60 protein-coding genes and 5 pseudogenes (1 of these 65 running past the window's edge) are annotated in these 56,852 nt (G+C 38.3%); 57 read left to right on the plus strand and 8 right to left on the minus strand.

Going from position 1 to position 56,852, the window contains the following annotated elements; genetic code table 11:
* Positions 1 to 556 precede the first annotated feature (556 nt).
* From ACFPQ3_RS02510 to ACFPQ3_RS02535, 6 genes are all read left to right on the plus strand, one after another.
* Complete coding sequence (locus ACFPQ3_RS02510) at positions 557 to 1,102, plus strand: YutD family protein (RefSeq protein WP_156806454.1); 546 nt, start codon at positions 557 to 559, stop codon at positions 1,100 to 1,102.
* 115 nt (positions 1,103 to 1,217) lie between these two features.
* Entirely contained in the window at positions 1,218 to 2,369 is a 1,152-nt protein-coding gene (gene rlmN, locus ACFPQ3_RS02515; RefSeq protein WP_156806455.1) for a dual-specificity RNA methyltransferase RlmN, read from the plus strand.
* Positions 2,369 to 2,887 (plus strand): VanZ family protein, encoded by a 519-nt coding sequence (locus ACFPQ3_RS02520; RefSeq protein ID WP_156806456.1) that lies wholly within the window; start codon positions 2,369 to 2,371, stop codon positions 2,885 to 2,887. Before rlmN ends, ACFPQ3_RS02520 begins: the two co-directional genes overlap by 1 nt.
* A gap of 454 nt (positions 2,888 to 3,341) precedes the next feature.
* A complete protein-coding gene (locus ACFPQ3_RS02525; RefSeq protein WP_198039910.1) occupies positions 3,342 to 3,836 on the plus strand; it encodes an AAA family ATPase in 495 nt (164 codons plus the stop codon).
* A 143-nt stretch (positions 3,837 to 3,979) separates the two neighbouring features.
* Positions 3,980 to 5,722: an ABC transporter ATP-binding protein gene (locus ACFPQ3_RS02530; protein WP_156806458.1), complete on the plus strand. Its 1,743-nt coding sequence runs from the start codon at positions 3,980 to 3,982 to the stop codon at positions 5,720 to 5,722.
* Complete coding sequence (locus ACFPQ3_RS02535) at positions 5,712 to 7,460, plus strand: ABC transporter ATP-binding protein (RefSeq protein WP_156806459.1); 1,749 nt, start codon at positions 5,712 to 5,714, stop codon at positions 7,458 to 7,460. The genes ACFPQ3_RS02530 and ACFPQ3_RS02535 overlap by 11 nt, the downstream gene beginning before the upstream one ends.
* Before the next feature lie 64 nt (positions 7,461 to 7,524).
* On the opposite strand, the gene ACFPQ3_RS02540 is transcribed toward ACFPQ3_RS02535, so the two are convergent.
* Positions 7,525 to 7,923, minus strand: coding sequence for a prepilin peptidase (locus ACFPQ3_RS02540; RefSeq protein WP_156806460.1), 399 nt, complete (start codon positions 7,921 to 7,923; stop codon positions 7,525 to 7,527).
* 122 nt (positions 7,924 to 8,045) lie between these two features.
* Between ACFPQ3_RS02540 and ACFPQ3_RS02545 the strand changes: the two genes are divergently transcribed.
* The 6 genes from ACFPQ3_RS02545 to pflA all read left to right on the plus strand — a co-directional run bounded on the left by ACFPQ3_RS02545 (position 8,046) and on the right by pflA (position 12,429).
* Complete coding sequence (locus ACFPQ3_RS02545) at positions 8,046 to 8,534, plus strand: Dps family protein (RefSeq protein ID WP_332307257.1); 489 nt, start codon at positions 8,046 to 8,048, stop codon at positions 8,532 to 8,534.
* Positions 8,535 to 8,588: 54 nt separating this feature from the next.
* A complete protein-coding gene (locus ACFPQ3_RS02550) occupies positions 8,589 to 9,314 on the plus strand; it encodes a metallophosphoesterase (RefSeq protein ID WP_156806462.1) in 726 nt (241 codons plus the stop codon).
* Positions 9,315 to 9,826: 512 nt separating this feature from the next.
* Entirely contained in the window at positions 9,827 to 10,033 is a 207-nt protein-coding gene (locus tag ACFPQ3_RS02555; RefSeq protein ID WP_156806463.1) for a YqgQ family protein, read from the plus strand.
* An 86-nt stretch (positions 10,034 to 10,119) separates the two neighbouring features.
* Positions 10,120 to 11,091 carry an ROK family glucokinase gene (locus ACFPQ3_RS02560; protein WP_156806464.1) on the plus strand — a complete coding sequence of 324 codons (972 nt, stop codon included), beginning with the start codon at positions 10,120 to 10,122 and terminating at the stop codon, positions 11,089 to 11,091.
* A 9-nt stretch (positions 11,092 to 11,100) separates the two neighbouring features.
* Positions 11,101 to 11,490, plus strand: coding sequence for a rhodanese-like domain-containing protein (locus ACFPQ3_RS02565; protein ID WP_156806465.1), 390 nt, complete (start codon positions 11,101 to 11,103; stop codon positions 11,488 to 11,490).
* Positions 11,491 to 11,637: 147 nt separating this feature from the next.
* Positions 11,638 to 12,429 carry a pyruvate formate-lyase-activating protein gene (pflA, locus tag ACFPQ3_RS02570; RefSeq protein ID WP_156806466.1) on the plus strand — a complete coding sequence of 264 codons (792 nt, stop codon included), beginning with the start codon at positions 11,638 to 11,640 and terminating at the stop codon, positions 12,427 to 12,429.
* A 179-nt stretch (positions 12,430 to 12,608) separates the two neighbouring features.
* Here pflA and ACFPQ3_RS02575 read toward each other — a convergent pair.
* Positions 12,609 to 12,701: pseudogene (locus ACFPQ3_RS02575) on the minus strand (helix-turn-helix domain-containing protein); the annotation flags it as partial.
* Between ACFPQ3_RS02575 and ACFPQ3_RS02580 the strand changes: the two are divergent.
* From ACFPQ3_RS02580 to ACFPQ3_RS02610, 7 genes and pseudogenes are all read left to right on the plus strand, one after another.
* Positions 12,697 to 14,004 (plus strand): annotated as a pseudogene (locus ACFPQ3_RS02580) (FAD-dependent oxidoreductase); the annotation flags it as partial. The pseudogenes ACFPQ3_RS02575 and ACFPQ3_RS02580 overlap by 5 nt on opposite strands.
* Positions 14,005 to 14,157: 153 nt before the next feature.
* Complete coding sequence (locus ACFPQ3_RS02585) at positions 14,158 to 14,301, plus strand: DUF3237 domain-containing protein (RefSeq protein WP_156806467.1); 144 nt, start codon at positions 14,158 to 14,160, stop codon at positions 14,299 to 14,301.
* The gene (locus ACFPQ3_RS02590; RefSeq protein WP_156806468.1) at positions 14,274 to 14,504 is read left to right on the plus strand and encodes a DUF3237 domain-containing protein; all 231 of its coding nucleotides are present in this window, start codon (positions 14,274 to 14,276) and stop codon (positions 14,502 to 14,504) included. Before ACFPQ3_RS02585 ends, ACFPQ3_RS02590 begins: the two co-directional genes overlap by 28 nt.
* A gap of 76 nt (positions 14,505 to 14,580) precedes the next feature.
* A complete protein-coding gene (locus ACFPQ3_RS02595; RefSeq protein WP_156806469.1) occupies positions 14,581 to 15,516 on the plus strand; it encodes a manganese-dependent inorganic pyrophosphatase in 936 nt (311 codons plus the stop codon).
* 210 nt (positions 15,517 to 15,726) lie between these two features.
* The gene (locus ACFPQ3_RS02600; protein WP_156806470.1) at positions 15,727 to 16,185 is read left to right on the plus strand and encodes a rhodanese-like domain-containing protein; all 459 of its coding nucleotides are present in this window, start codon (positions 15,727 to 15,729) and stop codon (positions 16,183 to 16,185) included.
* 103 nt (positions 16,186 to 16,288) lie between these two features.
* Positions 16,289 to 17,338, plus strand: a complete 1,050-nt coding sequence (locus ACFPQ3_RS02605; protein ID WP_156806471.1) for a PhoH family protein — start codon at positions 16,289 to 16,291, stop codon at positions 17,336 to 17,338.
* 22 nt (positions 17,339 to 17,360) lie between these two features.
* Positions 17,361 to 17,864: a GNAT family N-acetyltransferase gene (locus tag ACFPQ3_RS02610; protein ID WP_156806472.1), complete on the plus strand. Its 504-nt coding sequence runs from the start codon at positions 17,361 to 17,363 to the stop codon at positions 17,862 to 17,864.
* Positions 17,865 to 17,912: 48 nt separating this feature from the next.
* On the opposite strand, the gene ACFPQ3_RS02615 is transcribed toward ACFPQ3_RS02610, so the two are convergent.
* Entirely contained in the window at positions 17,913 to 18,590 is a 678-nt protein-coding gene (locus ACFPQ3_RS02615) for an NAD(P)H-dependent oxidoreductase (protein WP_156806473.1), read from the minus strand.
* A 441-nt stretch (positions 18,591 to 19,031) separates the two neighbouring features.
* On the minus strand, positions 19,032 to 19,451 hold the full coding sequence (locus ACFPQ3_RS02620) for a hypothetical protein (protein ID WP_156806474.1): 420 nt from the start codon (positions 19,449 to 19,451) through the stop codon (positions 19,032 to 19,034).
* A gap of 106 nt (positions 19,452 to 19,557) precedes the next feature.
* Between ACFPQ3_RS02620 and queG the strand changes: the two genes are divergently transcribed.
* The 4 genes from queG (at position 19,558) to ftsX (ending at position 23,560) form a co-directional block, all read left to right on the plus strand.
* Positions 19,558 to 20,679 carry a tRNA epoxyqueuosine(34) reductase QueG gene (queG, locus tag ACFPQ3_RS02625; protein ID WP_156806475.1) on the plus strand — a complete coding sequence of 374 codons (1,122 nt, stop codon included), beginning with the start codon at positions 19,558 to 19,560 and terminating at the stop codon, positions 20,677 to 20,679.
* A gap of 48 nt (positions 20,680 to 20,727) precedes the next feature.
* Positions 20,728 to 21,823, plus strand: a protein-coding gene (gene prfB, locus ACFPQ3_RS02630) for a peptide chain release factor 2 (RefSeq protein WP_156806476.1) whose coding sequence is annotated in 2 segments (ribosomal slippage) — positions 20,728 to 20,799 and positions 20,801 to 21,823 — 1,095 coding nt in all. Because the reading frame shifts where the segments join, the coding sequence is not laid out codon by codon here.
* Between the two features lie 122 nt (positions 21,824 to 21,945).
* A complete protein-coding gene (ftsE, locus tag ACFPQ3_RS02635; protein ID WP_156806477.1) occupies positions 21,946 to 22,638 on the plus strand; it encodes a cell division ATP-binding protein FtsE in 693 nt (230 codons plus the stop codon).
* Complete coding sequence (gene ftsX, locus ACFPQ3_RS02640; RefSeq protein WP_156806478.1) at positions 22,631 to 23,560, plus strand: permease-like cell division protein FtsX; 930 nt, start codon at positions 22,631 to 22,633, stop codon at positions 23,558 to 23,560. The genes ftsE and ftsX overlap by 8 nt, the downstream gene beginning before the upstream one ends.
* Before the next feature lie 32 nt (positions 23,561 to 23,592).
* On the opposite strand, the gene ACFPQ3_RS02645 is transcribed toward ftsX, so the two are convergent.
* Positions 23,593 to 24,222: an MBL fold metallo-hydrolase gene (locus tag ACFPQ3_RS02645; RefSeq protein ID WP_156806479.1), complete on the minus strand. Its 630-nt coding sequence runs from the start codon at positions 24,220 to 24,222 to the stop codon at positions 23,593 to 23,595.
* Positions 24,223 to 24,495: 273 nt separating this feature from the next.
* Here ACFPQ3_RS02645 and ACFPQ3_RS02650 point away from each other — a divergent pair, with 273 nt between their 5' ends.
* The 20 genes from ACFPQ3_RS02650 (at position 24,496) to yidD (ending at position 43,232) form a co-directional block, all read left to right on the plus strand.
* Positions 24,496 to 26,040 (plus strand): peptide chain release factor 3, encoded by a 1,545-nt coding sequence (locus ACFPQ3_RS02650; protein WP_156806480.1) that lies wholly within the window; start codon positions 24,496 to 24,498, stop codon positions 26,038 to 26,040.
* Positions 26,041 to 26,150: 110 nt separating this feature from the next.
* Positions 26,151 to 26,468 (plus strand): hypothetical protein, encoded by a 318-nt coding sequence (locus ACFPQ3_RS02655; RefSeq protein ID WP_156806481.1) that lies wholly within the window; start codon positions 26,151 to 26,153, stop codon positions 26,466 to 26,468.
* Between the two features lie 126 nt (positions 26,469 to 26,594).
* Positions 26,595 to 26,975, plus strand: a complete 381-nt coding sequence (locus ACFPQ3_RS02660) for a PH domain-containing protein (RefSeq protein ID WP_156806482.1) — start codon at positions 26,595 to 26,597, stop codon at positions 26,973 to 26,975.
* Between the two features lie 152 nt (positions 26,976 to 27,127).
* Positions 27,128 to 28,645 (plus strand): flavocytochrome c, encoded by a 1,518-nt coding sequence (locus ACFPQ3_RS02665; RefSeq protein WP_156806483.1) that lies wholly within the window; start codon positions 27,128 to 27,130, stop codon positions 28,643 to 28,645.
* Positions 28,646 to 28,951: 306 nt separating this feature from the next.
* Positions 28,952 to 30,457, plus strand: coding sequence for a flavocytochrome c (locus tag ACFPQ3_RS02670; RefSeq protein WP_156806484.1), 1,506 nt, complete (start codon positions 28,952 to 28,954; stop codon positions 30,455 to 30,457).
* A 296-nt stretch (positions 30,458 to 30,753) separates the two neighbouring features.
* Positions 30,754 to 32,370 (plus strand): degradosome RNA helicase CshA, encoded by a 1,617-nt coding sequence (gene cshA / locus ACFPQ3_RS02675; RefSeq protein ID WP_156806485.1) that lies wholly within the window; start codon positions 30,754 to 30,756, stop codon positions 32,368 to 32,370.
* A 372-nt stretch (positions 32,371 to 32,742) separates the two neighbouring features.
* Complete coding sequence (locus tag ACFPQ3_RS02680) at positions 32,743 to 33,987, plus strand: diaminopimelate decarboxylase (RefSeq protein WP_156806486.1); 1,245 nt, start codon at positions 32,743 to 32,745, stop codon at positions 33,985 to 33,987.
* Positions 33,988 to 34,143: 156 nt separating this feature from the next.
* Complete coding sequence (locus tag ACFPQ3_RS02685) at positions 34,144 to 35,490, plus strand: MATE family efflux transporter (RefSeq protein WP_156806487.1); 1,347 nt, start codon at positions 34,144 to 34,146, stop codon at positions 35,488 to 35,490.
* A 452-nt stretch (positions 35,491 to 35,942) separates the two neighbouring features.
* The gene (locus ACFPQ3_RS02690) at positions 35,943 to 36,185 is read left to right on the plus strand and encodes a YneF family protein (protein WP_156806488.1); all 243 of its coding nucleotides are present in this window, start codon (positions 35,943 to 35,945) and stop codon (positions 36,183 to 36,185) included.
* 585 nt (positions 36,186 to 36,770) lie between these two features.
* Entirely contained in the window at positions 36,771 to 37,565 is a 795-nt protein-coding gene (gene racE / locus ACFPQ3_RS02695; RefSeq protein ID WP_156806489.1) for a glutamate racemase, read from the plus strand.
* 55 nt (positions 37,566 to 37,620) lie between these two features.
* On the plus strand, positions 37,621 to 37,917 hold the full coding sequence (locus ACFPQ3_RS02700) for a hypothetical protein (RefSeq protein WP_156806490.1): 297 nt from the start codon (positions 37,621 to 37,623) through the stop codon (positions 37,915 to 37,917).
* Positions 37,918 to 37,944: 27 nt separating this feature from the next.
* A complete protein-coding gene (locus ACFPQ3_RS02705) occupies positions 37,945 to 38,937 on the plus strand; it encodes a nucleoside-triphosphate diphosphatase (protein ID WP_156806491.1) in 993 nt (330 codons plus the stop codon).
* A complete protein-coding gene (locus ACFPQ3_RS02710) occupies positions 38,919 to 39,440 on the plus strand; it encodes a YfcE family phosphodiesterase (protein ID WP_156806492.1) in 522 nt (173 codons plus the stop codon). Before ACFPQ3_RS02705 ends, ACFPQ3_RS02710 begins: the two co-directional genes overlap by 19 nt.
* Positions 39,437 to 39,901 carry a cyclic-di-AMP-binding protein CbpB gene (gene cbpB, locus ACFPQ3_RS02715; protein ID WP_156806493.1) on the plus strand — a complete coding sequence of 155 codons (465 nt, stop codon included), beginning with the start codon at positions 39,437 to 39,439 and terminating at the stop codon, positions 39,899 to 39,901. Before ACFPQ3_RS02710 ends, cbpB begins: the two co-directional genes overlap by 4 nt.
* Positions 39,894 to 40,646, plus strand: coding sequence for a site-specific tyrosine recombinase XerD (gene xerD, locus ACFPQ3_RS02720; RefSeq protein ID WP_156806494.1), 753 nt, complete (start codon positions 39,894 to 39,896; stop codon positions 40,644 to 40,646). Before cbpB ends, xerD begins: the two co-directional genes overlap by 8 nt.
* A complete protein-coding gene (locus tag ACFPQ3_RS02725) occupies positions 40,636 to 41,349 on the plus strand; it encodes a segregation/condensation protein A (protein WP_156806495.1) in 714 nt (237 codons plus the stop codon). The genes xerD and ACFPQ3_RS02725 overlap by 11 nt, the downstream gene beginning before the upstream one ends.
* Positions 41,342 to 41,575: a phosphoribosylaminoimidazole carboxylase gene (locus tag ACFPQ3_RS02730; protein WP_156806496.1), complete on the plus strand. Its 234-nt coding sequence runs from the start codon at positions 41,342 to 41,344 to the stop codon at positions 41,573 to 41,575. The genes ACFPQ3_RS02725 and ACFPQ3_RS02730 overlap by 8 nt, the downstream gene beginning before the upstream one ends.
* Positions 41,572 to 42,132 (plus strand): SMC-Scp complex subunit ScpB, encoded by a 561-nt coding sequence (gene scpB, locus ACFPQ3_RS02735; protein WP_156806497.1) that lies wholly within the window; start codon positions 41,572 to 41,574, stop codon positions 42,130 to 42,132. The genes ACFPQ3_RS02730 and scpB overlap by 4 nt, the downstream gene beginning before the upstream one ends.
* Positions 42,133 to 42,261: 129 nt before the next feature.
* Positions 42,262 to 42,987: a pseudouridine synthase gene (locus ACFPQ3_RS02740; protein WP_156806498.1), complete on the plus strand. Its 726-nt coding sequence runs from the start codon at positions 42,262 to 42,264 to the stop codon at positions 42,985 to 42,987.
* Complete coding sequence (yidD, locus tag ACFPQ3_RS02745) at positions 42,984 to 43,232, plus strand: membrane protein insertion efficiency factor YidD (RefSeq protein ID WP_156806499.1); 249 nt, start codon at positions 42,984 to 42,986, stop codon at positions 43,230 to 43,232. The genes ACFPQ3_RS02740 and yidD overlap by 4 nt, the downstream gene beginning before the upstream one ends.
* 479 nt (positions 43,233 to 43,711) lie before the next feature.
* Here the strand turns inward: yidD and ACFPQ3_RS02750 are convergent, their stop codons facing one another.
* Positions 43,712 to 44,794 (minus strand): DEAD/DEAH box helicase, encoded by a 1,083-nt coding sequence (locus ACFPQ3_RS02750; RefSeq protein WP_156806500.1) that lies wholly within the window; start codon positions 44,792 to 44,794, stop codon positions 43,712 to 43,714.
* Between the two features lie 140 nt (positions 44,795 to 44,934).
* Here ACFPQ3_RS02750 and udk point away from each other — a divergent pair, with 140 nt between their 5' ends.
* From udk to ACFPQ3_RS02790, 8 genes and pseudogenes are all read left to right on the plus strand, one after another.
* Positions 44,935 to 45,558: a uridine kinase gene (gene udk, locus ACFPQ3_RS02755; RefSeq protein WP_156806501.1), complete on the plus strand. Its 624-nt coding sequence runs from the start codon at positions 44,935 to 44,937 to the stop codon at positions 45,556 to 45,558.
* A gap of 78 nt (positions 45,559 to 45,636) precedes the next feature.
* On the plus strand, positions 45,637 to 46,356 hold the full coding sequence (locus ACFPQ3_RS02760) for a hypothetical protein (RefSeq protein WP_156806502.1): 720 nt from the start codon (positions 45,637 to 45,639) through the stop codon (positions 46,354 to 46,356).
* A 141-nt stretch (positions 46,357 to 46,497) separates the two neighbouring features.
* Positions 46,498 to 46,932 (plus strand): peptide-methionine (R)-S-oxide reductase MsrB, encoded by a 435-nt coding sequence (gene msrB / locus ACFPQ3_RS02765; RefSeq protein ID WP_156806503.1) that lies wholly within the window; start codon positions 46,498 to 46,500, stop codon positions 46,930 to 46,932.
* A gap of 22 nt (positions 46,933 to 46,954) precedes the next feature.
* Positions 46,955 to 47,311, plus strand: a pseudogene (locus ACFPQ3_RS02770) (DUF1304 domain-containing protein).
* A 125-nt stretch (positions 47,312 to 47,436) separates the two neighbouring features.
* The gene (locus tag ACFPQ3_RS02775) at positions 47,437 to 48,816 is read left to right on the plus strand and encodes an oxaloacetate decarboxylase subunit alpha (RefSeq protein ID WP_156806504.1); all 1,380 of its coding nucleotides are present in this window, start codon (positions 47,437 to 47,439) and stop codon (positions 48,814 to 48,816) included.
* Positions 48,817 to 48,825: 9 nt separating this feature from the next.
* Positions 48,826 to 49,131 (plus strand): OadG family protein, encoded by a 306-nt coding sequence (locus ACFPQ3_RS02780; RefSeq protein WP_156806505.1) that lies wholly within the window; start codon positions 48,826 to 48,828, stop codon positions 49,129 to 49,131.
* Positions 49,132 to 49,172: 41 nt separating this feature from the next.
* A complete protein-coding gene (locus tag ACFPQ3_RS02785) occupies positions 49,173 to 49,514 on the plus strand; it encodes a biotin/lipoyl-containing protein (protein WP_156806506.1) in 342 nt (113 codons plus the stop codon).
* A 9-nt stretch (positions 49,515 to 49,523) separates the two neighbouring features.
* The gene (locus ACFPQ3_RS02790) at positions 49,524 to 50,654 is read left to right on the plus strand and encodes a sodium ion-translocating decarboxylase subunit beta (RefSeq protein ID WP_156806507.1); all 1,131 of its coding nucleotides are present in this window, start codon (positions 49,524 to 49,526) and stop codon (positions 50,652 to 50,654) included.
* 309 nt (positions 50,655 to 50,963) lie between these two features.
* Here ACFPQ3_RS02790 and ACFPQ3_RS02795 read toward each other — a convergent pair.
* A pseudogene (locus ACFPQ3_RS02795) lies at positions 50,964 to 51,670 on the minus strand (IS3 family transposase); the annotation flags it as partial.
* 83 nt (positions 51,671 to 51,753) lie between these two features.
* On the opposite strand from ACFPQ3_RS02795, the gene ACFPQ3_RS02800 reads away from it, so the two are divergent.
* The 6 genes from ACFPQ3_RS02800 (at position 51,754) to ACFPQ3_RS02825 (ending at position 56,157) form a co-directional block, all read left to right on the plus strand.
* Positions 51,754 to 52,962: an efflux RND transporter periplasmic adaptor subunit gene (locus ACFPQ3_RS02800; protein WP_156806508.1), complete on the plus strand. Its 1,209-nt coding sequence runs from the start codon at positions 51,754 to 51,756 to the stop codon at positions 52,960 to 52,962.
* Positions 52,952 to 53,662: an ABC transporter ATP-binding protein gene (locus ACFPQ3_RS02805; protein WP_156806509.1), complete on the plus strand. Its 711-nt coding sequence runs from the start codon at positions 52,952 to 52,954 to the stop codon at positions 53,660 to 53,662. Before ACFPQ3_RS02800 ends, ACFPQ3_RS02805 begins: the two co-directional genes overlap by 11 nt.
* 8 nt (positions 53,663 to 53,670) lie before the next feature.
* Positions 53,671 to 54,897 carry an ABC transporter permease gene (locus tag ACFPQ3_RS02810; protein ID WP_156806510.1) on the plus strand — a complete coding sequence of 409 codons (1,227 nt, stop codon included), beginning with the start codon at positions 53,671 to 53,673 and terminating at the stop codon, positions 54,895 to 54,897.
* Positions 54,890 to 55,504 carry a TVP38/TMEM64 family protein gene (locus tag ACFPQ3_RS02815; protein ID WP_156806511.1) on the plus strand — a complete coding sequence of 205 codons (615 nt, stop codon included), beginning with the start codon at positions 54,890 to 54,892 and terminating at the stop codon, positions 55,502 to 55,504. Before ACFPQ3_RS02810 ends, ACFPQ3_RS02815 begins: the two co-directional genes overlap by 8 nt.
* 120 nt (positions 55,505 to 55,624) lie before the next feature.
* Positions 55,625 to 55,897 (plus strand): 30S ribosomal protein S16, encoded by a 273-nt coding sequence (gene rpsP / locus ACFPQ3_RS02820; protein WP_027974556.1) that lies wholly within the window; start codon positions 55,625 to 55,627, stop codon positions 55,895 to 55,897.
* A 20-nt stretch (positions 55,898 to 55,917) separates the two neighbouring features.
* The gene (locus ACFPQ3_RS02825; protein ID WP_156806512.1) at positions 55,918 to 56,157 is read left to right on the plus strand and encodes a KH domain-containing protein; all 240 of its coding nucleotides are present in this window, start codon (positions 55,918 to 55,920) and stop codon (positions 56,155 to 56,157) included.
* A 416-nt stretch (positions 56,158 to 56,573) separates the two neighbouring features.
* Here ACFPQ3_RS02825 and ACFPQ3_RS02830 read toward each other — a convergent pair.
* Positions 56,574 to 56,852, minus strand: a pseudogene (locus ACFPQ3_RS02830) (IS3 family transposase); its annotated part runs 629 nt beyond the window's last position; the annotation flags it as partial.

Genomic DNA, 56,852 nt, shown 5'->3' on the forward strand with positions numbered 1-56,852 from the left:
AGTGATTAGATTGGTTTAAATCTTTTAAAATGTATGTGATAAACGTTTACGGTTTTAGTCTGTAGAAAATTGATCAAATGAGTCTATTATTTCGTTTTTTGAGTCTCACTAAAAGAGGGGGTGAACGTCTTTTCTGAATCATTCCCGTTGTTCTTCCTCTCGGTCCTATCAAGCGATTGGAAGACTATAAAAATAACAATCGCCACATGATATTAACGTTTTAGCTTATCAACTTATAGAAGAACATCCATTTTTCAACATTATCGCCACAAAGTTTTGGCGTTTTCAGATATAAAGGTAATTGAAATTGTTGGTGTAAGGACAGTTGTATCGCGCATAATATGGGTTATTTGATTGTATTTTCAAAAAATTGACTTTTCTATCCTGAAATCACTCATTGAAATTAGCAACTACGGGAATGATTCTTTCTTATTTTTACTAACATTTTAGAAAAAAATAGGGTATAATATTAAGGTTATAATAGTATGAAGCAACTGTTTTTTAAACTATATAAAATTGACCTATTTATGATAGGATATTGATAGAAAGGAATAAAATGCGTAAAGAGATTTCTCCTGAATTATTTAATTACAATAAATTTCCAGGGCCTGTTTTTGTTCATTTTGATCAGATTGTAAAATCTGATGATACGAGTTTTACGCTTTTAAAAAATCACAAGGAAGCCTTTGATACTGAGGCTTTCACTCAACGTTTTTCGGAATGGCTTCTAAAGTATGATTACATTGTTGGCGATTGGGGTAACGAACAACTTCGTCTGAAAGGTTTTTATCGTGAGGATAAATCAGTAGCTAATACACTGAAAATTTCTCGCTTAGAAGATTATCTTAACGAGCATTGTGCTTTTGGCTGTGCTTATTTTGTTTTAGAAAATGGAGAGCCTCGTGAAATAATATCAGAGGATGAAGAGCAGAATAAACGTCGTCGTAAGCGTCGCCGTAGATTATCCGCTAAAAAGCCTCAAAAAGACTTTAAAATGAGCAGTGCCAATCGGGAAAAGACAGAAAAAGTCCGTCGGCGTGATTTTGACCAAAAAAACTCGGATGGCAAACAGCATTTTACCATTCGTAAAAAAGAACAATAGTTTGTTAATATGAAAAATGAAAGGATGTTTAACTAAGGAAATAGTTAAATGTGAGGTTATCATTGGGAAAATATAGTCACTTTCTCAGTTTAGTTAACTCTCTGGTGCTTTATTAATGACTGAAGATATAAAGGTAACACGACCAAAGCGTCGTCCAAAATTAGAAGATATGCCAGGTTATAAACCTTCTATTTATAATTTGACACAGGAACAGTTGATTGAGTGGGCGATTGAAAATGGTGAGAAAAAATTCCGTGCGACTCAAATCTGGGATTGGTTGTATCGCAAACGTGTCCAATCATTTGATGAAATGACTAATATTTCAAAAGATTTTATTGCGAAATTGGATGAACACTTTTGTATCAATCCTCTTAAGCAACGTATTGTCCAAGAGTCAAAAGATGGTACGGTTAAATATTTGTTTGAGCTTCCTGATGGAATGTTGATTGAGACCGTTTTGATGCGTCAGCATTATGGTCTTTCTGTCTGTGTGACGACTCAAGTGGGATGCAATATTGGATGTACTTTTTGTGCCTCTGGCTTGATTCCTAAACAACGTGACTTGGTGAGTGGAGAGATTGTTGCTCAAATCATGTTGGTGCAAAAATATTTTGATGAGCGAGGCCAAGGAGAGCGTGTCAGCCATATCGTTGTGATGGGAATTGGTGAGCCACTCGATAATTATACCAATGTGATGAATTTCCTTCATGTCGTTAATGATGACAAGGGGCTTGCAATTGGTGCGCGCCATATTACAGTATCAACCTCTGGCTTAGCCCATAAAATTAAAGATTTTGCTAATGAAGGTGTGCAAGTCAATCTTGCGGTCTCTCTTCATGCACCCAATAATGACTTACGTTCAAATATCATGCGTATCAATCGTTCTTTCCCACTAGAGAAACTGTTTGAGGCTATTGAATATTATATTGAGACAACTAACCGTCGTGTAACCTTTGAATATATTATGCTCAATGAAGTCAATGATCATGTTGAAAATGCCCAAGAATTGGCTGATTTAACAAAGAAAATTCGCAAGTTATCTTATATTAACTTAATTCCTTATAACCCTGTTTCAGAACACGATCAGTATAGTCGTTCGACGAAGGAAAGAACAGCTGCATTCTATGATGTTCTTAAGAAGAATGGCGTTAACTGTGTCGTGCGTCAAGAGCATGGAACGGATATTGATGCGGCTTGTGGGCAGCTTCGTTCAAATACGATGAAGGCTGATCGCCGTAAAGCAGTTGTTGAAGCGGCAGGTCGTTAATGCCTAGTTTTTTTGATAAACAAGCAGAGCTAACCTTAAAAGGACGTCAGCTAACTTGGAGTTTAGTGATTCTGTATAGCTTAACATTAGTATTGCTGTGCTGGACACCTCAGTATGGGACTATTGAGGGTGTAGAGACCCCTAATGTCTTTTCGGTTGGAAGAATGGTGTTTCTATTAGTTCCCTTTAATTCTTTAATCGGTTTTGGAGAATTAGATACTGCCTTGGAAATATTTTGGGTCATCACTCAGAATGTGATGAATATCTTCTTGATATTTCCCTTGATGTTAGGTTTGCTTGGTCTTTTTCCAAACTTGAGAAATCTGAAGAAAATCCTTTGGTTAAGCTTTGCTATTTCCTTAACCATTGAGGTAGGGCAGTTAATCTTAGATTTGCTTATTGATGCCAATCGTGTCTTTGAGATTGATGACCTTTGGACTAATACACTTGGGGGCGCTATTGCTTTTTGGACATTTAATAAGCTACAAACTTTATTGAGAGTGGGGTATAAGTTGTAACTTCTTTTACTACTTAAATTTTCAATTTCTGAATGATCTTTTATACAGAACTGTTTTATAGTTACTTAGTTTTAAAATATCACAATATTGATAAAGTTATTAACTTATGCTATCAACATATAACTGTATTATATTAGTAATTGATTTTTGAAAAAATCATGGGCGACGTAGTCGCCATAACTAACCCTTTCTGAAATGGTGAAAACACTCAAACTGTCAAGTTTTAATATGAGGAGTGAGAATGTCCAATGAATAATTTCAGCCTGAACTTATAAATTAAAGAGTGAAGGAGAACTAGGATCTCTAAATTGGAGCAAACCCACACACTACATTAGGATAAGTGCTAATAAAAATGATACTAAATAACTATAGCATTTTACGAACTGCAACGACTATTACTATAAAAAAGAAGGCTGGAATAGGTTTACCAGCCTTCCTTTCTTGGAGGTAGATGATGTATCAGAGAATAATGATTATTGGTTCTCCAGGCTCTGGAAAGTCAACCCTAGCAAAGAGATTAGCTCAGGAATTGGAGCTTCCCCTCATCCATCTGGATAAACTGAATTGGATTGATGACAAGGATACCGTTTCAAAAGAGGTTTTCTTGGAGCGATTAGACAAAGTGGTATCAGGAAGTTCTTGGATTATTGATGGTAATTATGGTAGTTCAATGGAAGTTCGTCTTAAAAGAGCAGAGCTGGTCATCTGGCTAAAGGTGCCACGCTTGGTGTGTCTTTATCGTGTTGTTAAGCGGTATTTGCACAGCCTTTTTCAAGATAATAGTGCTGGTAACCCAAAGCGTATTGATTGGAACTTTATCCGTTTTATATGGGGTTTTCCAAAAAGCCATCAAAAGACAGAAGAACTTTTGGAACAATTCTCAACTGTAAAAGTGCTAAAGGTGAGCAATTTAAAGGATGCTTTGCATTTTGTAAGAGAAAATACTTGACCTTTGAGAAGGTCTAAGGTGTATGATAAAAGTTGTGTGTGCTGAAAATAGCAGGCAATAGATGAAAAGAAATTGAAAGGGAAACAGGTAGGTCTTTCTGTAATAAGTTTAAACCAATATTCGGAAAGTCTTGCATTAAGATTATGCAAATTATAAAAAAATTATGGTGGTTTTTCTATCAAGAAAGACGCCGATATCTCATTGGGATTATTGCACTGAGCTTGGTCGCGGTACTTAATTTGGTGCCCCCTTTTGTGATGGGGGGGATTGTTGACCACATTGTTAGTAGAAGCTTAACGGAAACAGAATTGGTAATTAACCTTATCTATTTGTTATTGGCTTCCCTAGGCATGTATTTTTTACGTTATATTTGGCGAATGTATATTTTTGGAACATCCTATCGTCTAGGCCAAATCATGCGTTTCAGATTGTTTGAGCATTTTACCAAAATGTCTCCGTCCTTTTATCAAAAATACCGTACTGGGGACTTGATGGCGCATGCGACTAATGATATTAACTCTTTGACGCGTCTTGCAGGTGGTGGTGTCATGTCTGCAGTTGATGCTTCGGTAACAGCTTTGGTAACATTGGCAACTATGTTCTTTAGCATTTCTTGGCAAATGACCTTGATTGCGGTGTTACCTTTACCATTTATGGCCTTGGCAACAAGTCGTTTGGGACGTAAGAATCACGAATCATTCCGACAATCTCAAGCTGCCTTTTCAGACCTTAATAATAAGGTTCAAGAATCAGTTTCTGGAATTAAGGTGACCAAATCATTTGGCTACCAAGAGCAAGAAACGCAAGCTTTTCAAAAAGTTAACGAAGCAGCTTTTGAAAAGAATATGGTTTCCATGAAGTACAATGCGATGTTTGATCCGACAGTGATGCTTTTTGTAGGAGCTAGCTATGTCTTGACCCTTTTAGTCGGTTCTTATATGGTACAAGCGGGGCAGGTAACTGTCGGTAATCTTGTTACTTTTGTGACCTACTTAGATATGCTCGTTTGGCCTTTGATGGCTGTGGGATTCCTTTTCAATATCACACAACGTGGTAATGTTTCCTATGACCGTATTGCTGAATTATTAGATCAAGAATCTGATGTTCAGGAGACAGATAGTCCAGTTGAGGGGATTTGCAATGGTTGTTTAGAATACGCTATTGATCACTTCGCTTACGAGGGTGAACCTACTCTTGAAGATATTCATTTTACTCTTGAAAAGGGTCAAACACTTGGCTTGGTTGGTCAGACAGGTTCTGGTAAGACAACCTTGATTAAGTTATTATTGCGTGAATATGATGTTAATGATGGCTCTATTAAGTTAGATGGTTGTAATATTCGTGATTATCGATTGTCTGATTTACGTGGTTTGATGGGGTATGTTCCACAAGATCAATTTTTATTTGCAACGACAATTTTAGAAAATGTTCGTTTTGGAAATCCTGCTCTGCCATTGGAACAAGTGGAAAAAGCGACTAAGCTGTCTCAAGTCTATGATGATATTAAGGCGATGCCTGAAGGCTTCGACACTCTTATTGGTGAAAAGGGTGTTTCTCTTTCTGGGGGACAAAAGCAGCGCTTGGCCATGAGTCGTGCCATGATTTTGAATCCTGATATTCTGATTTTGGATGATAGTCTATCTGCTGTAGATGCTAAGACCGAACATGCCATTATTGAAAATCTGAAAGAGACACGTGACCATAAGACAACGATTATAACAGCGCATCGCTTATCAGCAGTAGTTCACGCTGACCTTATTTTGGTCATGCAAGATGGGCGTATCCTTGAGCGTGGAACTCATGAAGAACTGTTGGCGCAAAATGGTTGGTATGCTGAAACCTATGCTTCACAACAATTAGAAATGGAGGGTGTTGATGAAAACTAAACAAAATCAATGGGAAGTTCTCAAACGTCTTCTATCCTATTTAAAAAATTATAAGTGGTTAACTGTTCTGGCGCTAGCTTTTCTTTTAACCACAACCGTTCTACAAACTATTATTCCTCTGGTAGCAAGTCGTTTTATTGATGACTATCTTGGCAATATAACGCAGACAGCAGGTCTGATTTTGGTGGGGTATTATCTGCTTTACCTACTGCGCGCAGCTTTTTCTTACCTAGGTAATTTGCTTTTTGCGCGTGTTTCTTACAGCATTGTCCGAGATATTCGTCGTGATGCCTTTGCGACAATGGAGCGCTTAGGAATGTCTTATTTTGATAAAACACCTGCGGGTTCAATTGTGTCTCGTTTGACCAATGATACGGAATCCATCAGTGAGATGTTCTCTGGGATTTTATCAAGTTTTATCTCAGCTATATTTGTCTTCACGGTGACGCTTTATACCATGTTGGTTCTGGACATTAAATTGACGAGTTTGGTTGTTATTTTCTTACCCCTCATCTTTATTCTTGTTAATTTATACCGTAAAAAGTCAACGGCTGTTATTGAAAAAACGCGTTCGCTTCTCTCAGATATCAACAGTAAATTGGCTGAAAGTATTGAAGGGATTCGTATTATCCAGGCTTTCAACCAGGAAGAGCGTCTCAAAGAAGAGTTTGATGCTATCAATGAAGAACATGTGCTTTACTCAAACCGTTTTATGGCTTTAGACAGTTTGATGCTTCGTCCTGCTATGTCACTTTTAAAACTCCTTGCTTATGCTGTTTTGATGGGCTATTTTGGAGCGATGGGAATGAAAACAGCGGTAACAGCTGGTACAATCTATGCTTTTATCCAGTATGTGAATCGTCTCTTTGATCCACTTATTGAAGTCAGTCAAAACTTTTCAACACTTCAAACCTCTATGGTATCTGCCGGTCGTGTTTTCAAACTGATTGATGAAACTGGTTTTGAACCTGTTCAAAATGACAATAGCAGTGCAAGGGTGACTCAAGGGAATATTGTCTTTAAAAATGTGAGTTTCTCGTATGATGGTAGTCGTAAAATTCTTGATGATATTTCCTTTGAAGTGAAAAAAGGTGAGACCATTGCTTTTGTTGGTCACACAGGTTCAGGGAAATCATCTATTATCAATGTTTTTATGCGTTTCTATGAATTTGCAGAAGGGCAAGTACTTCTTGATGGTATTGATATCCGTGATTATAGTCAAGCTGAGTTACGAAAAAATGTTGGTTTAGTTCTCCAAGATCCATTCCTATATCATGGAACCATTAAATCTAATATTGCCATGTATCAACAGTTGACGGATGAAGAGATTCAAGCAGCAGCAGAGTTTGTTGATGCAGATCAATTTATTCAGAAATTACCTGAAAAATATGATGCCCCAGTTTCTGAGCGTGGCTCTTCGTTTTCAACAGGTCAGCGCCAGCTTTTGGCCTTTGCCAGAACGGTAGCCAGTCAACCTAAAATCCTCATTCTAGACGAAGCAACAGCCAATATTGATTCTGAGACAGAGAGTATTGTGCAAAATTCTCTTGCCAAGATGCGGAAAGGTCGGACAACAATAGCGATTGCTCATCGATTGTCAACCATCCAAGATGCCAATTGTATTTACGTGCTTGACAAGGGACGGATTATCGAGTCTGGAACCCATGAGGAGCTTTTAGAACTTGGTGGAACCTATCATAAAATGTACGAACTCCAAGCAGGAGCCATGCAGAATTAAAACAGAATCTCTTAGCAAATGCTAGGAGATTTTATTGTTGTAGAAAAATATATTGTGACTATAGTTACAATAATCCTGTTTCCTTTCCAACTAAAACAAGAGCATAGCCCATAACTATAAGAGGAATGAATGCTATTGTTTTTTGTTTATTGAGTTTAAAGAGGTAGAAAAAAATTCCTAGGATGCTAGCGAATTGGACAATCCAAAGAAGGTCTGATAATGGGATTGCTAATCCTAGGGTTGCTAGGTATAGAAAGTCTCCAGCACCGACATTGATATTTTTCAGTAGGGCAAAAATTCCTAGCAGGCATAGTAATGTAAAAGTGAGATTAGCTGTGTAAAATGGTAGTAGTAATAGAGTTGAAAGTAGCCAAATGATTAAAGGATACTCTTGGTTTTTTAAATCATAATAGCTGAGGATAAAACCGAGTGTTAGGGTGTAAAAGTAAAAAAAGATTTCCATATCTTATTATTCGTAAAAGCAAAATTTTTGACTTTTATTTAGAATCATTCTAAAATAGAAGTGTAAGTTATTAGCATACTTAAATGCTTAGCAAATTTTCACAAAGAACAAAGGAGATTCTTATGGTAATAGATATTACACCAAAAACAATTGATTTTCCAGAAACAAAATTGGTTTTGAACCAAGCTGTTGCAGATATATCTAAAGCGATGTCAATCATTCACCAGGCACACTGGTATGCGCGTGGAGCGGGTTTTGTTGCTTTCCATGAAAAAATGGATGAGTACATGGATGATTTGGCAGATGTTTTGGATGAATTTAGTGAGCGCTTAATCATGCTAGGCGGCAAACCTTTTTCAACGCTCAAAGAATTTGATGAGGAGTCAAATTTGACAGAAACACCAGGTTCTTATGATGTGACAATACCGGAGCGTCTAGAACGTTTAGTGGAGCTTTATCGCTATTTGTCAGCTCTTTATCAAACGGGACTTGAAGTCACTGATAAAGAAGGTGATGATGTGACTAATGGTCTATTTGCGGATGCTTTGGGCGATAGCCAAAAAATCATCTGGATGTTACAAGCAGAACTCAATCAAGCTCCAAATCTTTAAAGATAGCCAAAAGCCTCCAAAAAGTGTATGATAGGTACACGTGGAGGTTTTTTCATGAAAAAATTATTTGTTGTAGGGGATGTGCACGGGGAATTTGACCTCTTGCAGGCACTTTTGAAGCATTGGGATAAGGAAAGTCAGCAATTAGTCTTTTTGGGAGATTTAGCTGATCGGGGTCCAAAATCCAAAGAATGCTTTGAATTAGTCATGTGTTTTGTTAAAAATGAAGGTGCCATTTGCATCACTGGAAATCATGAGGATATGATTTTACGCTGGTTGGCCTCTCCAGAAGATAAGATGGAATGGTACCTGCGAAATGGTGCCAAAGAAACTTTTGAAAGCCTTTTTTATCCAGGTATTGTTGAGGAAAAGTCACCTTTAGAAATAGCAGAGCTTTTTAGGTCGGAGTACGCGGACCTATTAGACTTTATCACGAATCTACCGGTTTACTATGAGCATGATTATGCTATCTGTGTACACGCTGGCTTTGATTTGACCTTGGAAAACTATAGGGAAACAAGTCGTTATGATGCTATTTGGATTAGGGAAGCTTTTTACGGTAGTGATATTGTGCCAGATAAGTTAGTCGTTCATGGGCATACCCCGGTAACTTCTATCCGTCAGGATAAATTGCAGACGCAATTATGTTATAAAAATAATAAGCTTAATATTGATGGTGGCGCTGTTTATCAGGGAAGTCTTCATGGGGTTGTGATTGGGGAGAATGGACTTGAAGCCGACTATCAAATTTTTCACAAAGACTACTTAAAGGGGGAGTAAAATGACTCTGAGGATTGTTGAAGTGGTCCTACTAGCTTTCTCTTTTATCAGTATTGCTTATCATTGTGAATGATAGCTTGAGAAACGTTGCGCAGACGGCTTATGATGAGAAATGTTACTATCATCTGACTTGCAGTAATTGCCATCTTATCCAGCGGTTGAACGGTCGGAAGTTGAAATCTGCGGTGAAAGGAAAACTGTGAGAGACAAAAGAATTTTTAGGAAAACGTAAAGTCTCTTATATCTTATTCTATCCGTCTTGTCAGAAAAAAGTGGTAGCCTGTCTTGATGTTAGAAAACCAAGGTGATTAGGTGAGTACATGCTTTGGTTTTGGCCATATCAGAGGAGATAAAAAGCGTATTAGCTATGATTTTAGTCAAACTGATGATTTATCTTCTCATTAGCCGATTTGTGATAAGATTGATTTTAGCTATTTTTAATTTTTCTTGCAAAATGCAATCGTTTGCGAAAACTGCTTGAAAAAGAGCATTTTTTTTGGTACTATTTCTATATGAAAACACTCTATGATGTGCAACAGTTGTTGAAACGATTTGGGATTATTATTTATCTTGGTAAACGACTCTATGATATTGAACTCATGAAAATTGAGATTGAGGGCTTGTATCAAAATGGCTTAGTTGAAAAGGATGATTATATTTTAGCTGAATTAATTTTACGACGGGAACACCGATTGGAGATTGAAAAGGAAAGGAAATAGTTCTTTCAGGAAGTGAAGCTCAGCTGTTATTGAGAGTGGTTACCCTGGTGTTAGCTTACTAAACTGATTGAACTGGTATGGAAACGATGGTAAAAAAACTACTAGGTATTGACCTTGGTGGAACGACTGTTAAATTTGGGATTTTAACACTTGATGGTGAGGTCCAAGAAAAATGGGCTATTGACACTAATATTTTGGATGATGGTAAACAAATTGTGCCAAATATTGTGGAGTCAATCAAACACCGCTTGGAACTTTATGGATTGACAAAAGATGATTTTGTTGGTATTGGTATGGGCTCTCCAGGCGCAGTTGATCGTGAGAAAAAAACAGTTACAGGTGCTTTCAACTTGAACTGGGATAATACTCAAGAAGTAGGTTCAGTGATTGAACGTGAACTTGGTATCCCATTTGCGATTGATAATGATGCAAATGTGGCAGCTCTTGGTGAACGATGGGTCGGTGCTGGTGAAAACAATCCTGACGTCGTCTTTATGACACTTGGGACAGGTGTTGGCGGTGGTATCATAGCTGATGGAAATCTTATCCACGGTGTCGCAGGTGCTGGTGGTGAAATCGGTCATATGATTGTAGAGCCAGACCATGGTTTTGCTTGTACTTGTGGAAGTAATGGATGCCTAGAGACCGTAGCTTCAGCAACGGGTGTAGTGCGCGTCGCTCGTTTGTTGGCAGAAAGTTATGAGGGAGTATCAAGCGTTAAAGCAGCGATTGATAATGGTGAAATAGTAACAAGTAAGGATATTTTTATAGCTGCAGCAGCAGGAGACAGTTTTGCCGATTCTGTCGTTGAAAAGGTTGGTTTCTATTTAGGACTTGCCGCAGCAAATCTTGGAAGTATTCTTAACCCAGATTCAATTGTTGTCGGTGGAGGTGTGTCAGCAGCTGGGGAGTTTTTACGTAGTCGTATTGAAAAATATTTTACTCGTTATGCTTTTCCACAAGTTCGTAAGACAACTAAGATTAAAATTGCAGAGCTTGGAAATGATGCTGGTCTTATCGGTGCGGCAAGCTTGGCTCGACAATTTGTTACCAAATAAGGAGATACTATGACACCACTATCACTTATTTTATGGGGGATCTTGATTGTATGGGGGCTCTATTTAGCTTGGAATTATTTTCGTGTTCGACGTGCAGCAACTTTTCTAAGTTTTAAAGAATTTGAAGGTAAAATGCAAGGAGCACAGCTCATTGATATCAGAGATACGGGAAGCTTTCAGAAAAAGCATATTCTAAGAGCACGCAATCTTCCAGCCCCTGGCTTTGCCCAGTCGCTCGGAGCGCTCCGTAAGGATAAACCAATCCTTCTGTATGATGCCACTCGTGGCACAGAGTTGCCTAAAGTGATTATGACCTTGAAAAAGGCAGGCTTTAAGGATGTCTATGTTCTTAAAGATGGTTTTGATTATTGGCAAGGAAAGACTAAGATTGGAAAATAATAAAAGCTGAGCATTGGCTCAGCTTTTATAGTACACAAAAAATGGGGTATTATAGCATAGACTTTTGAGGAATTGGTACAGAATGCTAGGCATAAAACTGTGAAAAGTGTATAATGAAAATAAGAAAAACGGTTACAAGGAGACGGCATGGCTGACATTGATTACAAAAAGGTAACAGGAATGGTGCATTCTACCGAAAGTTTTGGTTCTGTGGATGGGCCTGGTATACGCTTCATCATCTTTTTACAAGGATGCAAGCTCCGCTGTCAATATTGCCATAATCCTGATACTTGGGAAATGGTATCAAATAAAGCTACCGAGCGTACGGTGGAAGATGTTTTGAAAGAAGCGCTCAATTTCCGTCATTTTTGGGGGAAAAATGGAGGAATCACGGTATCTGGTGGGGAAGCAATGCTTCAAATTGATTTTCTAATAGCTCTCTTTACAGAAGCGAAAAAATTAGGTATCCATACGACTTTAGATACCTGTGGGTTTGCTTATCGACCAACACCAGAATATCATGAGATTTTAGACAAATTATTAGCAGTAACAGACTTGGTCTTGCTTGATTTGAAAGAAATTGATCCTGTGCAGCATAAAATTGTGACGCGCCAGCCAAATACTAATATTTTGAAATTTGCACATTATCTATCAGATAAAGGCATTCCTGTTTGGATTCGTCATGTTTTAGTGCCTGGTTTAACTGATATTGATGAGCATTTGATTGATCTCGGTAAGTTTGTTAAAACCTTGAAAAATGTTGATAAATTTGAGATTCTTCCTTACCATACTATGGGAGAATTCAAATGGCGTGAACTTGGTATCCCTTATCCGTTAGAAGGGGTTAAACCTCCGACAAAAGATCGTGTGCAGAATGCTAAAGATTTGATGGAAACTGAAAGTTACACCGAATACATGAATCGTATGGCAAAAGTTTAATGTCTTTGAAAATTGATACGTTACTTCGTCGAGCTTTAATTTTTTGTCTAGCCTTTCATGCTTTTCGGTAACAAAATAGTGACATTATGAATGATTTGGTTTAGAACAAATCAAGAGAATGGTATTAGAATATAACATTTTATTTGAGTGAGAGTGAAACAGAAGTCAAGATTTCTATTTCACTTTTTTTGTTTTCGATAGTGATGTGGTGTCATATGGTAACGCTGTTTGAACTGGCGATTGAAATTGGATAAGTTATTAAATCCTAAATTGATTAACACGGATGAAGCAACCATTGATCCAGAATACTTAGAAGACTTTAGGACACTGAAGGCTGAGGTGGAAAATTATCTAAAAGATCCAAGTTATCTTTTTGATTCAACCCTTCTTTATCGCATTCAGACTTATATCGGCGGAAAACGAACTGACCTTAATGGACAGGAAATTCATGGGAATTATGACTTGGTGAAAGTCTTGACAGAAAATGCCCTTGGATCTGTTCGGTGGTTGGAAGATATTGGGGTAGAGTTTGTTCGTGATGAAGTGACCATGCCAGTTGGTGCACTTTGGCGCCGTGGGCACAAGCCTGTTCAGCCTATGGGATTTGCCTTCATTTCTGTTCTTGACAAATACGTTCGAGAACACGGAGGCACCATTTTGACCGACTCACCAGTTAAAGAATTGATTGTTACTGACGGTATTGTTCGAGGTGTTATTGCTGAAGGACGAAATGGTCAAACCATTACAGTAAATGCTAAGGCCGTTGTCATGGCTTCTGGTGGTTTTGGTGCCAATACGAAAATGTTGCAACAATACAACACGTATTGGTCTGAGATTGATGATGATATTGCTACATCAAATACACCAGCTGTAACCGGTGATGGTATTCTCCTTGGGCAATCTGTTGGTGCCGACCTTGTTGGTATGGGCTTTAGCCAAATGATGCCAGTGTCAGATCCCGTGACGGGAGCTCTCTTCTCGGGGCTTCAAGTGCCACCTGCTAACTTTATCATGGTCAATAAAGAAGGAAAACGCTTTGTTGACGAATACGGCAGCCGTGACAAATTGTCGCAAGCTGCGATTGACAATGGTGGACTTTTCTACCTTATCGCAGACGATAAGATTAAAGCGACAGCTTACAATACTAGTCAAGAAAAAATTGATGCGCAAGTTGCAGCAGGGACCCTTCACCGTGCCGATACCTTGGAAGAATTGGCAGAACAAATTGGTGTTGATCCAGAAACATTGGTCACAACGATTAAAAACTACAATTCATACGTTGACGCAGGTTTTGACCCAGAATTTAATAAGGGTGGTTTTGACCTTAAATGTGAAGTAGCACCATTTTATGCTACTCCACGTAAACCGGCAGTGCACCATACTATGGGCGGCCTCAAAATTGATACCACAACACACGTTATCAATGAAAGTGGTGACATAATCAAAGGACTTTATGCTGCTGGTGAGGTAGCAGGAGGACTCCATGCGGGTAACCGTTTAGGAGGTAATTCATTGACAGATATTTTCACCTTTGGTCGTATTGCAGGTATTACTGCGGTTTCTGAAAATTGCTAACAGTTATAATATAGGGGACTGGGTGATGTACCAGTCCTCTTGTTTTATCATTGAGGAGGAAAAATGGAGGCTTTAAAAAAAGTTTTTGACATTACGGTAGAAGTTGGTGTGACGATTTTGGTAGGACAAAATGATATCAATGGTAGGCGTTAGTTGATTCCTATTTTATCAGGTGAGTTAGTGGGAGATGGCTTACATGATAAAGTTCTTTCCGGAGGAGTGGATAGTCAGATTATTCGACCGGATGGTCGCTATGAGTTATCGCCTCGTTGGATAATGGCGGAGTTTTTACTATAGAAAATAATGTTATTCGTACGGTTATAAAAGATAATGTAGAACAGGTTAAGATCGGAGCTTTTATAAAACTGTATTATTTTGTCAGAAAACCAGAGTTTGAGGCTTATGGTGAGTATTTGTCTTGGCTTAAAGAAAAATACTCTATCTCTAAAGCCAAGCGCTTGCCAAGCAGAGTAGTACTCTTTTTATATGAGATGATCTAAAGAATTGTTTGGTAAGGCTTTATTGGATAGATGGTTTTATGGTATAATAAAGAAAAATTTGAAAAAGAGGTAAATCATGTCTAAATGTTTAGTTTTTGGTCACCAAAATCCTGATACAGATGCTATTGCATCATCATACGGTTGGGCTTATCTTGAGCGTACTGCTTGGGGTCGCGATGCGGAAGCTGTTGCTCTTGGTATACCTAATGAAGAAACCGCATTTGCGCTTAACTATTTTGGTGTTGAGGCTCCACGTGTGGTAGAATCTGCTAAAGCAGAAGGTGTTTTTCATGTTATTTTAACTGACCATAACGAATTTCAACAATCAATCGCTGATATCCGTGAAGTAGAAGTGGCAGCAGTGATTGACCACCACCGTGTGGCGAACTTTGAGACTGCAAATCCTCTTTACATGCGTTTAGAACCAGTTGGATCTGCATCATCAATCGTTTACCGCGCGTCAAAAGAAGCAGGTGTGACACTTCCTCGTGAAGTAGCAGGACTTCTTTTATCAGGTTTGATTTCAGATACGCTTCTTCTTAAATCACCAACAACTCATGAATCTGATGCACAAGTGGCTAAAGAATTGGCAGAGCTTGCTGGTGTCAATTTGGAAGAATATGGTCTCGAGCTTCTTAAAGCAGGTACAAATCTTGCGAGCAAGTCAGCAGAAGAATTGATTGACATTGATGCTAAAACATTCCCGCTTAATGGAAATAGTGTCCGTGTTGCACAAGTGAACACTGTTGATATTGCAGAAGTTTTAGAGCGTAAAGCAGATATCGAAGCGGCAATGACAGCCTCATCAGTAGCAAATGGTTACTCAGACTTTGTTCTTATGATTACTGATATCTTGAATTCAAATTCAGAAATTCTTGCTCTCGGTTCTAATATGGATAAGGTTGAAGCAGCTTTCAACTTTAAACTTAAAAACAACCATGCCTTCCTTGCAGGCGCTGTTTCTCGTAAAAAACAAGTGGTACCACAATTGACAGAAAGCTTTAACGCTTAATAACTAAAAAGCCAGCTTTAGTGCTGGTTTTTTAGTCTCAAATATTTGCTAAAATAAGCAGAGCTTTTATATAATGGATTTGTTTGATAGCTAATTCTAATGTTTGTTTTTAACTTGGATAGTCTATCATTATTAAACATTTGATATAGAAAAAAATAATACTCTTAAAATACCATTTATTCCCGTTTTTTAAGAGTATAAGGAGTTAACATGAAGAAATTATTAATAGTGAACATGTTTGTCTTAGGACTTTTTCTGACTGCTTGTCAATCAATATCTGATATGAGCACATCAAATACTGATAAGGAACAAACTTCCGTTTCAGCTGAGAAGATTGATTGGGAAAAGGCGGGGCCAGATGCCAAGGCGAATCGCATTTCTTTTGATATGGTTAAGGAAGATGTGGAGTCAGGAGCTAAGTTTTTTGATGTCCGCTCTGCAGAGGAGTATAAAGCTGGTAATTTTGGTATTACAGAGAATTTTCCAATTACAGATTTAGAAAACGGAAAGCTACCAGAGCTTCCTAAAGATACTAAAATCTATGTTCATTGTCTAAAAGGAATTCGTTCAGCACAAGCAGTTAAACTTTTACGAGATGCTGGCTATACTCAAGTCTTTGATATGGGCGGTGTAGAGCATATAGAAGCTATTGGCGGTATCTTGGAGTAGGAACTTCAATTAAGTTTTTCAATGTGAATAACTAAAATTCCCCGATTAGGGGGATTTTTTGCTATAATAAAAGCAAGTTAAATGAAAGAAAGAGGAACTCTATTTGCAAGAGTATTCTGTGGAAGTTACTTTAAATCACCCTGATGATGTGATGGCATTGTTTGGTAGTAATGAGCGTCATTTGAGACTGATTGAGGAAAATCTTGGTGTCATTATTCATGCCAGAACGGAGCGTGTTCAGATTTTAGGAGATGATGAGGAAGCTGTTGAAATAGCACGTCTCACGATTAATGCCTTGCTGGTCTTGGTAGGTCGTGGCATGGTAGTGAATACCTCTGATGTGGTGATGGCCTTGTCTATGGCTCAAAATGGTAGCATTGACAAATTTGTTGCCCTCTATGAGGAAGAAATCATCAAGGATAACTATGGCAAGCCTATTCGTGTGAAAACCTTGGGGCAGAAGCTGTATGTTGATAGTGTAAAATCTCATGATGTGGTCTTTGGGATTGGTCCTGCGGGGACTGGTAAAACCTTTTTAGCAGTCACTTTAGCAGTGACGGCCCTCAAACGCGGGCAGGTCAAACGCATTGTCTTGACACGTCCAGCTGTTGAAGCGGGTGAAAGTCTCGGTTTCCTTCCGGGGGATTTGAAAGAGAAGGTTGATCCTTATCTTCGTCCTGTTTATGATGCGTTGTATCAGATTCTTGGTAAGGAGCAGACAACCCGTCTCATGGAGCGTGAAACCATTGAGATTGCCCCTCTTGCCTATATGCGTGGTCGTACTTTGGACGATGCCTTTGTTATCTTGGATGAAGCGCAAAATACAACCATCATGCAGATGAAGATGTTTTTGACCCGTCTTGGCTTTAATTCTAAGATGATTATCAACGGTGATATCAGTCAGATTGACTTGCCAAGGAAAGTTAAGTCTGGTTTGATTGATGCGACGGAAAAATTGCAGGGCATTAAAGCGATTGATTTTGTCTATTTCTCAGCCAAGGATGTTGTTCGTCACCCTGTTGTTGCTGAAATTATCAAAGCCTATGAGGACGACCGCTCTGCTATGTTCCAAAACGACAAAGAAGAAGTGACTGAGGAAAAATCAGGATTAACGACCTATGAGGTAATTGGCGAATTGCCAAAGGAAGAATAAGTTATTTACAGTAGGTGAGTTAATGGAAATGTTATCATCATATTTCAAAGTTCGTCCGATTGTTGAAGAGGATTTAATACAAGTTTTAGAACTTTATCAGGGAAATCTATTTTTCTTTAGACATTGTCCACCTGAACCGAGTTTAGCAAGTATACAAGAGGATATCCGTCGTTTGCCAGATGGGAAATCTCAAAGTGATAAGTATTACCTTGGCTTTTGGGAGAAGGAGAAGTTAGTAGCAGTTATGGATTTTGTCTATGATTATCCAAACGAGGAGACTGTATTTATTGGCTTTTTTATGGTCAATTCATCTTGTCAAGGTATGGGAATAGGGAGTCGAATCATTCAAGAAACCTTTGTCTATTTTTCCAGAAGTTTTAGAAAAGTGAGACTAGCTTATGTAAAAACCAATCCTCAAGCAAAACATTTTTGGGAAAAGCAAGGCTTTTTGCCAACTGGTATTGAAGTAAAAGAAGAGTTGTACACTTTTGTTATTGCGGAAAGAGAATTGTCGCAAGGAGAATAGCACCACATTTCTATCTTTTTAGAGGTAGAGATGTGATGCTATTTCTTTTTAGTCCACCCAAGTCACGACTTCTTCACGTGATTTGCGGGTACGAGGGTGTTTTGGTTCTTTGAGGCGATAGCCAAAGGACACCATGCTAGCGATGCCTTCTGTTTTGGGATTGATAAGACCGGCGTCTGCTAAAATAGCGTTCACCTTGTCGTAGTCAAAGCCCTCGATAGGGCAAGAGTCTATGCCGAGGCGGATAGCGGTTATCATCATATTGCCCATAGCGATGTAGGTTTGCTTAGCTGTCCAATCCCAAAGGGCACGAGGGTCATCAGCCACCTTCATGTCACGCTCTTGAAAGGCTTGATAGAGTGGCAGACGGCTTTTCACACCTTCTTCGTCAAGACCACGGCGGACGAGGCTTTGGTAAATAGCAGAGCTGTCGTAGCGGGCATTTTTCTCAGCCAAGAGAAAAACGAAGTGACTAGCAGTATCAAGCTGAGGCTGAGCGCCCCAAGCTACCTCTTTAAGCTGTGGTTTAATGCTCTCAAGTTTTCCTGTGCCATTGTTTTCAAAGACTAGGAAACGCCAGCCTTCTAAGCCAACAGAAGATGGGCTGAGCCAAGCTGTATCGAGTATAAGTTCCATATCCTCACGAGCTATTTTTTGGTCATTGTACACACGGATAGCCATGCGGCGGTTGAAATTGTTACGGATGTCGTCATGAATAGAGGTCATAAAGTCTCCTTTTTAATAATAGTAACGCAGGGTAAGGTTATGTTGGTGATGAGTAGTCCTAGAAAACTGAGGCACAGAATCATTGACAAAATGAGCCCATATTGTAAGGATGGTGTGAAAAATCCGATGAAACTTTTGATCAATTGGTATAGTAATAAGTATATAGTAGCCATTTTGAATGATATTCACTGACTTGGTTTGTGTAGTTAATAGTTGCTCACCGTCTGAAATATCTAGAGTAACTTTTTTTATCAGAGAAGATTTGATACGGAGTTGACAGGATGTCTGTGGAAGATTAAGTTTAACTATTTTCTTATTCCTGATTTTAGCAACCCATTCACTATTGATATAGATAGAATACTCTTGGAATTTTCCAAAATGTCCCGTCTGTCGTTCAATCTAAATCATGATAAGTACCTCTTCTAATATCATATCAAAATTTTATGAGTTAGGTCTCTTTTTGATAATTGCAATAGTTGGATGAGTAATATAGATGACGGTTAGGATAAGTATATACAGAATGATTAAGCCTAACATGACGTACTTATACTGTTCTAGTATGGGATTTGAGTATCTGAACAAATTAAGCATTGGTAGGCTCACTATTCCCATATAATAGAGAATACGTAAAAGGTATCCTAACTGATTGACTTTAATGATGAGATGATCACCCTCCATAGCGTCGATATATGCTGCTTTTTGAAAGTCTTTTTTGACCCTAAGCTGACAATGAGACTGAGGTAACTGCATCTCTTGAATCTCATTGTTGACAATGGTTCTGACAAGCCGTGAATTTAAGTAAATTCGATAACTTGTTAGTGTGTCAAGCCAACCAGTTTGTCGTTCTATCTTGATAGTCATAGCATTACCTCCTTTACCTATATTATAACGCTTTCAATGATTTTTGTCATGAGATAGCAATATCCTTGTATTGCCATTATCACAAAGTTTGCGTACAATAAGTATTATGGATATTAAGGCAGAAATTAAGCAGTTAGCTGCTGAGATTGGGATTTCAAAGATTGGGTTTACAACGGCAGATGATTTTTCCTATTTGGAAAAATCGCTGCGCCTCGGTGTCGAAGAAGGACGGACCACAGGTTTTGAACATAAAAATATTGACGAGCGTATTGATCCCAAATTATCCTTAGCAACAGCTAAGACCATTATTTCTATAGCAGTTGCCTATCCCAATAAATTGCCAGTTTATCCACCGAAAACAGCCTACAAACGTGGTAAGATTACCCCAAACTCTTGGGGACTGGACTATCACTATGTGCTACAAGACAAGCTGAAACGTTTGGCAGAAGGCATTGAAAAACTAACCGAAAACTTTGAGTACAAGGGGATGGTGGATACAGGTGCCCTTGTGGATACAGCAGTGGCCAGACGGGCAGGAATCGGCTTTATTGGCAAAAATGGTCTGATCATCTCTAAGGAATACGGCTCTTACATGTATCTGGGAGAGTTGATTACCAATCTTGAGATTGAGCCAGATAGTCCAGTCGATTACGATTGTGGAGACTGTACCCGCTGCTTGGATGCCTGTCCAACCTCTTGCTTGATTGGGGATGGCACCATGAATGCCAGACGGTGTTTGTCTTTTCAGACTCAGGACAAGGGCATGATGGACATGGAGTTTCGTAAGAAAATTAAGACCGTGATTTATGGGTGTGACATCTGTCAGATTTGTTGTCCTTACAATAAAGGGATTGATAACCCTTTAGCCTCTGAGATTGATCCTGAGTTGGCACATCCTGAACTCATTCCATTCCTTGAACTGTCGAATAAATCCTTTAAAGAGAAATTTGGCAGGATTGCGGGTTCTTGGCGGGGAAAAAATATTCTGCAACGCAATGCCATTATCGCGCTAGCCAATGCCCACGATAGAAGTGCTGTGGTCAAGTTATTAGAAATCATCGATAAGAATAATAATCCCATTCATACCGCGACAGCCATCTGGGCTATCGGTGAGATTGTCAAAAAGCCTGATGAGGCAATCCTTGATTTTATGCGCAGCCTTTCTCCGAAAGAGGAAGAGAGCCAGAAAGAATTAGCTTTGGTTTTGGAAAAATGGCAGAGCGCTTAATTTTATGGTAAAATAGATAGGATTGAATAAGAGAAATGGAGAACACCCATGGAAGTGGCTGAAATTCGCCAAAAAATAGTAGAAAACAAAGAGAAGTTGACTAGCTTCAGGAGGTCTCTTTGACCTAGATAGGTTAGAAGAAGAGATTGCCTTACTTGAAAATCGTATGACGGAGCCTGACTTTTGGAATGACAATATTGCGGCTCAAAAGACATCGCAAGAGTTAAACGAGCTTAAAAACACTTATGAGACTTTCCATAATATGGAAGAACTTTCTGATGAGACAGAACTCTATCTTGAAATGTTGGAAGAAGACGAGAGTGTTCATGATGATTTGGTTGAAACCCTTGAAAAGTTAGAAGGTATCATGACCAGCTATGAAATGACCTTACTTTTGTCTGGACCATACGATCATAATAATGCGATTTTGGAAATCCATCCAGGGTCAGGAGGGACAGAAGCTCAGGACTGGGCTGACATGCTTTTGCGCATGTACACCCGTTATGGAAATGCCAAGGGCTTCAAAGTTGAAACACTTGATTATCAAGCGGGAGATGAAGCTGGTATCAAGTCAGTGACCCTTTCATTTGAAGGTCCAAATGCTTATGGTCTCTTGAAATCAGAAATGGGTGTGCACCGTTTGGTACGTATTTCACCATTTGATTCAGCAAAACGTCGCCACACCTCATTCACCTCTGTTGAAGTTATGCCAGAGTTGGACGATACGATTGAAGTTGAAATCCGTGATGATGATATTAAAATGGATACCTTCCGTTCAGGTGGTGCCGGTGGTCAGAACGTCAATAAGGTTTCAACTGGTGTACGTCTGACCCACATTCCGACAGGCATTGTCGTTGCCTCAACAGTTGACCGTACCCAATATGGCAACCGTGATCGTGCCATGAAAATGCTTCAAGCTAAGCTCTACCAAATGGAGCAAGAGAAAAAGGCAGAAGAAGTTAACGCCCTTAAAGGTGATAAACGTGAAATCACTTGGGGAAGTCAGATTCGTTCCTACGTTTTCACCCCATATACCATGGTCAAAGATCACCGAACAGGTTACGAAGTCGCCCAAGTTGATAAGGTTATGGATGGAGATATTGAAGGCTTTATGGATGCCTATCTTAAATGGTTGATTGACTAAGACTTGAGCAAAACGTTAATCCATAAAATCCATTGCTGAGCCATATAATATGGTTATATCATCTTTAAAGAAAATAAAGTCGAAAGGAAAAGAGTTCTTTTAAAACTCTTGAAATAAGCTAAATGCCATTGATTGAATTACGCGATGTTACCAAAAAGTACCATCGTTCAACAACTGCTCTTCGTGAGATTACAGTCAATGTAGACCAAGGAGAGTTTGTCTACATTGTTGGGCCGTCAGGAGCAGGAAAGTCATCTTTTATTAAATTGCTTTATCGTGAAGAAAAAGCGACAAAGGGCACTATTAAAGTGGGAGAATTCGATTTGACGAAACTTCGTCAAAAAGATGTTCCCTTTTTGCGTCGTTCTATAGGTGTTGTTTTCCAAGATTATAAATTACTTCCTCGTAAAACTGTTTTTGAAAATGTTGCTTATGCAATGGAAGTTATTGGAGAAAAACCTCGGAACATTAAAAAACGTGTCCCAGAAGTTCTAGATTTAGTTGGATTGAAACATAAGATGCGTTCTTTCCCTAATCAGTTGTCAGGTGGTGAACAACAACGTGTTGCTATTGCTAGAGCTTTGGTCAACAATCCTAAACTTCTTATTGCTGACGAGCCAACAGGAAACTTGGATCCAGAAAATTCATGGGAGATTATGAATTTGCTTGAACGAATTAACCTGCAAGGAACAACAGTTTTAATGGCGACGCACAATAGTCAGATTGTAAATACCCTTCGCCACCGCGTGATTGCGATTGAAGGTGGACGTGTGGTACGTGACGAAGAGAAGGGAGAGTACGGATACGATGATTAGACGATTTTTCCACTATATGTGGGAGGCATTCAAAAACCTCAAACGTAATGGGCTCATGACCATTGCCTCTGTTTTTTCTGTAACAGTTACGTTAACACTCGTTGGAATTTTTGCAGCAGTGCTGTTAAATACTGAAAAATTAGCACGTGGGATTGAAGAAAATATTCAAATAAATGTTTTTCTTCGCGTTGATACCTATGATCAAGATAAGGAAGTAAAAAACGATGTTGGTCAAATGGTTCCTAATGAGAATTACCAGGTTGTCCAGAAAGCAATTGAAGTGATTCAAGGTGTTGATACGGTAACTTTCTCAAGCAAGGAACAAGAATTAAAGAAACTTCAAGAACGCATGGGCGATGCTTGGAGAATGTTTGATGGGGATGCCAACCCACTTTCTGACGTGTATGTTGTTCAAACAACGTCACCTAAAGAAGTTGCCTCAGTAACTGAAGAAATCAGTAAAATTAAAGGAGTTGACCGTGCTGACTACGGTAAAGCTGATACGGAAAAAATCTTTAAAATGGCATCGTTCATTCGTGTCTGGGGATTTGGAGCAATTTTATTGCTAGCCTTTGTTGCCCTCTTTATGATTTCAAATACTATTCGTATTACCATTATTTCTCGTCGTCATGAGATTCAAATCATGCGACTTGTTGGAGCGAAAAATTCTTATATCCGTGGACCATTTTTCATGGAAGGTGCATGGGTTGGTTTACTGGGGACAATTATTCCAGCTGTTATTCTTTATATTGGATATCAGTATGCTTACAACAGTTTCCAGAAAAATCTCTCAATTGAGCATTTATCAATGTATGATCCTAACCCGTATAGCTACTATGCTATTGGAGCTTTGTTCCTTGTAGGGATTTTAGTTGGATCTATGGGGTCAGTTCTTTCTATTCGCCGTTATCTTAAAGTATAAAGAAAAGCCTTTCAGATTGGAAGGCTTTTTCATTATTGTAAAAAGGGATTAAAGGTCTTTTCGTGACCGATTGTCGTATTAAAACCATGGCCTGGATGGACATCGTACCGACTTGGGAGGGGCAGTAATTGTGTCTTGATACTGTTTATCAAGGTATCAAAGTCACCTGTGGGCAGGTCAGTTCTTCCAATGGTTTCTTTAAAGAGAGCATCTCCTGAAAAAACGAGATTTTCCTCATCAAAGACAAGCGATACACTGCCATGAGAATGCCCGGGTGTTGGTAAGACTCGGAACTTAAATCCTGAAAGGTTATAAGCTCTGCCATTTTCAAAAAGAACATCAGCAGGAGATATGATAACATCTCCCAGATCGGGATGCCTAGCAGAACCATTGAGTGCAGGATTTCCCAACCAATCCGCTTCGAGTGGATGAACATAAACAGGAGGGCGGTTGAACTGCTCCCTTATGGCATCAACACTGATGATATGGTCATAATGCGTATGTGTCAATAGAATAGCAGCAATAGGTTTATTGATTTGGTCAATCTCTTGAAGAAGTCCTTGAGTGTCGCTTCCTGGATCAATGACAAGGAGGGCCTCATCATTTGATACCAAATACGTATTTTCCCCAGCAACAGGGTTTAAGTGCTTTTTAATCTTCATGATTTTAGTTTACGCCAAATGAGAAAGGAAATCAAGTTATAGGCCACAAGGGAGGCATACAGTATCAGCTAATGAGAAGTTTTTGTAACAGAGAAAATTTTCTTTCGGATTGAAATAAGCCCACTTTTCAGCTATAATATTAGAAGTTATTATGTTAATGACGCCTTTTTGTGCGCCTAAAAGAAAGAAAACCAATGTAGAATGTAGAAAAACTATCAGAACAAATAATAGTGTAGCTTTGATATGTCATAATGAAATAGAAGTGAGAGAAAAATGACTTTACAAGACGAAATTAAAAAACGCCGTACCTTTGCCATCATTTCCCACCCAGACGCAGGTAAAACAACCATCACTGAGCAACTGCTCTACTTTGGTGGAGAGATTCGTGAGGCTGGGACGGTTAAAGGAAAGAAAACAGGAAACTTTGCCAAGTCTGACTGGATGGATATTGAGAAACAACGTGGTATCTCGGTAACTTCATCTGTAATGCAGTTTGACTATGCTGGTAAGCGTGTTAATATTTTGGACACACCAGGGCACGAGGACTTCTCAGAAGATACTTACCGTACCTTGATGGCGGTGGATGCGGCTGTCATGGTCGTTGACTCTGCCAAAGGTATCGAGGCACAGACCAAAAAACTCTTTGAGGTTGTGAAACACCGTAACATTCCAGTTTTTACCTTCATTAACAAATTAGACCGTGATGGTCGTGAGCCGCTTGATTTGCTTGAAGAATTGGAAGAAGTGCTTGGCATTGCCAGCTACCCAATGAACTGGCCAATTGGTATGGGAAAATCTTTTGAAGGCCTTTATGATTTGCATAATCAGCGTCTAGAACTCTACAAAGGTGATGAGCGTTTTGCAGACTTGTCAGACGGTGATCAACTCTTTGCGAACAACCCTTTCTATGAGCAAGTGAAAGAAGATATTGAATTGCTCGCTGAAGCTGGAAATGAATTTTCTGAGCAGGCGATTTTAGATGGTGATTTGACACCAGTTTTCTTTGGCTCAGCCCTCACTAACTTTGGGGTACAGACTTTCCTTGATACCTTCTTAGAATTTGCGCCAGAACCTCACGGACATAAGACCACAGAGGGGGAAGTGATTGACCCGCTCAACAAAGACTTCTCAGGCTTTGTCTTCAAAATCCAAGCCAATATGGACCCTCGTCACCGTGACCGTATTGCCTTTGTGCGCGTGGTATCTGGTGAATTTGAGCGTGGTATGGCAGTTAACCTACCTCGTACAGGAAAAGGGGCGAAGCTCTCTAACGTGACCCAGTTCATGGCAGAGTCTCGTGAAAATGTTGAAAATGCTGTCGCTGGAGACATTATTGGTGTCTATGATACAGGAACGTATCAAGTTGGTGATACCTTAACAGTTGGTAAGAATAAATTTGAATTTGAACCCTTACCAACCTTTACTCCAGAGATTTTCATGAAAGTTGCTGCGAAGAACGTCATGAAACAAAAATCTTTCCACAAGGGAATTGAGCAATTGGTGCAAGAAGGAGCTATCCAGCTCTACAAGAACTACCAAACAGGAGAGTACATGCTTGGTGCGGTTGGGCAACTCCAATTTGAAGTCTTCAAACACCGTATGGAAGGTGAGTACAATGCAGAAGTCGTTATGACCCCAATGGGTAAAAAGACCGTGCGTTGGATTAAGCCAGAAGACCTTGATGAGCGCATGAGTTCAAGTCGAAATATCTTGGCTAAAGATCGCTTTGACCAACCTGTCTTCCTCTTTGAAAATGACTTTGCCCTTCGTTGGTTTGCGGACAAGTACCCAGATGTAGAATTAGAAGAGAAGATGTAATGATGTAAAAAGCTGACGCAAGTTAGCTTTTTTCTTAGCTAAAAAATGTAATCGTTTGCATTTTTTTTCCGAATATGCTATACTTGAGGCAAAAGTTGAGGAGGTATTATATGTTTCCTATTTCTGAACCAATATCAAATCATTTCTTGTTGTCGCTGATTCCCCTAGTGCCAGGACTACTAGCCCTACGCTACCTTCCTTGGAACAGGATTTCAGATGTGACGATCACGATGAACAATAACGCATTAACACTAAAGAGAGAGAATTTAGTAACGAGTGCTAAAATGATTTTAGCCATTTTTACTGTAGTGATAAGTTTTTCCCTATTTTCTCTAGGTCTTAGCCAAGGTCAGGGGTGGCTACGCTTTGTGTATTTAGGTTTAGCTCTATTAAGTGTAGTTTTTCATTTAAAAAAGGCCGTTGACTAATTTAGTACTTGTGATTTCAAAAGTATCTGATCATTTGAGAGGGTACTTTTATTATTTTAGTTAAAATGTGGTACAATATAGAAAACACTTTAAAATATGCAAGTTAGAAGGGAAGAGTACTTTAAAATGGGAATTTTTTCTGGAATGATTGGCAATGCTTCACAAAAAGATAACGATAAGGTTGAACGACAGCTGGAGGATATTTTGATTCCTGGTGAACAGGTCACTTTGGCTTACTCCTTGGTCCGAGACTTGATTGTTTTTACTGAGAAACGCTTGATTTTGGTAGACAAGCAGGGCGTGACAGGGAAGAAAACGTCTTATAAGTCTATTCCCTACCGTTCGATTTCACGTTTTACGGTTGAAACATCAGGGCATTTTGATTTAGATGCGGAGCTAAAAATTTGGATTTCATCCGCTGTTGAACCAGCAGAAATCTTACAATTTAAGAGCGACCGTAATGTTGTGGAAATTCAACAAGCCTTAGCAGAAGCTGTACTGAGATAACTAAAATCTATGATTAGAGCAACTCTAATGTTGTTCTTTTTTTGTTTTTTTAGAAAAGTTTGTGAAAAATGTCTAAAATAATCTTGTTAAAAGTTGTGAAAAATTATACAATGTAAGTGTATTCATCTATAAAAATAAGAAAGGAAATTTAGATGAAAAAGAAATATTGGTTAGGCTTTGTCATGAGCCTGTTAGCTGCCTTGTTTTTAGTAGCTTGTGGAGGTAAGTCTGAAAAGGCTGCTGAGACAACAACAGAAGCTAAAAAAGAAGAAGTGGTTTCAGGTGCATCTGCTAAAGAATACACTAATCCTAAAGAATTAAAAGACAGCTATGATGTTGTGGTTATCGGTTCAGGTGGTGCTGGAATGTCTGCGGCCATCGCTGCCAAACAAGGTGGCGCAAGCGTTGCTATTTTTGAAAAAATGCCTGTTATCGGGGGAAATACCTCTAAATCTTCTGGAGGAATGAACGCTTCTGAAACCAAGTTCCAAAAAGAACAAAATATCGATGATACAAATGATCTTTTTTATGAAGAAAGTTTGAAAGGTGGTAAAGGTACCAACGATCCAGAATTGCTTCGTTACATGGTTGATAACTCAGCAGAAGCTATTGACTGGTTGGATAGCATTGGTATTACACTTAGCGATATCAGTTTCTCAGGAGGTTTCTCAAAAGCACGTATTCACCGTCCAGCAGATGGATCAGCAGTAGGTGGCTACCTTGTTAATGGTCTTTACAATAACTTGGTGGAAAATAAGATTCCAATCTTTGTAAATGCAGATGTTACAGAAATCATTGAAAAAGATGGTGTTGCGGCAGGTATCAAGGTCACTGTTGAAGGTAAAGGCAAAACAATCTCAGCTAAAGCAGTTGTAGACGCCGCTGGTGGTTTTGGTGCTAACATGGATATGATTACAGAATTGAAGTCTGAATTGAAAGGCTATGTGACAACTAACCACGAAGGAGCAACTGGTGATGGTATTGAACTTGCTAAAAAATTGGGTGCAGCAACTGTTCAATTAGAGCAAATTCAAATTCACCCAACCGTTTACCAAGAAGAAGGAAAAGAACCATTCCTCGTTTCTGAGGCTATTCGTGGTGAAGGTGCTATTCTTGTCAACGCTCAAGGAAAACGTTTCTACACTGAAATGGAAACACGTGATAACGTTTCTGCTGCAATCAACAAACTTCCAGAACAATATGCTTATGTTGTCTTTGACCAAGGACTTCGTGAACATTCAAAATCAATTGACACTTACGAAGAAAAAGGTATGACTGTCAAAGCTGAAACTGTTGAAGAATTAGCTAAAGCTATCGATGTTGATGCCGCTAACTTGAAAACAACAGTTGAAAACTGGAACAAATACGTTGCAGACAAAAACGACCCAGAATTTGGTCGTAAAACAGGTATGGACCGTGATATGTCTAAAGCGCCATACTATGCAATCAAAGTCTCACCAGGTATTCACCACACCATGGGTGGTTTGAAAATCAATACAAACACAGAAGTATTGAAAGAAGATGGCTCAGCTATTCCAGGCCTATATGCTGCTGGTGAAGTTACAGGAGGTGTTCACGGTAACAACCGTATGGGTGGTAATGCCGTAGCAGATATCGTTATCTTTGGTCGCCAAGCAGGTACAAAAGCAGCAGAATTTGCTAAAAAATAATAATGTCTTCTCTTGACGAGATATCATTATAAATTCTATTTAAATAAAGCCCTTGCTAGTTCCTAGCGAGGGTTTTACGATAGCCAAATAGAACGAAATTTTAGCTATGAAATCTTATTTTCCACTACAAAAGTTTATCTAAATATTATGATATTCGCCCTTGCTAATAAGATAGTGAGGGGCACTTGATAGACTAGTTTGAGATAAATGTGAAAAAAAGAACAAAAGGGGTTTCATAGAATTTGATTTTGGGTTATAATGGTATTGTAAGTTTCATCACAAAGTTTTGAAAGGAGTCTATATTTGATGAAAAAGAAACTTGTTTTAGGCTTTTTCCTAAGTCTATTTGCGATGGTTTTAGTTGCTTGTGGCGGATCAAAAGCTGCTAAAGAAACAGAAACAACAACTGAAGCTAAAAAAGAAGAAGTCGTTTCTGGTGCTTCAGAAAAATCTTATACAGATCCAAAAGAATTGAAAGATAGCTACGATGTCGTTGTTATTGGTTCAGGTGGTGCTGGTATGGCGGCAGCAATTTCAGCTAAGGATGCTGGAGCTAACGTAGCAATTTTTGAAAAAATGCCTGTTATTGGAGGAAATACGTCCAAATCATCTGCTGGTATGAACGCTTCTGAAACAAAATTCCAAAAGGCACAAGGTATTGAAGATAAAAATGATTTGTTCTATGAAGAGAGCCTTAAAGGTGGTAAAGGAACAAACGATACGGAATTACTTCGTTACTTTGTTGATAATTCTGCGTCAGCTATTGATTGGCTTGATGGTATGGGAATCACACTTGATAATATCACAACAACTGGTGGTATGAGCGTTACACGTACACACCGTCCAACAGACGGATCTGCAGTAGGTCAATACCTTGTGGATGGCCTTTATGCTAACGTTACGGAGCGTAAAATCCCTACATTTGTTAATGCTGATGTAACTGAATTAACTGATAAAGACGGTGCAGTAACTGGCGTTAAAGTTAAAGTTGCTGGTAAAGAAAAAACAGTTACAGCCAAGTCTGTAGTCCTTGCAACAGGTGGTTTTGGTGCCAATATGGACATGGTCACAAAATTCAAACCAGAATTGAAAGGTTACGTTTCAACAAACCAAGAAGGTTCAACAGGTGATGGTATTGCGCTTGCAGAATCTGAAGGTGCAGCAACTGTTGATTTGGATCAAATTCAAATTCACCCATCAGTAGAACAAAAAACAGCATATCTTATCACTGAAGCTGTTCGTGGTGAAGGTGCTATTCTTATAAACTCAAAAGGTGAGCGCTTTGTTAATGAATTAGAAACACGTGATAATGTTTCTGCAGCGATTAATGGACTCGATCCTAATTATGCTTATGTTATCTTTGATAATGCCCTTCGTGGACGTGTAAAAGCGATTAACCAATATGTTGAAAAAGGTCTTGTTGTGGAAGCAAAAACAATCGAAGATTTAGCGAAAGCTATTGACATTGATGGTGCGACACTTAAAACAACACTTGACACATGGAATAAAGCCGTAGCTGATAAATCAGATGCAGCCTTTGGTCGTACAACAGGTATGGACAATGCTCTTTCTGAAGCACCATACTATGCGATTAAAGTGTCACCAGGTATTCACCACACAATGGGTGGTTTGAAAATTAACACTAACACTGAAGTGTTAAATAAAGAAGGAAAAGCTATTCCAGGTCTCTATGCCGCTGGTGAAGTAACAGGTGGTATTCACGGACAAAACCGTATCGGTGGTAATGCCGTGGCCGATATTATCATCTTTGGTCGCCAAGCAGGTAATCAATCTGCAGCACATGCTAAATAGTTTACAAGAAGAGCTAGAAAGTCAATTTTTAGCTCTTTTTAAATTGTAGAAAAAAGGGGGAAACAGAGAAACTTACCATTTGAATACGTTATATTAAGCAAAAGAAATTCCTATTAGCCATTATTTTTTGTGTGAAAACGTGTTTATGAAAAAAATACGGCACTTTCCTATCATTTTAGAAGTGATTGTGTTACACTAGATAAGTTGTTAATCAAGACGACAAACCGTGCAGAGTAGGTCTGCACAAAATAAGTTATATAAGACGGCTTCGCACCGTTTTTAGAAAAGAGAAACAATTGAAATTTACTGAATTAAACTTATCCGCTGATATTCAATCAGCTGTTGTTACTGCTGGTTTTGAGACACCATCTCCAATTCAAGAGTTGACTATTCCACTCGCTCTTGAAGGGAAAGATGTTATTGGTCAAGCCCAAACGGGGACTGGAAAAACAGCTGCTTTTGGTTTACCAACCTTAAATAAAATTCGGACAGCAGAAAATACCATTCAAGCACTTGTCATTGCTCCGACACGTGAGTTGGCTGTTCAATCTCAAGAAGAACTCTTTCGTTTTGGTCGTGATAAAGGCGTAAAAGTACGTTCCGTTTATGGTGGTTCGAGTATTGAGAAACAGATTAAAGCTCTCAAATCAGGTGCCCATATCGTTGTCGGAACACCCGGACGTTTGCTTGACTTGATTAAACGCAAAGCCTTGAAATTACAAGATGTGGAGACCTTGATTCTTGATGAGGCTGATGAAATGCTTAACATGGGCTTCTTGGAAGATATTGAAGCGATTATTAACCGTGTTCCAGAAGAACGTCAAACCTTGCTATTTTCAGCAACTATGCCTGAACCAATCAAACAAATTGGGATTAAGTTCATGAAAAATCCTGAACACGTTAAAATCAAGGCAAAAGAATTGACCAATGTTAATGTAGATCAGTATTATGTTCGCGTCAAAGAACAAGAAAAATTTGATACCATGACACGTCTGATGGATGTTGATCAGCCTGAACTATCAATTGTCTTTGGTCGTACCAAGCGACGTGTGGATGAGTTGACACGTGGTCTTAAAATTCGTGGATTCCGTGCAGAAGGTATTCACGGTGATCTAGATCAAAACAAACGCCTTCGTGTTATCCGTGACTTTAAAAATGATCAGATTGATATCTTAGTAGCAACTGATGTAGCAGCGCGTGGCTTGGATATTTCAGGTGTTACACATGTCTATAACTACGATATCCCACAAGATCCAGAGAGCTATGTTCACCGTATCGGACGTACAGGCCGTGCTGGGAAATCTGGTCAATCAATTACTTTTGTCTCACCAAATGAGATGGGGTACTTGGCTATCATTGAAAACTTGACGAAAAAGCGCATGACTGGTTTAAAACCAGCAACCTCTGAAGAAGCTTTCCAAGCTAAGAAAAAAGTAGCACTTAAGAAAATTGAACGTGATTTTGCAGATGAGAGCCTTCGTCAAAACTTCGATAAGTTCAAAGCTGATGCTGTCAAATTAGCTCAAGAATTTACACCTGAAGAACTTGCCCTTTACATTTTTAGCTTAACAGTTCAAGATCCAGATTCTCTCCCAGAAGTTGAAATTGCTCGTGAAAAACCATTACCATTCAAATATGTTGGTGGTGGTCATGGCAATAAAAATTCTGGTAAAAATGGTCGTGGGAATCGTGATCGTAATCGTAATGGCCGTGATAATGACCGTCGTGGAGGACGTGATCGTCGTCGAGATGATCGAGAGGACTACCGCGGAGGCAAACGTCGTGATACCCATGATGGTAATGGACGCAGTGACTTTAAACGTAAAACCCGTCGTGGTAGTGACTTTAAAAACGCTGACAAATTAAACAATTCAGGGTCAGGATTCACCATTCGTCATAAAGGTGAGAAGTAATAGTGTTCAAATAAATCTAAACACTCTGTTTTTCAGGGTGTTTATCATTTTTAGTCTATTTTACTCATTTTAAACATGACTATTTTATGCTCATTTAAAATCAAAATCTGATAACTTGTATTCACAAATTTTGGACAGTTTATGTAGTAGGGGGGCTCCAAAGGTTTGGGAGACATTTAGAAATGTGAAATAAAGCTGACGAGGTCAGCAACAAAGCCTCCTTCAAATAGTTTGACTGATAAGAATACCATCATGGTGAAAGAAATATCTTCTCCTCACTGTGTATGTTGTGTTTGAATAGATATAATACTAGTCATAAATAAATTTTCATGTTAAAATAGTCATAATATTTTGAAAATTAGAGGATAAAGCATGAAGGTACCTTTTATTTCTGCTAGTGAATTAGAAACTATTACAGCACAATTTCCAACTCCTTTCCATTTATATGATGAAAAAGGAATTCGTGAAAAAGCACGTGCTTTAAACAAAGCCTTTGCCTGGAATAAGGGATTTAAAGAATATTTTGCAGTTAAGGCGACCCCAACCCCTGCGATTTTAAAGATTTTGCAAGAGGAAAATTGTGGTGTTGACTGCGCAACTGAAGTCGAGTTACTAATGAGCCGGAAACTTGGTTTTACGGACATTATGTTCTCCTCTAACAATACTCCTGCGCGTGAATATGCCTATGCTCGAGAAATTGGGGCTACCATTAATCTAGATGCCTATGAGATGATTGCGTTTCTGAAAGAAACAGCAGGACTACCAGAGACTGTGTCGCTTCGCTATAATCCAGGTGGCGTTTTTGCTCTGGGAACAGAGATTATGGATAATCCTGAAGAATCAAAATTTGGGATGACCCATGACCAGTTGATTCAGGGCTTCAAAGATTTGGAAGCTTATGGTGTTAAGGAGTTTGGTATTCATTCCTTCTTGGCTTCAAATACGGTTACAAATGATTACTATCCTGAATTGGCGCGTCAGCTTTTTACCCTTGCTGTTGAAATCAAGGAAAAAACAGGTGTAGAACTTAGTTTTATAAACCTATCTGGCGGTATTGGTGTCAACTATCGTCCCGAGGAGGTGGCGAATGATATTGCCATTATCGGTAAAGGTGTGCACGAGGTTTTTGATGAAGTGTTAATCCCAGCTGGTCTTGGTCATATTAAGATTTTCACAGAGCTTGGTCGTTTTATGCTAGCTCCTCACGGCCTTTTAGTGACAAAGGTTCTCCACCGCAAGAAAACCTATCGGGATTATGTTGGCGTTGACGCATCAGCTGTAAATTTGTTGCGTCCAGCAATGTATGGGTCTTACCATCACATTACCAATATGACAAATCCTAATGGAAAAATAGAAGTTGTCGATGTGGTAGGCTCTCTTTGTGAAAATAATGATAAGTTTGCGAAACAACGTGGATTACCAGAGGCTCGTGTAGGAGATACCTTAGTCATTCATGATACAGGAGCCCACGGCTTTTCAATGGGGTATCAGTATAATGCTAGATTACGTTCGGCAGAAATTCTCTATCAGGAAAATGGGACTGCCAGATTAATCCGACGTGCTGAGAGACCCGATGATTATTTTGCAACTTTATATGGGTTTGATTTTGAAAAATAATATGGAAACCGCGTGCTAACGTGGTTTTTACACGTGTAAGATTAGTTATACCTACTCTAACATAGAAAGGATTTTCAGCTTTTGGAAAAGCTGAAGCAGAGACTAGTGTCTAGGGAATGATTCTCTCGATAATTTAAGGTTTCTTTGAGTGATAAAATGAAAAATTCAGGTCTTGATTTAACAAAAGGTTCCGTTTTAAAGGTTATTTTAGCTTTTGCTTGGCCGATAATGGTATCTAATATTTTTCAACAATTGTATAATACGACCGATACAATGATTGTTGGAAATTTTTTAGGTGAAAATGCGTTAGCCGCAGTAGGGTCGACGGCTGCCGTTTTTGAATTAATTATTGGCTTTACTATAGGGATTACAAATGGTATGGGGATTGTAATTGCTCGCTATTTTGGTGCTAAAGATGATGTTATGCTAAAAAAATCTGTTGCTGCTTCGATTACAATAGGTTTTATGGTTGCTTTATTTTTCACGGTTTTGGGATGGATTGGATTGTATCCTCTTTTACAAATCTTAGGAACTCCAGATAATATAATCCACCAAGCCTATCATTATATTATCCTTATTTTATCTGGATTGCTTATTACTGTTTCTTATAATTTGGGGGCGGCCTTGCTAAGAGCGATTGGTGATAGTTTAACGGCACTGTATATTCTTGTTTTCTCTGCTGTTCTTAATATTGGATTGGACTGGCTTTTTGTTGGGCCTTTTCAAATGGGTATAAAGGGGGCAAGTATTGCGACATTGATTGCTCAGGCGCTATCAACGGTTCTTTGTTGGACTTATATCTATCAAAAACGTCAATTATTGATTCCTAAAAGAAATCATTTTCGAATTGATAAAAACTTGTATCGTGATATGTTAGGCCAAGGAATGTCAATGGGATTGATGTTTTCTATTGTTTCTATTGGAACAGTTATCCTACAAACGGCAATCAATGGTTTGGGAGTTTATATTATAGGTGCGCAAGTGACTGCTCGACGCATTCAAGCCTTCTTTATTATGCCAATGACAGCAACAGCATCAGCTATGGCAACTTTTGCGTCACAAAATTTTGGAGCACGTCAATACGAAAGGATTATAAAAGGAATAAAAAGGGCTTCTTTGGTTGTTGTGATTTGGGCGATATTTGCTTTCCTCTTCCTCGCTTTTGCTGGTAAAGGACTAACCATTTTAATTTCAGGTTCTAATCAAACAGAACTTCTTTCTGCTTCTCAGCTCTATATTCGTTTGACGACACCTTTTTACCCAATTCTAGGGTTGTTGTTTGTTTTACGGAATAGTTTGCAGGGACTTGGCTTCAAGAGATTACCTTTAATTTCTAGTTTTATTGAATTGTTTGGCAAAATTATTTTTGTAGTGTTTATTATTCCGAAACTTGGTTACCTAGGTGTGATTTTATGTGAGCCTCTCCTATGGGTGCCAATGGCGGCGCAGCTTTATATTGCTTACCGAAAGAAAAGAGAATATTTCAAGAGTTACAGGGCCTAGATACGGATGGATTATCACTAGGTGAAGTTAGGTTAAGGTCTTAGCTAGTTTTGCTACATTTCAGAGACGCAAGTGGCTCATATAAATGATTTTCAATGTTGCTTATTGAAACATTTTTAGAAATAGTTAGTACCTAGGAAGATAAAGATCGAAATATTACGCTAGGCATGAAGAAATTGTTGCTTTTAGATAATGTATTTTCGTAAAAGGGTGATTATTATGATGATAATCTGTTATCATTAATGATAAAAATGCAAGACTACTCATAATAACATGTAAACATCATAAAACAATCAAAATTGGATGTGGTTAGAAAATAGTGATATCTTAGTAAGTTTGTTATGCAATTTCTTCGTTCTTGTATTGTTTAGAGATGCTTTTTCTCGTTGTCATTTTACCTTAAAAATGCTATAATATGACAGTAAAAATATTTAGAGAGAATAGGAATCATTATGAATACATTTCTTTGGATTTTATTATTAGTAGTAGCTTTTGGAGGCGGTATGTTTGCAGGTGGTTATATCTTGCGCAAACAGGTTGAAAAAGAATTTTCTGAAAATCCACGTTTGGATGTTAATGTAGTCCGTGAGATGATGAGTCAAATGGGGCAAAAGCCGAGCGAGGCTAAAGTTCAACAAGCTTATCGCAATATCATTAAACATTCAAAAGCAGCAGCTAACAAAAAGAAAAAATAAGAGATAGGGAGTGGGAGTGGGATTCCCGTTCCTTTTCTTTGTAAATTTTTGTAGGCAAATTGATACTCATTCAAAATTAAAATTAGCATTTTGGAATCTCTAATGTCATTGGTGGATTAATGAACGTAGTAATGATAAAACGTTTCTTTCGCCATAGTGGTACTTTTATCAGTGAAATTTCCTTGTCGCTGAGAAATAAAAGAGCTCAGAGTTTTCTCGTGATAAGAACGGACTTTGGTAAGAACTACAGGAATTGAGAATCAATGTCGTAGTCGTTCTCTCGCTAGGATGATTAGGCAGAATGGATGCAGTCAAGTAGCCGACAAGTATGGTTAGGCTCAAATCTAGTAATGGCACTCAGAAGGAGGTTTTAATGCTAACTTCGTTAGCTTTATTTCCTACTTCAAAAGGTCCACCAGACCTTAATGATTGTGACGAACTCTGTTCGTCTTATTTCTCACCTTCAAAGGTCTCCTATACCTTGGCAGTGTCCTCACTTTTTTAGAAAGAAACAAAAAATAATTTTTGAATTTGAATTAGTATTAGGGGAAATGTATCTAATTGAAAAAATTAGGAAAAATAACTATGGATAATCGACCAATTGGTTTTTTAGACTCAGGTGTTGGTGGTTTGACGGTTGTTCGCGAACTGATGCGTCAATTGCCACACGAAGAAATTGTTTATATCGGAGATTCAGCACGTGCTCCTTATGGACCGAGGCCTGCTGATCAAATAAGGGAATATACTTGGGAACTGGTTCATTTTCTATTGACCCAAAATGTCAAAATGATTGTTTTTGCTTGTAATACCGCGACTGCTGTAGCTTGGGAAGAAGTTAAGAATGCCTTAGATATTCCTGTTCTTGGAGTGATTTTACCTGGTTCGAGTGCTGCTATTAAATCAACGACATCAGGAAAAATAGGAATCATTGGTACGCCAATGACAATTACCTCAGACATTTATAGAGAAAAGATTCATCAGTTATCACCACAAATGTCTGTGACAAGTCTTGCTTGTCCCAAATTTGTTCCCATTGTAGAATCAAATGAAGCCTCTTCGAGTCTTGCTAAGAAAATCGTCTACGAGACCTTAGAACCTTTAGTGGGGAAAATAGATACCCTAGTTTTGGGGTGCACACACTACCCGCTTTTACGGCCAATTATCCAAAATGTTATGGGAAATCAGGTGAAATTGATTGATAGCGGAGCAGAATGTATCCGTGATGTATCAGTTCTTCTTAATTATTTTCAACTCAATCACAGTCGAGAGGTTGCTATGGAGAGACATCGTTTTTTCACCACCGCTGGCGTGGCCACATTTAAAGAAATCGCTGAAAATTGGCTAGGGCAAGAAATTCATGTGGAGCATGTGAATTTATAATGAGACAACTCAACAAGTATTGGACAAAAACTGACTGGGTATATTGGAAAATGGGATGATTTTACTCATTTTACTTGTGTTGGAGATGATGATTTTAAAGAGCCTTCGTAGGCTTTATACTAGCTTGCTGGTGGCTCTGGAGATTTCGAAGTTTCAAGTCTATGTTGTCATCCAAGAATCTGATAGTGACTCTATCACTTTTATTGTTAATATGATTAAAGACAAAACAGAACGTTCATTAGCAGTAAAGAAGTGGCAAGGTGCAGTGTTAGTTGTGGAAGAAAATCTAATTAGTTACTTCTATTTGCCTAAAAATGGTATCAATGTTGAAAAATTTCTTGAATACAAATAAAAATAACAATATGGAGCACGTGGAGCAATGACAGAAAAAATTTATGAATATAAAGATGACAATAATTGGTTTATCGGAAAAGGTTCTTTCGCCAATATGTTTTCTAGTTTTGGAGAGAATGGGAGAGAACAGGATATTTCTCGGCTTGCTCATCAGTTGGATCAATTGATTTTTCCAAGGTATGAAGATGATTTTAATCAATGTGTAGCTATTGAGGTCATCAGACTACAATCAGATGTTCAGCTGATTCAGTTTGCCCTAGAGATTTTAAATGACCTAAATGACCGTCAATTTAGAGTAGCCCATCATAAAGGAACTGTTCTTATCATCGAAGGGGAAAAGCTTTACTCTGTTTATGTGTCAACAAATGGTGTGTCTTTGAAAGACTTCTTTGGTCAATCTGATACAGGCTTTGGGGATACGCTTTTAATAGCTACGAAAAACGAAGGAAAAACCAAAGAGTTTCGTCAATGCTTTGACAAGATGGGGATTAAGGTTGAAAATCTAAATGATTACCCAGATTTACCAGATGTTGAAGAGACTGGAACCACTTTTGAAGCTAATGCACGTTTGAAAGCAGAGACAATTGCTAAATTAACTGGTAAAATGGTCTTAGCTGACGATTCAGGCCTTAAGGTTGATGCGTTGGGTGGTTTACCAGGTGTTTGGTCAGCACGTTTTTCTGGACCAGATGCGACAGATGCAAAAAATAATGCAAAATTATTACATGAATTACAAATGGTTTTTAATCAAAGTGACAGAACTGCCCAATTTCATTGCTGTTTAGTTGTTGCAAGTCCTGATAAGGAGTCTTTGGTTGTTGAGGCTGAGTGGCCAGGCTATATTGGGATGCAAGCTCAAGGAGACAATGGCTTTGGTTACGACCCACTTTTCTTAGTTGGTGAAACTGGCCGTACCGCTGCCCAGCTTTCTTCTGATGAAAAAAATGAACAATCCCACCGCGGTTTAGCGGTCAAAAAACTCATGGAGGTCTTTCCAACATGGCTGAATACACATTAATTGTGATGAGCGATTCTCATGGCGACAGGCAAGTCGTCGAAAACATTAAGCATTACTATTTAGGAAAAGTTGATGCCATTTTCCATAATGGTGATTCTGAATTAGAGTCCAAGGATCCTATCTGGAATGGGATATCGGTGGTATGTGGAAATTGTGATTATGATTCTGGTTATGAAGAGAGTCGAGTGACGCATTTTTCAAATCTGACGATTGTACAGACACATGGTCACCTTTATCATATCAACTTTATGTGGGATCGTTTAGATTTATTTGCTCAAGAAGCAGGTGCTGATATTTGCTTATATGGACACTTACATAGAGCATCGGCCTGGCAGGAAGGTAAAATTGTTTTTATCAATCCTGGCTCTGTTCTACAACCGAGAGGCGAAGTATCTGAGAAACTTTATGCTAAAGTAACGGTGACAGATGATAAGATTGTTGTTGATTTTTATCGCCTTAACCACACGCTTTTTGAAGGATTATCAAAGGAATTTTCACGATGATTGCAAAAGAATTTGAAGTTTTTTTAAAGGGGCAGTTAGAGACTTATTTGACACCAGCAGAAGAAGTTGCCATTTTTGTGGACACCCACAATGCTGATCACGTTTTATTACTTCTTGCAAGCAATGGTTTTTCTCGTGTTCCTGTCATTACAAGGGATAAAAAATATGTGGGAACGATTTCTCTTTCAGATATTATGAGGTATCAGTCGGAGAACGGTCTGCAAGATTGGGAAATGGCTCAAACGGATATTGCTCACATGGCCAATAGCAAGATTTCTACAGTATCTATTGATGCTGATGTGACAGAAGTTCTCCATAAATTGGTGGACTTTCCATTCTTACCGGTTGTTGATGCCGAGCAAACTTTCGTCGGAATTATTACCCGAAAATCAATTTTAAAAGCTGTCAACAGCCTATTACATAATTTTACAAAGGATTACACGATTCATCCCAATGACTGATTTTGTCTCTTATATTTCTCTTTTTTTGTCGGAAAAAAAGCTGACGCAGAACTCTAGAAAATCCTATGCCTATGATTTGGAGCAATTCGTGGCACAGATTGGTGATCGGTTAGATGCTTATAGCTTGCGCCTATATCAAGAAAGCCTTAGCGAACTTAAACCATCAGCTCAAAAGCGTAAAATTTCGAGTGTTAATCAGTTTCTATACTACTTATATGACAAGGGACAAGTCGACTATTTTTACAAATTAAAAGCAGTAGAAAAAAAAGTCGTTCCATTACAAGAAGTATCTTTAATTGATTTAGAGTGCTTATACCGAAAAACGAAACATTTGTCTGGACAGCTCATTGCCTTACTTATATTAGAGCTTGGGTTACTACCAAGTGAAATAGCAGAACTTAAGGTTTCAAATATCAACAAAGAATTTCAGATTTTGACCGTTAAAAAGTCAGAAGCAGTTAGGATTTTACCCATTAATGATTGGTTGATGCCCTATTTGAATTGGAAGGACGGACAAGTTTATTTGTTTGAAAATAAAGGAAAAACCTATACGCGTCAATGGTTTTTTGTCACTTTATCTGCCTATTTGGATAGTCTTGACTTATCTGAATTAACGGCTCAAAAATTACGTGAACAACACATTTTGCGTCAACAAAAATCAGGAGTTGCTATTTTGGATTTAGCTAAAAAATTAGGACTAAAAAGCACAGCAACCTTAGAAAAATACTATAAAAATGGATATTAAATTAAAAGACTTTGAGGGACCTTTGGATCTTCTACTTCATCTGGTTTCTAAATATGAAATGGATATTTACGATGTTCCGATTGTAGAAGTCATCGAACAGTATTTAACCTATATTGAGACGCTTCAAGCGATGCGTCTAGAGGTAGCTGGTGAATACATGCTTATGGCAAGTCAATTGATGTTAATCAAAAGTCGTAAATTGCTCCCCAAAATTGTTGAAACAGAGCCAGAAGCAGATGATCCTGAGTTGGATTTGTTGAGTCAAATTGAGGAATATCGAAAATATAAACTTCTCGGTCAAGAATTAGCAGCCCAGCATGACTTGCGTGCTCAGCATTTTTCGAAGCCTAAACAAGAACTTATTTATGATGATGTGACGTTGAATCATGATCGAACGACTATAGATTTATTTTTGGCCTTCTCACAGATTATGGCTAAAAAACAAGCAGAAATTAGAAGTAGCCACACTACAATTTCACGTGATGATTATCGTATTGAAGATTTGATGATATTTGTGGAAAACCAATTGGCACAAAAAGGACGCCTTATGTTGTCAGAATTGTTTCATCAGGCAACAGACAGACAAGAAGTCATCACGATTTTTTTAGCCACATTAGAGCTTATCAAAGTACAAAAGGTTAAAGTATCTCAAGACGATAACTTTGGGGAGATTGTTTTAACAAAAGGGGAGTCTTATGATTAAAATTATTGTACATGCTTTTGCAGAACCTACGGAAGCTGTTGTGGAAGTTGTTTATGCTTCAACAGATGAGACAGCTATTTTAGAGAAAATGGCTACGCTTAAAAAACGGTATCCAAACGACTATTTAGCTACCTATGACTTACCTTTAGATACCGATTTGACGGTGTTACCACATTATCCTTCTGTTGCGATTTGTCCCGATGATTTTTCAGGAGGAACGTCATGAGCCATTTAGCTAATATTGAAGCTCTGCTTTTTGTAGCAGGTGAAGACGGGCTTAGCATGAGGCAGTTGACTGAGTTGACTCAGTTAACGACGTCAGCTTTATCCCAACAACTTGAAAAGTTAGCCGAAAGATATATCAATGATAATCAATCAGCCCTATGTCTTGTCGAAACAGGAAGAACTTATAAGTTGGTGACGAAAGAAAGACATGCAGAGCTCCTGCGCCTTTACTCAAGTACACCAATCAATCAGAGTCTCTCGCGTGCCAGTTTAGAAGTGCTTTCTATTATTGCTTATAAACAACCGATTACTCGTATAGAGGTCGATGAGATTCGTGGTGTTAATTCAAGTGGTGCTATCTCAAAATTACAAGCCTTTGACTTAATAAAAGAGGATGGTAAAAAAGAAGTATTGGGACGGCCAAATCTCTATGTAACAACCGATTATTTCTTAGATTATATTGGAATTAACCGATTAGAGGAGTTACCGGATGCTTCCTCTATCCAACTTCATAATGAAGAAGTCACTCTCTTTGACACAGATAGTGATATAGAGTAAGATGGATAGAATAAAGCAGATAATTGAATGTATATTGTGATAGACTTTGTTCAATCTCAAAGCAAGAAATAGCTATTACAGACGTGAGTTAGTAGAAAAGGAGGGAGGGGGATTCCTCTCAAATATAATATGCGTATTAATAAATATATTGCCCATGCTGGTGTTGCCAGTCGTCGTAAGGCGGAAGAATTAATTAAAGCTGGTCTTGTTACAATTAACGGAACAGTTGTCCGTGAGCTGGCAACTATGGTTAAAGCTGGTGATAAGGTTGAAGTAGAAGGAACACCTATCTACAATGAAGAAAAGGTCTATTACCTTCTATATAAGCCCAAAGGAGTTATTTCAAGTGTTAGTGATGACAAGGGGAGAAAAACAGTCCTTGATTTATTGCCACAGGTTAAGGAACGTATTTATCCTGTTGGTCGGCTGGACTGGGATACATCTGGTGTTTTGATTTTGACCAATGATGGTGATTTTACCGATAAGATGATTCACCCACGAAATGAGATTGATAAGGTTTATTTGGCGCGTGTTAAAGGCATAGCTACTAAGGAAAATCTTCGTCCGCTAACACGTGGTGTTGTGATTGATGGAAAGAAAACAAAGCCTGCGCGTTATCATATCATCAAGGTAGAGCCTGATAAAAATCGTTCGGTTGTTGAATTGACTATCCATGAAGGGCGCAATCATCAAGTTAAGAAAATGTTTGAATCCTGTGGGCTTCTTGTAGACAAACTCTCTCGAACACAATTTGGTACCTTGGATTTAACAGGTCTTCGTCCGGGTGAGGCTCGTCGTCTCAATAAGAAAGAAATTAGTCAGCTCTATAATGCTGCCATGACAAAATCAAAATGAAAAAATTCCTAATAATTCCAGTAAGATGGTATCAACGCTTCCTATCGCCTGTTTTTCCCCCTTCTTGTCGCTATAGTCCGACTTGCTCTAATTATATGATTGAAGCAATCGAAAAGCATGGCGTAAAAGGTGTTTTTATGGGCTTAGCTCGTATCCTAAGGTGCCATCCTTTTACAAAGGGAGGAGAGGATCCAGTACCGGATTTTTTTAGCCTCCGAAGACATAAGATGAAAAAAAGAGTTTGAGACAAAAAGACTTTTAGTTTAGAAAAATGATACTATTCAATCTTATTTTCTAATAAATTGTATATAAAAACGAACAAAGATGCTCTTTGATGTATAGGAGATAATCTTTGTTCGTTTTCGGTTTTATTGTTCAGAGTTCTGTCTCCGACTCTTTGTAGTTTGAAGAAAAAGTTCTTTTATAATACTTTCTTTTTCTTTCCTCGTTTATTATGCACATAAAAATCAAAATCTAAAAATGTGAATCTTATATAGTATGGTATGAAATGATCGGAGCGGCTCACACTACATTAGGATAAGTGATAGTAAAGAATTACGAAATAAAATCTAAATATTGTCTATAAGACTAGAATCTTGTCCATATTTTGATTTTAAATTGAGTAGAAAAGAAAATCAAATCTATTATAAAATCTCTATTTGAGTGTGGTAAATTCACGCTAGCTCATCTGTGGCATAGTGTTTACAAAGGAATCGGTAGCTTTTTATTTTCGATGTAGCTGTTGATTTTTGAGGTAGACTTCTGTTGCTTTTGCAAATTTTTTCAATTTTTTTAAGTCCTCAGGGTGAGTTACAAAGGTAATGACACTTCCTGTTTTTCCCATGCGTCCCGTACGCCCAGAACGGTGAGTATAGGCCTCTTTATCTCTCGGAACTTCAAAATTAATAACAATTTCAAGATTGTCAATATCAATACCACGAGCAACTAAATCAGTTCCAAGTAGTAAGGAGATATCGTGATTTTTGAATTTTTCTAAAATAACCTTACGGAATTTGACGTTCACATCACTGGCTAAGGAAATAGCAGAGCTTCCAGCGAATTGAAGGCGCTCTTCGGCTGCTCCTAAATCAGATAGGCTATTAAAGAAAACCAATCCTCGAAAATCTGGAATATTTGAAAACTTACGTAGTAGCTCTAAGCGGTCACGCTTATCAACTGGTATATAGAAGTGGCTAATGGTGTCTAATGTCTGATTAGAAAGGTCTAAAATTACAGTATTCTCTACCAAATGAGCAGTATCGACCTTATTTGTTGCAGAAATATAAACCATCTGATGGTCACGAGGAACATGAGTCGTGATATTTTTGACAAAATGGTATTGGCTATCACTTAGAAGTTCGTCAAACTCATCTAGGATGATAGTATTCACATTCATCATCTTGATTTTTTTGAGTTTAATCAACTCAAAAATTCGTCCGGGAGTTCCGATAAGGATTTCAGGACCTTTTTTGAGACGCTCAATTTGACGTTTTTGACTTGATCCTGATAAAAAAAGCTGAGCTGTTAAACCAATAGGTTCTGCCCATTCTTTAGTTACTTCAAAGATTTGTCCTGCCAATTCTGTATTGGGAGCTAGAATAAGGAGCTGTTGTGATTTTTTAGGTGCCAGCTTTTGAAGGGCTGGTAAGAGATAGGCCAAAGTTTTACCAGTACCTGTTGGACTGATGCCCAGAAGGTTTTCACCAGAAAAAATAGGTTCAAAAGCTTGTTCTTGAATAGGTGTAGGTTCTGAAAAGCCAAGTGAGTTGAACTTTTCTTGCCAAATAGTTGGGAAATTTTGATACATATTTTAGTCCTTTACAATTCTTCTTTTCCATTATAGCACGAAATATGGTAAAATAGTGAGAATGTAAATTTTAGAAATTGAGGAAAGGAAGGGCAGAGCAATTAGGAAGGTATCCGGTTAATTTCTCTGTGTCTATCACAATGCGTAAAAAACCTATTATAATTGGTGTCACTGGTGGTTCTGGTGGGGGTAAAACAAGTGTTTCACATGCTATTTTAGCGAATTTTCCAGATGAAAAAATTGCTATGATTGAACATGATTCTTATTACAAGAATCAAGATCATTTGACTTTTGAAGAACGTGTTAAAACTAATTATGATCACCCTCTGGCTTTTGATACTGACTTTATGATTGAACAGCTCAAAGAGCTTATTGCAGGGCGACCAGTTGATATCCCTGTGTATGATTATACACAACACACACGTAGTGATAAAACCTATCGTCAAGAACCGCAAGACGTTTTTATCATTGAAGGTATTCTCGTCATGGAAGACGAGCGTTTACGTGATTTAATGGACATCAAAATTTTTGTGGATACAGATGATGATATTAGGATTATCCGTCGTATCAAACGTGATATGGTTGAGCGTGGACGTAGCTTGGATAGCATTATTGAGCAATACACTAGCGTCGTTAAGCCAATGTATCACCAATTTATTGAGCCAACCAAGCGTTATGCCGATATCGTGATTCCAGAGGGAGTGACAAATGTTGTTGCTATTGATTTAATCAACACCAAAATTGCTAGTATTTTAGGAGAGTAAAGAAGTATTAGCAAATCAATTGTCAGAAAAACTACGAAATGGTAGAATAGAACGAGGAAGACGATTGGGAGAGATGGTGTGGATAATAAGAAAAAGCATGTTTTGTCGGCTATAGGGATTCTATCTTTAATATTAGCAATATTAGCTCTTTTTCATTATCATCATCTGCAAATTGAATCGCAACGAATTGTCATTGAAAAAAGAGTTAGTCAGACATCTAATAAACAACTATCTGATGTGGAAGAGGCTATTAAAAGACTTGAACATGATATGACTGATGAGAATATCACAGAGGCCCAAAAAGCTTTGGATCAATTAAAAGATAGTGATGCAAAGACAGGTCTTCAGAAACGTATTGATGTGGTAAGGGATTATTTGGCTACAAAGCAAGCAAATGAAAAGCTCAACAATCAAGCGGAAGAAGCAGTTAATCATCTTGAAAAAACGATTTTAGTTGAAAATCTTATTTCTGCTCAAGAAGCGGTTGATAAGATAACAGATAAGGAACTTCAAGAGAGGTTACAAGCACGTATCAATAAGGTCAGAGGCGGACTGGAAGCACGTTTACAAGAGCCTACACCTAGTGAAGCGACAACGGAAATCTTTATTCCACAAGATAATCAAAATAGTAGTGATAATTCTTCTGGGACACTAGGATTAGAAAATACTGACCATCAGGGATTGGAAACTAGCTATGCTAATTCTCCTCAGACAACTCCGGAGTCAGGTAATACGGATCCTAGTGTCAGTGAAACCTCATCACCGATTGTTGGGAATACAGAAAATGAGAATGAATAATCAAAAAGGTTGGGATGATTTGCTTATTCCGCCTTTTGTTTATGGTTAGTATTTTGTAATCAAAAATGCTTGTACCTTGACACTAAAAGTTAAAAAGTCTAGAATATAAATCATTTCATACAACTTATCTGAGGTGAAAAAATGACTGAAACACAAGAAGAATTACGTCAACGTATTGGCGATTTAGCTTATGAAATAACACAAAATGCAGGTACTGAGCGTGCTTTTACAGGCCAGTACGATGAGTTTTTTGAAAAAGGTATATATGTTGATGTGGTCAGTGGAGAACCACTGTTTTCTTCATTAGATAAATATAATTCAGGATGTGGTTGGCCTGCTTTTACTAAGCCGATTGAAAATCGAATGGTTACCAATCATGATGATCTTTCTTATAACATGCGCCGTATTGAGGTGCGGAGCCGTGGAGCTAACTCTCATCTTGGTCATGTCTTTAACGACGGACCGATGGAAAAAGGTGGTTTACGATATTGCATCAACTCAGCAGCTTTGCAATTTATTCCTTATGATGAATTAGAAGAAAAGGGTTATTGGGAGTATAAAAACTTATTTGAGTAGTTAAAAGACTATTGGAGGTCTTATGCCAATTTTTACAATCACTTTTGGGATTCTTGTTTCTAGAGAGTTTTTCTATATTTTTTATCTTGAGACACTTGCAACGAGCTCTCAATCCACATCACGTGTGTTCGAAATGTCTGAAGAAGAACTTGTACGTCCAATTGTCAACACGTTTTTTAAAAATTAAGGTGTCTATAATGGATTGATTGGCGTGTTAATTTTGGTAGTGCTTTTCATTTTTCCAAGCAAACAATGGCTGGCGCTTTTGATGATAGACATTGTTCTAGTAGTAATCTATGGGGGCTAACAAGCGATAAAAGCATTATCTTTAAAACAGGCTGGTTTTGCCATTTTTACTCTTATTTCAATGCTCTTTTAAGATGAGAATGAGGAATCGAGAATTCGGTTCTTTTCATTTTATTTTCAAAAAATGTAATCGTTTTCTTTTATTTGTGATATAATTAGAGATGACTTCAAATCAATGATAACTAGAAAGGAGTTTCTATGCGATCAGTTGAGATTACAGAAACTTTATTGCGGGATGCTCATCAGAGTTTGATGGCGACGCGTATGTCCATAGAGGATATGCTACCTATCTTGTCCTCATTAGACAAGGTAGGATACTATTCTTTGGAATGTTGGGGAGGTGCAACTTTTGATGCCTGCTTGCGTTTTTTAAATGAAGATCCTTGGGAAAGATTACGCACTCTAAAGAAACATCTTCCCAATACCAAACTTCAGATGTTGCTTAGAGGACAAAATCTCTTAGGGTACCGTCATTACTCAGATGATGTAGTGGATAAGTTTGTGGAGCTATCTGCTGAAAATGGGATTGATGTTTTTCGAATTTTTGATGCCCTCAATGACACCAGAAATTTACAGCGAGCTTTGGATGCTGTTAAACGAACTGGTAAAGAGGCTCAGCTCTGCATTTCTTATACAACTAGTCCGGTTCATACCGTTGACTATTATATAGAGTTGACCAAACAGATGGTGGCTATGGGAACAGATTCGATTTGTATCAAGGATATGGCAGGTGTGTTGACACCTAGGGATGCTAAAGCTCTAATTTCTGGAATGAAATTAGTAACAAATCTTCCAATTATCCTCCACACTCATGCGACTAGTGGTATTTCTGAGATGACTTACCACGCAGCTGTTGAAGCAGGTGTCGATCGCATTGACACTGCTCTATCGCCATTTTCAGGAGGAACTTCTCAACCTGCGACGGAGTCGCTTTATCTTGCACTTAAAGATGAGGGATATGATGTTTCTCTAGATGAAAAACTGATGGAAGAAATTGCTGTTTATATGAGGTCGGTTCGTCAGAAGTACCTCGATAATGGCACGATGAGTCCAACCCTTCTTTTTGCAGATCCTAGAACTTTAATTTATCAAGTTCCTGGTGGCATGCTATCAAATATGTTATCACAACTGAAGCAAGCTGGTGCTGAAAGTAAACTTGACCAAGTATTATCCGAAGTTCCAAAAGTTAGAAAAGATATGGGCTATCCGCCATTGGTTACTCCTATGAGCCAAATTGTAGGGACTCAGGCAGCTATGAATATTATACTTGGTGAGCGCTATAAGATGGTTTCAAAAGAGGTGAAACAGTACCTAATAGGAGAATATGGAAAATCTCCTGTTCCAGTTGATCCAGAGTTTGCTAAATCAATTATTGGGGATGCTGAGATTTATACAGGGCGTCCTGCAGATCGCTTAGAACCAGAGTTTGATAAACTCCGTGAGGAAATTGGTGAGTTGGCTAAATCTGACGAAGATGTACTGATTTATGCCCTTTTCCCAAATGTTGCCAAGGACTTTTTAACAAAAAAATACGCTCCTAACGACGAAGTGATTCGTGTGACAGGATATGTGCGATAAGGAGGAAAGATGACTTATTCACTGATTGATATTTTACAGGTAACGGTGGTTTCGATGGGACTGGTATTTATCTGCTTACTAGGAATCATGTTAATGATGCAGTTAACTAGTAAGATTTTAGGAAAACAAGCACCCATTGCGAAACAGTCTACTCAAGCAGTTCAGTTACCTGTGGCAGCAGTGCCAGCACAAACGGGTCTTGCTTTGGTAGAAGAAGATGAGCTGGCTAAGGTTGCTGTTTTGACAGCGCTAGCTTTTGCTTCTAAAAAGGAAAACGGTAAACGTTTTGAAGTGGCAAATGTTGTCAAGAAGTAAGTGGCTTTAAATGACATGTGGTAAAAGAAAGGATAATTTAGATGAAATATGAAGTAACGGTAAATGGTCAAATCTACGAGGTAACATTACGTGAGTTAGCGGAAGGAGAGACGGTAGCAACATCTAGTCCAGCTCCGAAGGCAGAACCTTCACCTGCACCAGTCGCTACAACTGGAGATGTCCTCAAGGCACCGATGGCAGGAACTGTTTTGGCCATTAAAGTGCAAGCAGGGCAAGCTGTTAAAAAAGGTGAGGTGGTTGCTATTTTGGAAGCGATGAAGATGGAGAATGAAATCCTCGCTCCAGCTGATGCAACAGTGTCTCAAGTATTGGTGACGCCAAATCAAGCGGTTGAATCAGACCAAGCGCTCTTAGCATTTTAGGAGGCGCCTATGTTAGAAGTAATCAATCAAATGATTGAAACCTCTGGATTTGCTAACATGACTTGGCAACACATGGTTATGATAGCTCTGGCTTTAGTCTTTCTCTATTTAGGAATAAAAAAAGAGTATGAACCTTATTTGATGGTTCCGATTGCTTTTGGTATTCTCTTGGTCAATCTACCACTTGGAGGTCTAATGGCCCATCCAGAAGGTGGTAATCCTGGAGGGCTCTTATACTACCTTTATCAAGGAACTCACCTTGGAATTTACCCTCCACTTATTTTCTTGTGTCTGGGCGCTTCAACAGATTTTGGACCGCTAATTGCAAACCCTAAAACCATTTTACTTGGTGGCGCAGCGCAACTTGGTATTTTTGCAGCATTCTTCTTCGCAATTGTACTTGGCATGACTCCCCAAGAAGCAGCTTCTGTAGGTATTATTGGTGGAGCTGATGGACCGACCGCTATTTATGTGACAACACGTTTGGCACCAGATTTACTTGCCACCATTGCCTTAGCAGCTTATTCTTATATGGCTTTGGTACCAATTATTCAGCCGCCGATTATTCGAGCTCTGACAACGGAAGAAGAACGTAAAACGAAGATGGTTCAAGCACGTCCGGTTTCACAAACGGAAAAAATTATCTTCCCAATCGTCGTTACGATTTTTGTTAGTCTGATGGTCCCTAGTGCGACAACTTTAGTAGGATGTCTAATGTTAGGTAACTTGGTTCGTGAGATTAAGATTGTTCCAAAGATTGTTGATAATTTACAAAATACGCTCATGTATTGTGTGACGATTATCCTTGGTTTAACAGTTGGTGCTAAGGCAAATGCAGAGCTATTTTTGTCTGTAACAACGTTGAAAATTATTGCTCTTGGACTGTTAGCCTTTTCTATTGGTACAGCCGGTGGTGTACTTTTCGGAAAAGTGATGTACCGATTGTCTGGTAAAAAAATCAATCCAATGATTGGTGCTGCGGGTGTTTCTGCGGTTCCAATGGCTGCGCGTGTGGTTCAAAAAGTTGGTCAAGAGGAAGATTCCAGTAATTTCCTTTTGATGCATGCCATGGGACCAAATGTGGCAGGCGTGATTGGCTCTGCCATTGCTGCGGGTGCACTTTTAGCCTTCTTTGGGTAAAGTAGTTGATACTAACCTGCCAAAAATATGCAAAATAGAGAGTCGGACAAAAATCGTTAAATCGTCAAAAAAGACGATTTCGATTTTGTCGTCCCACCTTCGCACAGTTGATTAGGATGGCCGTTAACGATTGCTTAGTACTAAAATAGTCCAGTGGACTATTTTAGGTGGACACTTGAAAATGAAAGAAGTGTCCAGTTACGGTCATCCAATCAACCACTGAGCCAATCTGTTATTACTATCAAAAAGAGAAGGTTGAGATATTTTTTGAACCGCTCCCTGTCAAGTGGACAATGAAATAATAAAAGATTAAGCAACGGCCTTGTCCCTCAATTCAAGAGGGGCAAGGCCGTTGTGCTTCTCTTGAAATCGTTCGTTATTGTAAAAATAGATATAGTCATCAATATCATAAACTAATTCCTCAAATGTCTTGTAAGCCTTCAAGTCATAACACTCCGTCTTAAAGTGACCAAAGAAACTCTCAATTGGTGCATTGTCAATGCATTTTCCAACTCGTGACATAGAGCGTGTCATCTGATAGCCTTTCTTAGGTTCTCCATGACAAGAGGATTGTCATTATGCTTACTGATATGGTAAGCCACGATAGAACCATCATAAAGGTCTTTAATAGCACTTAAATAAGCTTTACAACCTTGTCCATACGGTAAGAAAGTCACATCTGTACACCATTTTTGATTAGGGGCTTGAGCTGTGAACTCTCGATTGAGAAGATTCTCTTCGATAGTCACAAAACTAGTCTTCGTGCAATAGTCTCGAGAACGACGGATAATTGATGAGATACCAAGGATACGCATTAAGCGACGAATTCGCTTCTTGTTATAAGTTGTTCCCAGTTTCCGATTGATAGCTCGCGTCATTCGACGGTATCCTAAAATTCCCTTGCGTTTGGTATGGAGTTCCTTGATAGCTTTTAATAGTGTTCGATTTGTCTCCTCAGATTGTCCCAACCTCTTTTTCTTACAAAACTGTAAGTGTATTATCTTGTATTCATTGTATAATCAATACAGGTAAAACTTGACAAGTTATCTTTTAAAAGATATCATTGTATTACATAATAAATACATAAAAGGAAAATATGATGGCACGTAAAAAAGATAAAAAGAGATTTTTGAATAAAAAGACAATTGGAGGTGGTATAGCTGGACTAATTATCCTAGTTACAGGTGGTTATGCCTATATGGCTTCAACTGTGGGTAGTGGTTCCAAAGAACAAAAAACTTATCAAACCTCAATTGTCAATGAGGGAATGTTAGCTTCTTCAACACTTTTATCTGGAACTGTTAAAGCTCAATCTGAGCAATATGTGTATTTTGATCCTAGTAAGGGAACAAGCGCTTCAGTTACGGTTGCAGTCGGAGATAAGGTAGTAGCAGGTCAACAACTAGTCCAATATGACACAACAATTACGCAAGCATCTTATGATGAGGCTGTTCGTGGACTTAATAAAGTTGGTCGTGATATTAATCAATTAATGACATATGGTGTGCCACAAGCAACAACGGTGGTTGATGAAAAAACTGGAGAATTTACCACAGTCAACCCAACAGCTCAGGCTAATGCAGACTATCAAAATCAACTGCAAACCTTATATGAAGCTTATGCCTCTGCAGAGGCTCAGGTGGCTAAGGCCCAAACAGCTTTAAATGAAACGGCTTTACTCAGTGATGTCGAAGGAACCGTTGTTGAAATTGATAACAATATTGATCCATCATCTAAAGAAAGTCAAGTTCTAGTACATGTGACTAGTGAAGGGAAATTACAAGTTGAAGGTAGTTTAACTGAATATGACTTAGCTAATATTAAGGTGGGTCAAACAGTCAAAATGAAATCTAAAGTCTATCCAGACAAAGAATGGGCTGGTAAAATTACTTATATTTCAAACTATCCTACTCAAAACGTTAGTTCCACAAGTACAGCAGGCAACACATCATCTGGAGCTAGTTACGCCTATAAAGCAGAAATTACGAGTGATATTGCTGAACTTAAACAAGGTTTTTCGGTATCAGTTGAGGTTGTTAATGACCAGAAAAGTTTATTAGTACCCTTAACTGCTGTCGTTGTAGATGGCGATAAATCCTATGTATGGATTTTGAATGATAAAAGTAAAAAAGTTTCAAAAGTAGAAGTTGCGGTTGGAAATGCTGATGCAGTTTCTCAAGAGATAGCATCGGGGGTAACAGCAGGGCAAACTATTGTTGTAAATCCTGACAGTTCTTTAAAACCCAATCAAAAATTAGAGAACATAAAAACCTTCGAAGAAACTGAGGTGACTTCTAGTGACAAGTAATCAAAAAGAATTGATGTCTTTGTCTGGTATTACCAAGTCTTATCGTAATGGTGAGGAAGAGCTACAAGTTTTAAAAGAAATTGATTTGACTGTTTATGAGGGTGAATTTGTAGCTATTATGGGACCATCTGGTTCTGGTAAATCAACACTTATGAATATCATCGGTCTTCTTGACCGTCCAACTTCTGGAACCTATCATTTATCAGGGACAGCAGTTGAGGAGTTAGGCGAGAAAAGGTTAGCTCAGGTTAGAAATGATGAAATTGGTTTTGTCTTTCAACAATTCTTTCTCTTATCAAAACTAACAGCTCAAGAAAATGTTGAATTGCCGTTAATTTATGCCGGTGTAGGTGCTAATAAACGTCGCGAATTGGCACAAGCTTTTCTGGAAAAAGTAGAATTGAGTGAACGTCGCAAACATTTACCATCTGAACTTTCGGGTGGACAAAAACAGCGTGTGGCGATTGCTAGAGCCTTGGTCAATAGTCCATCCATCATCTTAGCGGATGAACCTACAGGAGCACTTGATACGAGGACTGGAAAGCAGATAATGGATCTTTTAACACAGCTGAATCGTGAAGGCAAAACTATCATTATGGTTACTCACGAGCCTGAAATTGCTGATTATGCTACACGAAAAATAGTCATTCGTGATGGTGAAATTACTGCAGACACTACTGAAAGTGTTAGAATAGATTAGGAGGAGTTATGGAAAATTGGAAATTTGCAATTAGCTCTGTCCTTAGCCATAAAATGCGGTCCATTTTAACCATGTTAGGAATTATTATCGGTGTTGCTGCTGTTGTTATTATCATGGGGCTTGGAAATGCAATGAAAACCAGTGTGACTGACAGTTTTACAGGTGATAAAAAGATCGTTCAGCTCTATTATCAACCCAAAGGGGAAGAGGAAAACCCATATGCTGCCTTTTATGGTGGTACTACAATGGCTAATACTCCGATTAAAGATGAATGGTTACAGGAGATTGTTGATAATATTCATGGTATTTCGGCCTATTATACAACGAATAATACAGGTGGCAGTATCTATTATGGGAAGAAGACGATAAAGAATGCTCAGGTAACTGGTGTAAGCGCTGATTATTTTAAAATCAAGGAATATGATATTATTGCAGGACGTGCCTTCAAAGAAACTGACTATCAAAACTTTTCTCGCATTATCATGTTGGATACAGTGATGGCTGATGAATTGTTTGGTAAGGGAAAATACAATAATGCTTTGAACAAAGTTGTTAATCTAGACAATAAAGATTACTTGGTTGTAGGAGTTTTTAAAACTGATGTCAATGTAGTAGGAATGTATGGACTTACAGGATTAGCAGTTATGACTAATACTCAAGTTGCCTATGAATTTGGTGCTCCTGAAAATGATATGATTTATTTTCATGTTAATGATGTGACACTTAGTCAAGAGTTAGGAAAAAAAGCTGGTGCTTACTTAACACGTCTTTCTCAGGTTAAGGATGGTGAATACACTGTTGCGGATACTACGGAGATTCTTAACGAAATTAATACACAATTTGGTATTATGACAACAGTTATTGGGTCTATTGCTGGAATTTCATTATTGGTAGGTGGCATTGGGGTGATGAATATTATGTTGGTCTCTGTTACTGAAAGGACTCGAGAAATTGGTCTTCGTAAGGCTCTGGGTGCAACACGTGGAAAAATTCTTACTCAATTCTTGATTGAGGCAGTTGTCTTGACTGTTTTAGGAGGTTTTATCGGACTTTGTCTGGCTTATTTAGCTGTAGGTGCTATGGGAAATGCTTTGCAATTACCAAATGCTTCTGTGTCACTTGATGTTGCGGGAGTTGCAATAGCTTTCTCTGCTGCAATTGGTATTATTTTTGGATTGTTACCTGCCAATAAAGCAAGTAAATTAGATCCAATTGAGGCTCTACGTTATGAGTAAAGAAATTGATCCAAAGCGTTACTATCGCTATCAGAAAATTTTTAAGATTATTGGTATTATAGCGGTTGTTCTATCGGTTGTGTTAGTTGGCTATCTTGTCAGAGGTTTGAAGATTTTTGAAAACCCAGATGCACTTGCGAATCTGATAAAAGATCACATGATTATTGGTAGTCTTTGCTTTTTTCTGATTCAAGTGATTCAAGTTGTTGTACCTATTATTCCAGGAGGTGTGACAACAGTTATTGGATTTATGGCATTTGACTTTTGGTGGGGACTATTTCTGAACTATATCAGCTTATCGCTAGGCTCCATCATTTTATTTTGTTTAGTCAAAGAATACGGCCGTCCCTTTATTTTGTTGTTTGTTAATGAGAAACATCTATTGAAGTATGAGAAACATCTCAGTTCAAAAACTTACGAACGATTTTTCATCTTAAATATGTTATCGCCTATGGCACCAGCAGACATTATGGTAATGGTAACTGGTCTATCTAGTATGCCTTACTACAAATTTCTTAGAATTATTCTGATATGTAAACCAATTTCCATTGTAACTTATAGTTATTTTTGGATTTATGGTGGACAGTGGCTAGAAAAAATATTTTAAAAATTTTAAGAGGTGTCAAGTTTTTTTCTTGACATCTCTTTTTTATGTGATATACTAGTTAGAGTAAGTTAGTAGCTCTGCTATTGACCATAATAAAAAAGAAAAGAGACTTTATATAAAATGGCAGTAAAAATCCGTTTAACTCGTATGGGTTCTAAGAAAAAACCTTTCTACCGTATTAATGTTGCAGATTCACGTGCACCCCGTGATGGTCGTTTCATCGAAACTGTTGGTACTTACAATCCACTTGTTGAAGAAAACCAAATCACAGTTAAAGAAGACCGTGTTCTTGACTGGTTGGCTAAAGGTGCACAACCATCTGATACAGTTCGTAACATCCTTTCAAAAGCTGGTGTTATGAAGAAATTCCACGAACAAAAATTTTCAAAATAATAAGTGAGTGACAAGAGCCTATGGATACCATCGAAAACCTCATTATCGCTATTGTGAAACCTTTGATTTCACAACCAGATAATTTAACTATTAAAATTGAAGATACTCCAGAATTTTTGGAATATCATCTAAGTTTAGACCCACAAGATATTGGGCGTGTTATTGGTAAAAAAGGACGTACGATTACAGCGATTAGAGCTATTGTTTATTCGGTGCCAACCTCAGGCAAGAAAGTCCGCTTAGTTATTGATGAAAAGTAAAAAGGGAGTAGCAGAAGTCATGATATCGAAGTCTTTACTCCCCTTCGATATTTTATTTCTAAGCTCAGGATGAAGGTGTCCACTGGACAGTTTCACTTCCACATCCGCACATCTCCAAGTGTCTCCGAAATGTTTGGAGGTTGGAAATGAGACGAACAATGTTCATCTCATTTATATAGGATAGCAGCTAATGATCTCGTGGTACTAAAATAGTCAGGTGGACTATTTTAGGTTTGAGCTTGAAAACGAACGAGCGAGAATAATCCAGTGGATATTTTAGGTGGACACTTGAAAATAAAGAAGTGTCTAGTTGCAGATTTCCAATCAACCATTGCGTCTATCTGTTATTACTATCAACAAGAGAAGGTTGAGATATGAACTGCTCCCTGTCAAGTGGACAATGAAATAATAAGAGATTAAGCAACGGCCTTGTCCCTCAATTCAAGAGGGGCAAGGCCGTTGTGCTTCTCTTGAAATCGTTCGTTATTGTAAAAATAGATATAGTCATCAATATCATAAACTAATTCCTCAAATGTCTTGTAAGCCTTCAAGTCATAACACTCCGTCTTAAAATGACCAAAGAAACTCTCAATTGGCGCATTGTCAATGCATTTACCAACTCGTGACATAGAGCGTGTCATCTGATATTGGGGCGTTACCATCCGGTATTCCCGTGAAGTGGATTGACTTCCTCT

This window comes from Streptococcus caledonicus (genome assembly GCF_042656225.1).
In the GTDB taxonomy this organism is placed as follows: Bacteria; Bacillota; Bacilli; order Lactobacillales; family Streptococcaceae; genus Streptococcus; species Streptococcus caledonicus.

Coding starts and splice junctions, on each gene's coding strand:
- queG (WP_156806475.1), top strand. CDS start 19,558: ATGGATATTAAGGCAGAAATTAAGCAGTTAGCTGCTGAGATTGGGATT.
- ACFPQ3_RS02800 (WP_156806508.1), top strand. CDS start 51,754: ATGGCACGTAAAAAAGATAAAAAGAGATTTTTGAATAAAAAGACAATT.
- ACFPQ3_RS02655 (WP_156806481.1), top strand. CDS start 26,151: ATGTTTCCTATTTCTGAACCAATATCAAATCATTTCTTGTTGTCGCTG.
- ACFPQ3_RS02750 (WP_156806500.1), bottom strand. CDS start 44,794: ATGTATCAAAATTTCCCAACTATTTGGCAAGAAAAGTTCAACTCACTT.
- rlmN (WP_156806455.1), top strand. CDS start 1,218: ATGACTGAAGATATAAAGGTAACACGACCAAAGCGTCGTCCAAAATTA.
- ACFPQ3_RS02785 (WP_156806506.1), top strand. CDS start 49,173: ATGAAATATGAAGTAACGGTAAATGGTCAAATCTACGAGGTAACATTA.
- racE (WP_156806489.1), top strand. CDS start 36,771: ATGGATAATCGACCAATTGGTTTTTTAGACTCAGGTGTTGGTGGTTTG.
- ACFPQ3_RS02600 (WP_156806470.1), top strand. CDS start 15,727: ATGAAGAAATTATTAATAGTGAACATGTTTGTCTTAGGACTTTTTCTG.
- ACFPQ3_RS02680 (WP_156806486.1), top strand. CDS start 32,743: ATGAAGGTACCTTTTATTTCTGCTAGTGAATTAGAAACTATTACAGCA.
- xerD (WP_156806494.1), top strand. CDS start 39,894: ATGACTGATTTTGTCTCTTATATTTCTCTTTTTTTGTCGGAAAAAAAG.
- ftsE (WP_156806477.1), top strand. CDS start 21,946: ATGCCATTGATTGAATTACGCGATGTTACCAAAAAGTACCATCGTTCA.
- rpsP (WP_027974556.1), top strand. CDS start 55,625: ATGGCAGTAAAAATCCGTTTAACTCGTATGGGTTCTAAGAAAAAACCT.
- ACFPQ3_RS02520 (WP_156806456.1), top strand. CDS start 2,369: ATGCCTAGTTTTTTTGATAAACAAGCAGAGCTAACCTTAAAAGGACGT.
- ACFPQ3_RS02555 (WP_156806463.1), top strand. CDS start 9,827: ATGAAAACACTCTATGATGTGCAACAGTTGTTGAAACGATTTGGGATT.
- ACFPQ3_RS02815 (WP_156806511.1), top strand. CDS start 54,890: ATGAGTAAAGAAATTGATCCAAAGCGTTACTATCGCTATCAGAAAATT.
- ACFPQ3_RS02725 (WP_156806495.1), top strand. CDS start 40,636: ATGGATATTAAATTAAAAGACTTTGAGGGACCTTTGGATCTTCTACTT.
- udk (WP_156806501.1), top strand. CDS start 44,935: ATGCGTAAAAAACCTATTATAATTGGTGTCACTGGTGGTTCTGGTGGG.
- ACFPQ3_RS02595 (WP_156806469.1), top strand. CDS start 14,581: ATGTCTAAATGTTTAGTTTTTGGTCACCAAAATCCTGATACAGATGCT.
- ACFPQ3_RS02530 (WP_156806458.1), top strand. CDS start 3,980: ATGCAAATTATAAAAAAATTATGGTGGTTTTTCTATCAAGAAAGACGC.
- ACFPQ3_RS02690 (WP_156806488.1), top strand. CDS start 35,943: ATGAATACATTTCTTTGGATTTTATTATTAGTAGTAGCTTTTGGAGGC.
- ACFPQ3_RS02825 (WP_156806512.1), top strand. CDS start 55,918: ATGGATACCATCGAAAACCTCATTATCGCTATTGTGAAACCTTTGATT.
- ACFPQ3_RS02565 (WP_156806465.1), top strand. CDS start 11,101: ATGACACCACTATCACTTATTTTATGGGGGATCTTGATTGTATGGGGG.
- ACFPQ3_RS02665 (WP_156806483.1), top strand. CDS start 27,128: ATGAAAAAGAAATATTGGTTAGGCTTTGTCATGAGCCTGTTAGCTGCC.
- ACFPQ3_RS02775 (WP_156806504.1), top strand. CDS start 47,437: ATGCGATCAGTTGAGATTACAGAAACTTTATTGCGGGATGCTCATCAG.
- ACFPQ3_RS02710 (WP_156806492.1), top strand. CDS start 38,919: ATGGCTGAATACACATTAATTGTGATGAGCGATTCTCATGGCGACAGG.
- ACFPQ3_RS02685 (WP_156806487.1), top strand. CDS start 34,144: ATGAAAAATTCAGGTCTTGATTTAACAAAAGGTTCCGTTTTAAAGGTT.
- ACFPQ3_RS02790 (WP_156806507.1), top strand. CDS start 49,524: ATGTTAGAAGTAATCAATCAAATGATTGAAACCTCTGGATTTGCTAAC.
- msrB (WP_156806503.1), top strand. CDS start 46,498: ATGACTGAAACACAAGAAGAATTACGTCAACGTATTGGCGATTTAGCT.
- scpB (WP_156806497.1), top strand. CDS start 41,572: ATGAGCCATTTAGCTAATATTGAAGCTCTGCTTTTTGTAGCAGGTGAA.
- ACFPQ3_RS02550 (WP_156806462.1), top strand. CDS start 8,589: ATGAAAAAATTATTTGTTGTAGGGGATGTGCACGGGGAATTTGACCTC.
- ACFPQ3_RS02650 (WP_156806480.1), top strand. CDS start 24,496: ATGACTTTACAAGACGAAATTAAAAAACGCCGTACCTTTGCCATCATT.
- ACFPQ3_RS02610 (WP_156806472.1), top strand. CDS start 17,361: ATGGAAATGTTATCATCATATTTCAAAGTTCGTCCGATTGTTGAAGAG.
- ACFPQ3_RS02700 (WP_156806490.1), top strand. CDS start 37,621: ATGATTTTACTCATTTTACTTGTGTTGGAGATGATGATTTTAAAGAGC.
- cbpB (WP_156806493.1), top strand. CDS start 39,437: ATGATTGCAAAAGAATTTGAAGTTTTTTTAAAGGGGCAGTTAGAGACT.
- ACFPQ3_RS02545 (WP_332307257.1), top strand. CDS start 8,046: ATGGTAATAGATATTACACCAAAAACAATTGATTTTCCAGAAACAAAA.
- ACFPQ3_RS02740 (WP_156806498.1), top strand. CDS start 42,262: ATGCGTATTAATAAATATATTGCCCATGCTGGTGTTGCCAGTCGTCGT.
- ACFPQ3_RS02510 (WP_156806454.1), top strand. CDS start 557: ATGCGTAAAGAGATTTCTCCTGAATTATTTAATTACAATAAATTTCCA.
- ACFPQ3_RS02810 (WP_156806510.1), top strand. CDS start 53,671: ATGGAAAATTGGAAATTTGCAATTAGCTCTGTCCTTAGCCATAAAATG.
- ACFPQ3_RS02540 (WP_156806460.1), bottom strand. CDS start 7,923: ATGGAAATCTTTTTTTACTTTTACACCCTAACACTCGGTTTTATCCTC.
- ACFPQ3_RS02705 (WP_156806491.1), top strand. CDS start 37,945: ATGACAGAAAAAATTTATGAATATAAAGATGACAATAATTGGTTTATC.
- pflA (WP_156806466.1), top strand. CDS start 11,638: ATGGCTGACATTGATTACAAAAAGGTAACAGGAATGGTGCATTCTACC.
- ACFPQ3_RS02560 (WP_156806464.1), top strand. CDS start 10,120: ATGGTAAAAAAACTACTAGGTATTGACCTTGGTGGAACGACTGTTAAA.
- ACFPQ3_RS02645 (WP_156806479.1), bottom strand. CDS start 24,222: ATGAAGATTAAAAAGCACTTAAACCCTGTTGCTGGGGAAAATACGTAT.
- ftsX (WP_156806478.1), top strand. CDS start 22,631: ATGATTAGACGATTTTTCCACTATATGTGGGAGGCATTCAAAAACCTC.
- ACFPQ3_RS02780 (WP_156806505.1), top strand. CDS start 48,826: ATGACTTATTCACTGATTGATATTTTACAGGTAACGGTGGTTTCGATG.
- ACFPQ3_RS02615 (WP_156806473.1), bottom strand. CDS start 18,590: ATGACCTCTATTCATGACGACATCCGTAACAATTTCAACCGCCGCATG.
- ACFPQ3_RS02670 (WP_156806484.1), top strand. CDS start 28,952: ATGAAAAAGAAACTTGTTTTAGGCTTTTTCCTAAGTCTATTTGCGATG.
- ACFPQ3_RS02535 (WP_156806459.1), top strand. CDS start 5,712: ATGAAAACTAAACAAAATCAATGGGAAGTTCTCAAACGTCTTCTATCC.
- ACFPQ3_RS02525 (WP_198039910.1), top strand. CDS start 3,342: ATGTATCAGAGAATAATGATTATTGGTTCTCCAGGCTCTGGAAAGTCA.
- ACFPQ3_RS02730 (WP_156806496.1), top strand. CDS start 41,342: ATGATTAAAATTATTGTACATGCTTTTGCAGAACCTACGGAAGCTGTT.
- ACFPQ3_RS02660 (WP_156806482.1), top strand. CDS start 26,595: ATGGGAATTTTTTCTGGAATGATTGGCAATGCTTCACAAAAAGATAAC.
- ACFPQ3_RS02620 (WP_156806474.1), bottom strand. CDS start 19,451: ATGACTATCAAGATAGAACGACAAACTGGTTGGCTTGACACACTAACA.
- yidD (WP_156806499.1), top strand. CDS start 42,984: ATGAAAAAATTCCTAATAATTCCAGTAAGATGGTATCAACGCTTCCTA.